Here is a 56,291-nt window from a genome sequence, read left to right as displayed (position 1 = left end):
AGCTGGTCGGGATCACCGGGGCCGGAGGCATCGCCGTCGACCCTGACGGCACACACCGGATCTGGTTCGACTACGACCTTGGCCAATAGCCCAACAGCTCAAGCCCTCAGCGTGATATTGAGTTCCGCGCTGACGCCGGACGGCTAGCGTTCCCCCGCCCCTCCGTCTGCCCCACCTCTCTTCCCGTCGAGCATCACATGGCCATGAGGTGGGGAATTACGTGCACACGGAGGGTTGGGAATCGGCTGACCGTCGACAACGTGCTCACCAACAGCGAGATCGCCGCCTTGCTCATGTGGTTCGATCGACCGCCTCAAGTACGCCGGCGTCGTGGTCGGTGCCGAGGAGGGCGACCCGCTCACCATCACCTATGTCACCGGCGATGTGAGGCAGGGGCTTTACGGGTTGGGGCGGAAGGCATACGAGACGCACCGAGCCCTCGACGCCTACCAGCTGCTCGACGTCATCGGGCCTGACGCTACGACTCCAACACGATACGGGCGCGCGGCAGCCGCAGCGCCCCCGACCCCCGGCACGGCCGCCCGTTTGATTCCCACCGGTTCCTTCGGCTCTGCCGCAGTCGGCATTTACTGCGGCCGTTGCGCACGCGTCTCCGCGATCGAGCATGCACCCGAATGTGGTTCCGCTGTGCGGACTTGAGGGGAGAGGACGGTCAGTGTCCGACGCCGACCAGGCCCGGTGTCAGCATGCTTACCTGGGTGATGCCCCCAGATCCTCCGTCACGGGCAGGCACTCGGCGAGCAGGTCGACTACGTCGTGCCAGGCGCGCTGCGCGTGCCGTGGGTGGTAGCCGACGCCGGGGACTGTGGGGTGGTCTACCGTGGGGTGGTGGAAGGCGTGCAAGGCGCCGCCGTAGACCGTGAGGCGCCAGTCGACGCCCGCGGCCTGCATCTCAGTGGTGAACGCGTTTCGTTGTGCGGGCGGCATGATCGGGTCTTCCGATCCGACCCCGGCCCACACCGGGCAGCGGATGCGCGCTGCCTCGCCCGGTCGGCCCGTGGTAGTTGCGTTGACCGTTCCGATCGCGCGCAAGTTGACGCCGGCTCGCCCGAGTTCCAGCGCGATCGCGCCCCCGGTGCCGTAGCCGATGGCCGCGATCCGGTCGGGGTCGGTCCGCGGCTCGGTGCGCAACACGTCGAGCGCCGCATGGCCGACGCCCCGCATCCGGTCGGGGTCGGCGAGCAGTGGCATGCAACGGGCGAGCATCTCCGCGGGGTCACCCAAATAGCGCCCGCCGTGAAGGTCGAAGGCCAGCGCTACATATCCCAGCTCGGCGAGAGCATCGGCCCGGTGGCGCTCGACGTCGCTGAGTCCCATGCCCTCCGGTCCGAGCAGCACCGCGGGCCGGCGGTCGACACCGGCCGGGAGCGCGAGGTGCCCGATCATCGTCAAACCGTCGGCCGGGTACTGGACCGTACGCGTCGTGATCGTCGTCATGAGACTGGACTGTAGGGATCGTCAAGCGCGGTACGGCCGGTGTTCTGCCGCTGGCAGAACAGCGCGGGTGCCCCTCTGAAATACGGCGAGGGCTCACAAGAACCGTCACAACCGCCGTTCCCGCGTCGGCACTGTCGGAAAGCCACACCAGGCCCCAGACGACGCTCAACATCACCACCAACAACACTGAGCCGAATGGGTGACGGGCGACGGGTGCTCAGGGCTTCAAGATCATCCCGTTGCCCCTTTGGTGCGTATCTCGGTCACACCCCTTCTGTGGCTGAGTGCGTGCGGCGAGCTCCGTTCAGTACGGAGTCGAGCAGGCCGGGGAACAGCGCGTCCAGGTCGTCACGGCGAAGCCGCACGAGTCGAGATCGGCCCTTGACGGTTGTCCAGGTAACTCCCGCCTCGCGCAGTACCCGGTAGTGGTGGGACAGCGTTGTCTGGTGAACGTCCAGGTCGCCGCCGATGGCGTTGCAGCTCTCCTCGCCGGTCACGGCGAGCCGCTGGATGATCTCCAGTCGTACCGGATCGGCCAGTGCACGCAGTACCTCCACCATCCGGATCGCCTCGGTCGCCGGCTGGGACACCTCACGCATCGCTTCCCTCCGTCCGTGCCAAGACCTGAGCTTACCCACTCATTGATTCATGGACAAGCATCCATGTATTGCTTACAGTGCCGATCACCTACCTGCGCGGCACTCCGGAAAGGCGGAATGATCCTTGCTGAAACGACTCCTTCCCCTGGCCCTGGCGACGTTTGCTGTCGGCACCGACGGCTACGTCATCGCGGGCTTGCTCCCGTCCATCGCTGCCGACCTTGCCGTGTCCACCCCGGCAGCTGGTCAGCTAGTGACAGTCTTCGCTCTGACGCTGGCCTTGTCGGCGCCGGTGATGGGGGCCCTCACCAGCGGCCTGGATCGGCGGTCGGCATTGCTGATCGCATTGGGTGTGTTTGTGATCGGCAACGCTGTCACCGCCTTAGGCACCAGTTACGCGGTGGTGATGGCCGCCCGGATCGTTACTGCCGTGGGAGCGGGCATCATCACCTCCGCTGCCTCCAGCACCGCGGCGGCCATCGCGCCGCCGGAACGCCGTGGCCGCGCGCTGGCCTTCGTGTTGGGCGGACTGACCTTGGCGACCGCGCTGGGACTGCCGCTCGGCACTCTGATCGGCCGCACCGACTGGCACATCACCCTGTGGGCCGTTGCCGGGATCGGCCTGCTGGCGATCGTCGGCATCATCGTCGGTCTCCCCAGCGTGACGCTCCCCGCAGCTTCCCTGTCCGACCGCCTGCGTCTGCTCAAGCAGGGCCGCGTACTGGCACTGCTGGCGGTCACCTCCCTCGCTTTCCTCGGTGCCTACACCCTCTACACCTACATCGCCCCGGCCTTGCGGGACGCCACTGGGGGCGACGAGTCGCTCCTGACCCTGATCCTGCTGGCCTGGGGCGTCGGCACCCTGGCCGGGAACATCGCGGCCGGACGCCTGGTCGACCGTCACGACTCCGCCCGAGTCCTCACCGGCTCCCTCGCCCTCGCGGCTGTGGTCCTGGCACTGACCCCGCTGGCGACACGTGCCCTCGCACCTGCCATGGTCTGGGCGGCGGTCTGGGGCGTGAGTGTCGGCGTCATCGTCGTCCCGCAGCAGCACCGGCTCATCGCCCTCAGCCCCGCCGCCGCGCCGGTCCTGCTCGGTCTCAACTCGTCGGCGCTCTACATCGGCGTCGCCCTCGGCGGCGGTTTCGGCGGGTTGGCACAGGAATGGTTCGGCCTTGCCTCAGCCGGACTTGGGCTGGTGGCTGCCGGCGTCACCGGCCTCACCCTCCTATGGCACCTGAGGACCACGCGCCGCCCCGTCGCGCCGGCCCCTGTGACGCCGGCGCCGACCTCGGCCGGCCCGGAGAAGTCCAAGGCGTGACTGGTCCCTCCTCATGGTGTGTCCCCGGGGTTGATACCCGCTCCGGGGCACACCGTTACGCACGGGCAGCCTCAACAGTTGGGAGGCACTGTAGAGGCGCCGACCTGTGCGTACGGGGGGTTGGTGGAGTTTTTGGTACTCAGGCGGCCGTGCCGAGGCCAACGGTGGTCAGGTCCTGCTGGCGCAGCGGGGTGGAGCCGACGTCGAGCTTCGGGTCGTACGCCTCCGGCTCGATGTCGAGTTGGTGCGTGCTGTACTCGCCGAACCCTTTGATGTGCTCGGTCAGGTACGGCGAGATGTGGGCCAGGTCCTCGGGATCGATCTCCCATCCCTCTCCCAGGAGTTGGCGGACGATCTCGGCGATGTCCAGGGCATTGTGGAAGATCACCGCGTTCGTGAGCAGAGAATGGTATTTCATCGCCTTGCCCGACTCGACCTTGTTCGTCGCGGCCGTCACCCGTCGGCGCAGCGGTGCGTCCGTCAGACACCGCAGCAGTTGCATGGCACGGATGACGCGGCCGACCTTGCGGAAGGCGACGTACGTGACGCTCTTGTGCGACCCGGACCGCAGCCTCTTGAGCAGCGTCGCCGAGGAGATGACGCCCTCACGCACCGAGACGGCCACCCGCATCACGTGCCGGAACTGGGAGTCGATCAGGTCGAAGCCGATATGGCGCTCCATGAAAAAGGCCATCCCGTGCTCGGGGTGACCCCGCACCTACTCGGTGGATCTTCCCGGGTATCTGGCGTTCACCCTGCTGACGAACCCGCCGCGGAGGTCTACCAGATCCGGTGGCGAGCACGGGCGGGGCGACGGTGCGACCTGAGCGCTCAGGGTCACGATTGGGGTGGTCGCAGGGCGCCGGCGATGACGGTGGTCACCATCTTCTGGATGGCGGCGGTCGGCGGTGGGGCGCTTGCCCGGTCGGCGAACAGCAGGTGTCCGGCCCCGACGAGGGTGGGGGCGAGGGTGTCGATGTCGGCGTCGCCGGCCAGGCGCCCCAACTCCCGCTCGGCGGTGAGGTAGGCGGCGATCATGGCGGTGCCTTGCACGGCCAGTGGAAGTCCGTTCAGACCGGCCTCGCGCAGCCGGGCGCGGAGGCCGTCGCGGAAGGTGATGAGCGCGACGATTGCCACCGTGACCGGCCCGAACAGGTCCTGCAGTGCGCCGGCGAGGTTGTCCGCCACGCTCCCGGTGCCGGCGGCCGCGCACAGGGTCGTGGTTCGCTCCTCGATGCTCCGGATGCGGTCGAGGACCAGTTCCGCGAGGAAAGCGTCGAAGTCGGTGAAGTGCCGGTGCAGCACACCCTTGGCGCAGTTCGCCTCCTCCGTGACCGCCCGGCTGGTCAACGCGCCGGGCCCGTCCCGCAGCAGGACGCGCTCGGCGGCTTCGAACAACTGGCCGCGCACGTTGTGGATGTGCACCCCTGACGGCATTGTCTCCCTTTCCGCGCCGACCCCTTACCAAGTGGGCGTCCGCCCATTAGTGTGGGCGCATGCCCACTTTATCGCAGGGACAGCCGGACAAGTCCGGACCCGAGCCCCACCGCCACCGGCAGACGGCCGAGTCCTTCGGTGTGGACGCCGAACGCTATGACCGCACCCGACCGCCGTATCCCCAAGCCCTGGTGGACAGGATCGTCGCGACAAGCCCCGGTCGGCACGTCCTCGATGTCGGAGCCGGGACCGGCATCGAGGCCCGGCAGTTCCAGGCGGCCGGCTGCACGGTGCTCGCTGTCGAGCCCGACGAACGGATGGCCGCCGTTGCGCGACGCAGCTGCGTCGAGGTCGAGGTTGCCAGGTTCGAGGACTGGCAGCCGGCCGGGCGGCAGTTCGACGCGGTCATCGCCGGCACCGCCTGGCACTGGGTGGACCCCGTCATCGGCGCGGCCAAGGCGGCCCAAGTGCTCCGGCCCGGCGGACGACTCGCTCCCTTCCACCACGTCCCCCAGCTCCCGGCCGAGGTGATCGACGCCCTCGCGGAAGCCCTCCAGCGGGTCGCCCCCGATTCGCCGTTCAACCCCGGCCTGCTGAGAGGATCGGCCGTGGATGCCTACCAGCCGCTCTTCGCGAGAATCACCGACGGCATCCGGCAGACCGGCAGGTTCAGCGAGCCGGAACAGTGGCGCTTCACCTGGGAGCGCACCTACTCCCGACAGGAGTGGCTCGACCAGCTCCCCACCTTCGGCGGCCTCACCCAACTCCCTGCACACAAAATGGCGGAGGTCCTCGACAGCGTCGGGACTGCGATCGACAAGCTCGGCGGCCACGCCACCATGCCCTACACATCCGTCGTGATCACCTCGACCCGCTCCTGAACGCCCTGACCACCGCAAACGCCAGGACTCACCGAGCGCGAGAAGAATGGCGAGCTCGGCAACGTCCCCGGGGCGGCGAGAAAAGGACTTGCAAGCGAGGGAGATCCTCCGGCTTCTTGCCTGGCCCTCGGCCGTCAGCGGCAGCGGCGCACCCCACCCGTCGCGGGCCGAGGGGGAGCGACGGTACTCAGCCAGCGCTGGTCCCGCACACTGGGCGGCCTCGTCCAGGAGAGAGCCAGGCAGGGGTGGACGCGTCAGCGCCCTTCGGCTGTGGCGCACCAACCATGACCTGTCTCTCGCGCCTGCCTGATGCCGTGGCCGGGATGCAGGGCCAGGGGAGAGGGGCAGATGATGGATGAGTAGGCCGCGGCGCGATCACCATCCTGGGGGCGTGGAGATGCGGCATGCCGGTTCACAAGGTCCGCCCGGACATCAGCGTTCTGAATGACAGCCTTGAGGCGCCGGGGATCGGCTACCTCCCGGTGAACGCCTTTGTACTGCTCGCCTCGCAGCCCGTCGTCATCGACACCGGACTTGGGCTCCCCGACAGGAACTTCCTAGAGGTGCTTGGTTCCGTGCTGGATCCCGCCGATGTGCGGTGGATCTGGCTGACGCACCCGGATCGTGATCACACGGGTGGGATATTCGATCTGCTGGCTGCGGCGCCCAAGGCGCGTGTCGTGACCACGTTCCTGTCAGCCGGGTTCATGTCATGCGAGAGGCCGCTGCCGCTTGATCGCCTGTATTTGCTCAATCCGGGGCAGAGCCTGAATGTCGGCGACCGCACGCTCACGGCGTTCAGGCCGCCGCTGTTCGACAATCCGGCCACGATCGGCCTCTTCGACGACCGGTCGGGGGTTTGTTTCAGCTCTGACTGCTTCGGCGGGCCGATGCCCAGTGCCGAACTGGCACACGCCGATGACGTCGGTGCGGTCGGCGTGGAGGAGTTGCGGGTCGCGCAGCTGCTGTGGGCCACGGTCGACAGCCCGTGGGTGCACAACGTGGATGTCGAGAAGTTCCTCGGCACCTTCCGGCCGCTGCGAGACAGGGAGCCGGAGCTCATCCTCTCTACGCATCTGCCACCGGCTCCGGGGATCACGGCGTCGATGATCGACACGCTCGGCTCGGCACCCCGGGAACCGGCGTTCGTAGGGCCGGACCAGGCGGCTCTGGAGCAGATGCTGGCAGGGTTCGAGCCCACCGGCGGCGGGCACCAGCCTGCACCCGGCAGCCCGGGATGACTTTGGCTGCCGTCGGCGGCCGCGGTCGGCTCCTCGGTGGCCGCGTTGTCCGCGGCGGGGGTGTTCTCCTCCGTGGTGGCTTCGGTGACGGCGCTGGTGGCCTCGTCGGGGGAGTCGGCGGTGGTCAAGAACAGCGGCGCCGTGCAGAGCGGGAAGCTGCGGAGCGGGAGGCGCGGCGGCCGGTGTGCACGGACTGCGGGCAGAAGTTCACCGACGAAAGGTGGGAGGCGATCGGCTACACCCGGGACCGGAGCACGCGCCAGTCGCACCCGCATCCGGCCTTCTGCGCGGCGGCCTGTTCCTCTGCCTCCAGGCGGCGGCGCTCCTGCTCCGGGCGCTCGCGTTCGTCGGCTTCTGCCTGCGCTTGTGCTGCGACGGCCCGGTCCTGGCAGTCCTCGCACAGGCGGCTGACTCTCCCGCTTCCGCACCTGACCGGGCAAGCCGCGGCGACCGGCCACGCGGGCAAGCCCCAGGCGGCCAAACCTGAAGCCACAACCTGCCGTGAAGAACTCTCCCAGTGCAACGGAGGAAATCTGTCACGGCCAAGGTAGACATTGGTCATCCGCAGAGCTACGATTTCTACCGTACCCAGGAAGTCGAAGTGGGCGCGGCAGACAGGAACTGCCGTGCATGCAGGTCAAGCAGAACGTGATCCGAAGGGGTCGCGAGCAGTACCCGCGTTATCCAGCAGTACAACCGAGTAATCGAAGGTAAGGAGCGAGACGCCATCAGGATCGCCCGGGCGAGGAAGCAGTCCGCCCGGGTACCGCAAGGCCCCGGATTGGAAGGTGGTCCCCGGTCACGCATCCGCGATCCCCGCATCCCCGCCCTCCCAGGCGGAACGTGCGGACAAAGAAAGCCGGCGCAGTCGGCCGGTAGATGGTGTTGAAAGCTCGGGGCCCGGGTGCCAGGACGGCACCCGGGCCCCCCGACGCATCCCCCGAAAGAAGAGGTCTATGCCCCCTCGCAGTACCCGGCCCGCCGACATCCTCGACGACGACGACTACCCCGCCTACACCATGGGCCGGGCCGCCGAGATGCTCGGCACCACCCCCGCCTTCCTCCGAGCCATCGGCGAACACCGCCTGATCACCCCCTTGCGCTCCGAAGGCGGCCACCGCCGCTACTCCCGCTACCAGCTGCGCATCGCCGCCCGCGCCCGCGAACTCGTCGACCAGGGCACCCCCATAGAGGCCGCCTGCCGCATCGTCATCCTCGAAGACCAGCTCGAAGAAGCTCAGCGCATCAACGAACAACTGCGCGCCCAAGGCGGCCAGCCGCAGCCGAAGCCCCCCGCCTGACAAAAACGCCGGGTGCCGCCCCCACGCCGACCGACCAGCGGTCCAGGCACCCCTCGCAGCTCCGCGCCGCCGCCTCGCTCCGGGCCGTAACCAGTACGCCCACAGCACCTCACAAGGACCCGACACACCTGCTGGGGTCCGTGGTCGTTCACGTGCTTCCGGAGGTCCTGCGAGAGGTGTCTCTTCGATCATGTGAGATCCATTGGATGGCTGACGGCAGTGGCCCATCACGGGAGTCGACGGGCCAGGAAAATGTGTCGAACCTAGAGTCGACCTTTGAGAAGGTCCTGAGTGCCCCGGAACTGCTGTGAAAGGAAGCCCGTGCCGCGTGCTGTCACATTGATTCGCTCTGCGTCCCTGTCCGATGTTGCGGAGTACGCCTACGCGGCCACGGCTCCGGCCGAGTCGCGGCTGATCTTCCTGGCCGGAGCATGTCCTCTGAATGATGATGGCTCAACTGCGGCGATAGGGGACGTCGCGGGGCAGGCGGCCAAGGCTGTGGAGAACATGCGGACCGCTCTGACGGACTCGGGTGCGTCATTGAACGATGTCATCAGCACCCGTGTTCTCGTTGCCTCTCACCGGCGGGAGGACCTGGTGACGGCATGGGAGGTTGTCCGGGACGCGTTCGGAGACCACGACGTGCCCAGTACATTGATGGGTGTCACCGTGCTCGGCTATGACGGCCAGCTCGTGGAGATCGAAGCCATCGCCGCCGTGCTTGATTGCTGAGCCGACCCGCGCGCGGCGCCGTACGGGCGGCCCTGCGGTACTCGCGCGTGGCGCTCCGTTTCTCGGGGTGCAGGGCAAGCACCGCGGTTCTCCTGACGTCCGCCGTGGGCGCGCGGTGAGGCAGTAACAGGAAGCGTGGCTGGGGTCGGTGGGTGGTCGCTGGAAACACACGCGCCCAGCCCGTTCGACCCACCGCATCGCCGTGGCTGACTTTCGTGGGCGGAGGAACGATCCGGGTAAGCCGAGGCCTCAGCTGGAGTGGTGTGTCAGTCGGGCAGGGGGTCACGGAGGAGGGGGCTGCTGAGCCTGCCCGGCTGAGTTCATGGCGCTGTGTGTCGCCCGTGCGAGGAGCCTCATGTCGTCCGGATCGCTGCGGCGCAAAACGAAGACCTTCGCCAAGGCCAGCAGGCTCGGACCGCATAGCAGAAGCGACAGCCACCAACGGTCGCCCTGCGCGACGTATACCCGCGCCGAGCATTCCCACCGCCACGACAGCGCCGACAGCCAGACCAGCCATGTGCCGGTTGTGCCGACGCTGTTCTCGACGTTCCGCCACCGCCCGCTCCGCAGCCGCCACGTCGGCAGCATGAGCACGTTCAGCGGCCGCACGCTGCATCTCCAGCCGGGCCATCACCACCTGATGGTCTCCAGCGCCTTGAGCGCGATCTCCAGCCTTTCTGGGTCGAGAACCTTGCCCCACTGCATGGCGATGCTCATACCGGCGGAGACCACAGGTCCAGGCGGTCGGCGTCGGGATCAGCAGGCGGCAGGGGCAGAGCGCCACTGTCTTCCAGACTCACAGCTTAGCTCCCCCGTCACCGCTGGTAGTAGGTGCGAAATCCCGTGCCAAGGAGTCGGGCGGCAGGCCCAGACGCAGGAAGAGACGTGCGAGCGCATGGTCGAGTGTCTGAGCCGAGTCAGCGGCCACGGCGCCCGCCTCCTGCTGAGTAGGCGGCGGCACATCCGCATCGGTCCGGCGAGCGGAAGGCCTAACCACGCCGGCGTCGTGCCGGTCGATGCGCAATGTGAAGTGGTCCGACACCAGCAGGTCGAAAGAGAAAGAGACGGGGCCTGGTAGCCCGAGAGCTTGAAGCACCTCTGAGCGCACGCGCGCATGGCTTGCTGGGTCGAGGAGCTCTGGAACGCGGGTCGGCCCGTTCTTCGGTGCGGACCCCGTGCATCACGAAGTAGATCGGTCCCGTGTAAGCACCCCAGTCGACCCCGTGTCTTTCCTCCAGGCGGGTGATCGCGGCCCGCACTTCCTCGTTGACTGAGCCGGCGACTGTGTGGCCAGAGCCGGCAGTGAGCGTGTCCGCATTCACCGTCCACCGGCGTCCTTCGCATTCGACGGCGACGAAGACGGCGCGGTTCGCCATGGCGTTTCGGTACGCGTTGTGGAATGCGTCGGTGCCCGTCACGTCGGGGATGAGGCCCGCGGGACAAGGAACGGGCCACGGCTGCATGAGGGCATTGTGGCCATGGCCGAGATCTGTTCACGCTCCGTGACAAGCACGTCGGCCACGACGCCTCTAGTCAGGCTGCTGCTCTTCGAGCACTTCGAGAACCTGGACTTTCGCCGCGGGCACGATGTGGGCTCCCTGCATGTCCAGGCTGGTCCACCAAGGGGTCCCCTCAGCCTCATCCCACGGCCGGCCCCACCGGAGCATTTCCAGTTCTTCTCCGGGACGGAAGATTCTCAGCCCCAGGGGGTCAACGGAGGTGGACTGATGTTCTGTGAGTATGCGGACACGGGCACGCATGAACCACAGGCCTGCGGCTAGGTCACCCCTCCCGGCCTTGCGATCGCTCATCCTGCCCTCCTACTCGCGCGTCGCCTGTCCCTCTCTCGGCACCACTACCTGCTTGCGGCAGGGTGCCATGCTTTGCTCCAGTCCCATCTTTCCTGCTGAGGAGCGCACCCTGCAGGAACTCGACGCCCCCCGCTGGCCACCTGCCTGTATGTCGTTTGCCACGACCGGCTACGGCCGACTGGCCTGCACCGGCCACCCCCCGCCCGTCCTCATCGCCCCCGACGGCACTGCCCGCATGCTCGGCCTGCCCTCAGGCGCCCCGCTGGGCATCGGCGGCATCCCTACATCACCACCGACGTCTGCCTGCCCCGGGGCAGTGTCCTGGTCCTTTTCACCGACGGCCTGATCGAGATCCGAGGCGGCGACCTGGATGAGCCTGAGTGACCTCACCGACCTGCTCACCGGCGCCACCGGCGGCCTCGACCAGCTGTGCTCCACCCTGATCAGTCAGTTCGCCCCCGCCAGCGCCCAGGGCGACATCGCCATCCTCGCCGCCCGCATCGGCTACACCGCCTGATACGCCCGAGCCATCCCAGGGGCGGTGCGGCGGTGTCCCGGCTGTTGCCGACACGCACGAGGAGCCGTCGCACCGCACCGGGAAATTCACCGCGGGAAAGCGTGCCCCCTCGGGGTGTCACTTCGTGCCTCGGACAGGAGGCTCGCCAAGGGGGCTGCTCTTCACGCGTTACTCCGCGTACCGGTCTCTGAAGCCCCCAAGAACTAAGTCGGGCGGACAGCCGGCCACAGCCACCGGGCGGCCTGACCTTGGACCTGCACATCGACATCCGGTGGCTCCTGGACCGGCAAGAGGAACCACCCGGTGCCGGGCCACGGCAGCTACGAGTGCCGAGTAGTCGCTGACAGCGAGGTCCTTGCCGAGCACTGGTGGGCGGCCGCCCTGCTGGAGCAGATTGTCCTCCTGCGGCCGCTGACGGCGCGCAACGAGTTCCTCGGCTACGGCGTGGCCGTCGCCTACATCCAGGCGTCCGGCGAGATCACCTTGCTGAACTGACGTGGGCACAGCCCAGTGAATGGGGCTATCCAGGAAGGCTCCGACGCTGTGATCACACCAGCCATCCGATGCAGCTGGGGCCGTGCGCCTGTCTGCGGGAGGTGGTCCGGCTTGCGGGGTGCAGCGCGAGCCTGCCATTGGAGGAAACTCCAGAGTCCTGCCGGGTAGTGCGTCGATCGAGTGGGAGGCATTGACGAGCAGGGTGACGCTTTCTACATTCCGTTGAACGCGGAATCACTATTCCGCATCATGGATCTTCTTATGGACCGGACCTGGGTCTCCCAGCTCCGGTGGGTGGGCGACGACGCAGCCGTCCGCCAGGGTCGTCCCAGCGTGACCGCGCTCGTTCCGTAGCTCGGTCGTCGTTCCCGGGCCCAAAGCCACCGCCAGATGTGGAGGGACAACAGGTGGAAGTTCAGACCGTGCTTGGGGCTGGGGCGTCGCGGCATCCTGTCGACGAGGTACTGCCACCGGGCCGGATGGCGGCCGTCGCGCTCCAGCACGTCGCCAGCATGTACGCCGGGGTGGCCGCGCCGCCGCTGATCATCGGGGCTGCGGTCGGCCTGAACGCGGCGCAGCTCACCACCTTGCTCGCCGCCAGCCTGGTCATCGCCGGCGTCGCCACGCTCCTGCAGACCCTGGGGGTCTGGCGTATCGGCTCACGGCTGCCGTTCGTCAACGGTGTCTCCTTCGCCGTCGTCTCACCGATCCTCGCGGTGGTCGGGGCGCAGAAGGGCGCCGCTCTGCCGCTGATCTTCGGCTCCACTCTGGTCGCCGGCCTCTTCTGCTTTCTGCTGGCCCCGGTCTTCTGTCGGCTCGTCAGGTTCTTTCCGCCGGTGGTCAGTGGCACCGTGATCACGCTGATCGGGATCTCCCTGCTCCCGGTAGCAGGAAACTGGGCGCAGGGCGGCAACTCCTCTGCGGCGGACTACGGTTCGCTGGCCAATCTGGGCCTCGCGGGGCTCACGCTGGTCGCCGTGCTGCTCTTCAACCGCTTCCTGCGCGGCTTCCTGCAGCGGATCTCGATCCTGCTCGGCCTGCTGGTGGGCACCCTCGCGGCGGTCCCGCTCGGCAAGGTCGACATGCACGCGCTCAGCAGCCTGCCGCTCTTCGAGCTGCCGCACCCCTTCGCCTTCGGTGCGCCGCGCTTCGAGGCAGCCTCGATCATCTCGATGCTGGTGGTGATGGTGGTCTCGATGACCGAGTCAACCGCCGACATGATCGCGCTCGGTGAGGTCGTGGAGCGGCCCGCGGACGACCGCACGATCGCGGGTGGTCTGCGCGCGGACGGGCTGGCGACGGCGTTCGGTGGGGTGTTCAACGGCTTCATCTGCTCGGCCTTCGCGCAGAACATCGGGCTGGTGGCGCTGACCAAGATCCGCAGCAGGTTCGTGGTCGCGTTGGCCGGGGTCTTTCTGATTGTGATGGGCCTGCTGCCACCGGTTGGCGCGCTGGTCTCGCTGGTGCCTCAGCCGGTACTCGGCGGGGCGGGCGTGGTGCTCTTCGGCTCTGTGGCGGTGGCGGGCATCCGCACGCTGGGCAAGGCGGATCTGAGCGCCGGGTCGAACGCGATCATCGTGGCGGTCAGCCTGGCCTTCGGGCTCTTCCCCATCGCCTTCCCGGGCTTCTATCACGCCTTCCCCGAGCAGGTCGCGACCGTGCTGAGCTCGGGCATCTCGGCAGGCTGCCTGCTGGCGATCACCCTGAACCTGCTCTTCAATCACCTGGGCAAAGGTCGCGAGGTCCCACCCGTACATGTTCCGCAGGAGCAGATCGCGGCCCTGGAGTAGGTGAAGGACGTGAGCTGACCCCAGTCAGCCGCCAGCCCCCGCGGGCTTATCACGACTCCGGGTTCGCGGGCCTGGGCGAGCAGCCGCATCAGCTCGCCTAGGCCGGCCTTCGCCCGGCGCACGACCGGGACGCGGCGGGACCTCGCGCCGGGATGCTGCTGAGAGCCGTCACCCTGCTGCTCGACCCCGTGCCCGTGGAGGCCCGAGCCGTGCCGGGGCAGCGGCATCACTCTCGGCGGCGTGGCCGCGATCCCGCTTCCAGGCGCTCGTACAAGGCGCTGGAAGACATCGACTGGTATCGCTCGCGGCTGAGGAGGGCCGAGGAGCCCCGCCGTCCGCCAACCGGAGTTGACCAGACCGCCGCTCCGCAGAGTCCCCACGGCTCTGCGGGGCCCATAGAGGTGACCTGCACATGCCCACACCCCCTTTCTCTCCCATCGAGGCCCGCGCCGCGCGCCTACGGATGGGTATGACCCCCGAACAAGTTGCGACCGAAATGGCCAAGTTGGGCGTATACCTTGGCCCCGACCTGGTGGAGGCATGGGAGATGGGCACCAAAGTGCCGTCGGAAAGCCAGCTTTTCGCGCTCGCCGATGTTCTGTGGTGCCCGACCCCAGTGCTGATGGCCATACGCCCCAGGACACTGCACGACCACCGCATGGCCAGGCAGCTGACCCGTGAACGGCTGGCCCACCGCGTGGGGATGGAACTGCACGCATACGCCAAGGCGGAAGCCGAACACCGCTGGAACGGCAATGAGCACCAGACACGAGCCCTGGCAGAGGCGCTGGGGATGCCTCCCGAGGACCTGCGGGAGATCATCGGCCAGGTCGCGAGACTGATCCAACTGCTGGCGCAGGCCGTTGAGGGCCATTGGAAGAGCCACGTCGTGCCCATCGCGGACCTCGCCGACGTTGACGAACACCGAGTGAAGTACGCGCTACGAGTGCTGCGCCAGGAGTACACGCAGATCACCCAGCGCTATATGGGCCATGTGGTAGCAGGCAGCGCAGAGGCCGTACTGCGGGAGATCGCCGGCGAACGGGCCCGATGGCTGCGCCGCCTGCCAGAGCACTTCTGGGAGCTGGTAGACCACGCCGCTGGGCGCCAATCTCCCCGTTCCGCTTCGGCTACCTGAGCTGGCCTGCAGCCCTTCCCACCTCGCCGCAGCCTCCGCGCTTGGCAGGGTACCGCACCTACGCAGCAGGCTTCCCCGCGGCCAAGGCCCAGCCCGGCACGAACGTCTCCTTCACCGCCACCGACACCCTGCGGATCAAGGACGGCAAGTTCGTGGAGTACTGGCTCAAACTCCGACACCCTCCAACTCCTCACCCGGCTCCACGCGCTGTAAGCAACCCCAGCGCTGCCCTCCCGGCCACACGGCCAGGAGGGCAGCGCTCCGTTATATGAAGGGAGAGTGTGGAGCACGTCCGCCGCCATGAACGCTCGCCAGGACCGACGTACGACGACGCCATCCTGCCCACCGGCAGCTTCGCCGGCACCCCCGAAGGAGCCCTTGACTGTGCCTGCGGCCTCGACCCCACCGCCCCCGGATCCCCCCTCGTTGATTTTGACTACGACGACCGGAGTACACCCCGTGACAGACGCGATGTCGTTCTCCTGGTCCGGAAGCGCGTATGCGGCTGACCGGAGCCGCCGCTGATTGACGGGTGCGGATCGTGGAAGGAGTGCTTGGCAGGGGTGGACCCTGCTTCGGGGAAGCGGGCACGGGCATGGCCGCAGACGCCGACTCCATCAGGATCACCGGGAAGGTGCAGGGGCGGGACATCGTCCTGACCGGTCGGGCGAGTTCGGCGGCGAGGTTGTCCGGTGCGGGCGCCACCGCCGTTGGTGAGCCAATACGCCTTGCCGCTCAGGGCATCGAGAGCCCGGAGGCCTTGGCCGGAAGTGACATACACATGCCTGCCGGCCATGGCCAACGCAGCGAACTCACACCCGTCCTCCGTAGCGGATTCTGCCCAGCGCCGCTCGCCGGTCTTCCGGACTTCCCCAACCCGGTCGTCGCCGAGTCGCTGCTGGACCGGCTGATCAACTCCAGTACGCTTCGCTCGCGGTCGGTGGCCAAGCCACGGACCGCGAGGGGTGAGGACGAAGACCTATGGACTCCCTCGAATCGAGAACTCAACTCGGATCCGACCAAGGCGACCTCTGATCAGCTACTCGCCGACTCAGACGTTGGGGACGTGCAGCTTGTACCAACTGGCCGTTGGCATCCTCACGTTCGAGCCTAGTTTTTGCTGCCAGGCTGCGTAGGACTTCACATCGCCCGGGCCCCAGACGTCGGCGTTGGCGCTCGACTGGTACCGCTCGCAGCCTTCGGCGACGAGCCGGTGGTGCATTGCGGCGATGATCGGCGATTTCTGTCCGGTGTGGCAGAACGACGCACCGGGGAACGGCTCGGTTTCCGTCACGGCATCGGGGGGTGAGTCCTTGAAGTGGTCGTACGCCTCCTGCGCCGCCGCGAGGACCTTGTCGTAGATGCTTTCCATGCACGGGCCGGCGCACTCGGTCGCGGACCAGTGGTGGTGGAAGAGGTTGTTCTTGCTGGGGCGTTCACCGATCGCCTTGGCGGAGAGCCAGCCCGCGAGACGTGCGGCGCTCTTCCAGGTGGAGTCGGCGACCCTCCAGCCGGGGCTGAGCGTGGCGTTCGCCATTTCAATGCTGATCGAGCGTTGGTCGCCGGTCACGTTGCCGACGGCCCAGGCGTACTCGTTCAACTTGACGTACTGAGCGACGGCACCGGCGGCGTCCACGTCGAAGTGCGCCGAACCCGGACGCGTCTTCCGTGCACAAAAGACGGTGTGCCCAGGCGGTGGTTCGCCGGCTGGCCGCCTCGGCGCGGACAACCCCGCGCACCGCTGACCGGCGCCGGCGGACGTAAGGGTTTCGTCATCTGTCGGGCAGCCCGGTCACGGCCGCTCTTTCCGTTGAATGGGAGCGAGATCGAGTGACTCCCCGGGGAGGTAGGCGGTATGAGGCGTGGACGACGAGTGCGGGTCAGGCCGTGGCTGGTAGGCGGGCTGGTCGTGGCGGTCACCGTGGTCGGCTTCGGGCTGTACTGGTTCCAGCCGTGGAAACTGTGGCAGGACGAGACGGTCCAAGAGGCGCTGCCCGTCACCGTGGACGCCTCGAAGCCCGCCGAGGCGCCGCCGTCAGAAGCAACGTCCGCACCGGCCCCCGCCGGGCCGGTAACGCTGGCCACCGGAACGCTGATCAGCCACGAGCACAAGACGTCCGGCACGGTGAAACTCGTACGGCTGGCCGACGGCTCCCACATCGTGCGGCTGGAGCACCTCGACACCAGCAACGGCCCCGACCTGCGCGTCTGGCTGACCGACGCACCGGTCAAGGAAGGCCAGGCCGGCTGGCACGTGTTCGACGACGGCGAGTACGTCAGCCTCGGCAAGCTCAAGGGCAACAAGGGCAGCCAGAACTACACCGTGCCGGAAGGCGTCGACCCGGCCCGGTACAACAGCGTCAGCATCTGGTGCGACCGCTTCGACGTCTCCTTCGGTGCGGCGGAACTTGCCCGCGGCTGACACGACGGCCGCGGTCCGCGCGTGGGGCAGAGGCACAACGGGAGCGGGTGGACGGCCCTGGTCGTCCCCGCCGCCCGTGACGACCTCCACCCTGACGAGGACCAGGACCCTCGCCTGCTGTTCGAACCCAAGAGTGTGCGCTTCGGCACCGGAGCTGGCAGGGTTCGAGCCCACCGGCGACGGCCACCAGCCTGCACCCGGCAGCCCGGGATGACTTTCGCATCGGGCTGGATCTGCACCGAATCCCCGGGAGCGACGTCGCTCCTGCAGGCGCTGTGCTCGCATCATGCACATCCATGCGACCCGGCGCGGTGGTCTTCTTCGCCACCGTCTTCGACAACAAGAAACACCGCGAGATCATCACCCGCCGCCGACCTCCGCCCTGGGGCCGCTGGCGGCCGCCTTGGCCGCGCTCGCCGCCACGGTGTGGTGTCAGCGCAGGGCCCAGCAAGCCCAGTGGGAGCAGGTGCGCACCCAGGCACTGCGGTATGGACTGGCGCAGTTCGATGCCCTGACCCACCGCGACTTCGAGTCCGCGGTACGCGACCTGATGCGCCGGGACGGCTGCCCGGACGCCGTCCAGGTCGGCGGCCAAGGCGACCTGGGCGCCGATGAGAAGGCGACCGACCCCTACGGCCGGCTCTGGGTGCTCCAGTGCAAACACCGCCGCAGCGGCGACCGAGGCGCCGTCGGCACGCCCGATCTCCAGGTCCTGAACGGCACCGCCCGGCCCGTGCACCGCGCAGACGTCGTCGTGCTTGTGACCAACGGCCGCATCACCCAACCAGGCCGAGACTTCGCCCAGCAACAACGCCTGCACCTCGTGGACGCCGCATGCTCGCCGAGTGGGCCGCCGGCTCACGGCCACTGTGGGAACTGCTGCGCGCGGTACCCCCGCCGCGCGGCCCGTCCTCCTTGGCCTGACCCACTCCTGCAGCAGGATCCTGCGACCGTCCGGCGGGACAGACGATGAAGTCACCGGGACTTTCACGGTGATCGTTGACTCCTGGGCGCCTTCCACAGCCCCTGCGGCCGAAGGCTTCTCGTGCGGCGGGGCTGCGCCGGCCTGAGTAGGTGTTTTTGATCCTGCGCCGAGAAGCGAGCCTGGCGAGTTCGCTGAGGATCAGCGATCTTGCGCCAGCTGAAGGCTGCCAGCAGGATGGGCCTGGCGGAGTTCAGCGGAGGGCAGGCAGTGTGGCTGGCCATTGGGTGAAACTCGAACTTGACGTTGCCGGATTCGATCAGGACCGCTTCGAGCAGTATGTGACGAAGTGCCAGTCCCAGGGCTTGCGCTTCGTCACTCTCGCGGACGTGGGGGACACGCCGGAGCATCGTAGGGCGCTGTACGAGCTCAACAAGGAGTGTGCTGCCGATATACCGGAGAGGGGAGATTTCTACTCTTTTGATGAGTATGTCGAGCGGCGCTTTGAGGTGGCGTCCTACGACCCGCGGGGTGTCGTGATCGCCTTGGACGGCGAGGCCTGGGTCGGTATGGCGGTGACGTCGAGACATGACGATTTCGTGTTCAACGAGATGACTGGTGTGAGAGCCGGGTATCGAGGCCAGGGCATCTCGATTGCCATGAAGACGTTCGGGATGGCATTCGTAAAGGAATGCGGAGCGAGCAGGGTCCGCACCTTTCATCATCCGGCCAACGCGAGCGCGATTGCCATGAACCGGAAGATGGGCTTCGTCGACACGGTCGACTAAGCGATGCTCCCTCGGCTTCAGTCACCCAGACTTCGTCCACTGGCTGGCGCGGGGCTTCTGCGGGTCAGGCGTCGGGCCATCATGGTGATGAGTGCCCAGTTCAGGTGTGCTTCGGAGTGCTGAGGCAGCCTTTCGTATGCGCGTGCGTTGCGGCGAGCGTTCATGCACCGCCCGATCGTGCGAGGCACTTCGTTCGCTGCCCGTTACCGGGTCAGGCCCGGGTGTCGGGTACGGCTTGGGCCAGCGGGCCGAGGTCGCCGTACAGGGATGCGTGCAGTGCGGCGGCGAGTTCGCGGGCCCTGTCTTCGAGGACATGCCTGCGGCCCGCCACCCGGGACGCCGCCGGGGGACGTCAGATCGTGTCCATCGGCCGCCTGCCGGGCAGCCGGTTGCGCGCATCAACGTCCCACGCCCCGCGAATGGATATGAGTGGCCCCGGCTCAACCGTGATCGCTAGCCTCACCAGCTATGAAGCAGCGCCAGCAGAAGAAGTTCTCCCGCCGTCTGTTCGAGGCGATCCTGACAGGTGACGCCAGGAGCACGAAGGCCCTGTTGCGCAGGGGAGCAAGTCCAGAGAAACCGAACAGCGACGGCAGCACTCCGCTGTACTTGGCCTCGGTGCAGGGCGAGACCGAAGTAGCCCGTCTGCTACTGGAAGCGGGAGCTTCCCCTGACGCGGAAAGCAGCGGCCTCGGCTCGGAGGGCACACCACTGTGTGCGGCCGCATGCTGGGGGCACACCGAAACGGTCCGGCAACTGCTAGCACACGGGGCCGATCCTAACCTTCGCGAAGATCACGGCACCGGCAAGTCCCCCCTGGAGTGGGCGGACAACGGACCCCACCACGGAACCGCCGAAGCCCTCCGCGCAGCAGGAGCGCAACCGACAACTTATCCGGCTCCGTAGCCAGCACGGGCTCAGCACTTACTTTCGCAACAGTTCTAGCTGTATTTGGCCAGGACGTTGGTTACGCCTGCGGGTAGTCGCGGGGCTGGCGGTTGGCCTCCAGCTGCACCGTGTGGTCGATGGTAGTTGTAGTGGATGTTCCAGACGCCGAGGGCGTCTCGGCGTTGATCCTCCGAGACCCAGCGGCGGGCGTAGAGGAACTCTTCGGCGACGATTCGGTTGTAGCGTTCCCCCCTTGCGTCGTGGCGAGGCGTGTACGGCGTGATGCGCTGGTGTCGCACTTCGAGCATGGCCCGGGCGAATGTGCCGGCGGGGTAGCAGGCGCCGTCGTCCGTGACGATGCATTCGATTTGGGCGATGCCGTGTGCTGCGAACCAGGCCCTGGCCCGGTGCGGGAAAGCGGCCGGCGCCATCTGGGATCCGGCCGACCTTCTTCACGTTGATGAGGACCATGTGCCCCCGACGGCGAGGGGTGATCTTCCGTGGTTCCCGGTTGGTTTCGCCGCTGGGATCGATGAACCGGCGCCGGTTCAGGCCGAGGGCGAGCAGATGCCGCGACACGGTGCGAGGACTGAGTGAGATCCCTTGGGCCTGGAACTCGAATGCGATCCGGGAGGCGGACCACTTCTCGGCACGGCGGAGTGCCTCGATTCTGGCGACGACATCAGAGCTCGTCGCCGTTGGCTGACGCCGAGGGGTGGAGGAGCGGTCCAGCAGCCCGAGTTCACCATGCTGACGGTATCGGTTGACCCATTGCGATGCGCAGGCACGGGAGATTCCCATCTCGACAGCCACGTGGGCGATCGGGCGGTGCTGACAACGCTGCACGAGCCGAACTCGCCCCTCCGGGGGACAGCGGAGCACTGCGATGAAGCACAGGCTTTCCTAGCGCCAGGGATCGAGGGCAAGCTTGCCCTGGCTCTGGCCCGCTTCGAGTTGCAGGAGCACCGTCGGTCCTTCGGCCAGGGGATGCACGTGTGGGGTGCCGGGCGGGTAAACGCCGTGGGCGATGAGCGCCTCGATCTCGACGAGCAACGACTGGTAGAGGGACGGGGCCGCGACCGCCAGTGCGCCGATGTGCAGACCCTTGATCTGAACCTGATGGGTGAAGACCAGGTCGTGTGTGGTCAGTGTGGCGTCGCCGGAAGCGGCGCCGAACACGATGATGCGTCCTGTGAAGGGCTTGGTAACCGACAGGCTGGCCTCGAACGTGGCACGGCCCACCGATTCCAGGACTAGGTCGACTCCGCCGGTCAGGTGGGTGATCTCCTCAGCCAGATCAGGGCGTCGGCTGTCCAGCACCTCGTCGGCGCCGAGGGCTTTGACAGCTTCGTGCTTCGCTGGTGAGGCCGTGGCAATCACCCGCGCACCGTAGTGGCGGGCGAGGCGGACCGCGGCCTGCCCGACGCCGCCGGCTGCGGCATGAACGAGGACCACCTCACCTGCCTTGATCTCACCCAGCGGCTTCAGCGCCGCCAAGGCGGTGGCCCAGTTCAGCACCAGGCCCAGGGCTTCGGCGTCGCTCCAGCCAGACGGCACAGGAAGCACACTCGCGGCCGGCATCGTCATGTACTGCGCGAAGGCGCCCGGGCCGGTTCCGACGACGTGGGTGCCGAGCGACAGCGGATTCTCGACGTCCGGGCCGACCCCCACGATCTCCCCCGCCGCCTCAAAGCCCGCCGCGTAGGGTGCCTGCGGGCCTCCTCCGTAGGTGCCGTGGGTCTGCATCACATCGGCGAAGTTGACCCCGGCGGCGCCGACGCGGATCAGGTACTCGCCGGGCCCCGCGGCGGGGCGGCGGTGATCCGTCGTGAGAGTCAGGTCCTTCGGTCCCCGGTGCGACTGCTGGACCAGTGCTCGAACGGTCTGCCCGGTGGTGTTCTGCTGCCCGTTGATCTCCATGCGACGACCGTAGGAACCTGACACTTACGTCAACGTCAAGCGGCTGTCAGAGATCAGTACGGCGGGCCTCTCGCAGGTAGGCGTCGAGTGCCGCCTGCTGATCGCTGAGAACGGCGATGCGAGCAGCGAGCCGATCGCGATATCCCTGCACCTCGTTCAGGAACTCCGCGCACACCACGTCGGTGCCGGCATCGGATCCGTCGGTGAGGCTGGGCAGGACTTCCCTGATCAACCGCACGGGCAGCCCGGACTCCAGCAGCGAGCGGATGACGAGCACTCGATCGATCGTGGACTGGCAGTAGTCACGGAACCCATTGCTGAAACGGCCAGGGACGATCAAGCCCTCATCCTCGTAGTGCCGCAACGACCGGGCACTCACGCCGCTGGCTCTGGAAGCCTCGCTGATCTTCATACCTGCAGCCAACGTCCGGGATGTACCGCACTCTTCCGGCACTCGCTACGACGAGTAGACGGCCTGCTCAGGTGTCAACAACCTCATGTCCCATAACAGTTAGGGCTGGTCAAGCTCCTGGCCGAGGGGCCCGCCGTGGAAATTCCCGCCGTTGCCGGTTACCAGGGCCTGGGCGTGCAGACCAGCGGCCGGGTGGTGACACCGCCCCACCGCAAGTTCAAGAGGAACGCTCCGGACTGGTACGAGGAGTTGTACGAGTGGCAGCGCAAGGCACAATCCTCACGACGCATCCGCGTCGAGCCGCCATTGGTGACGGTTCACCGTCACCTCTGGGAACGTACGATTCAGGGTCTGGAAGAGCTCCTGCGCCCACGAAGCGACTCCGTCCGGCGTTTTCTCCGGCGCTGGTACGGCATATCCGACGCTTCGTCCTAACCCGCGTTTTTGTCCTCGGGCCACTTGCCGCCCGACCTGGTCGAGTGGCACCGAGCGGCTGCTTCGACCGGTGTGGCGGTCACCTTCCGGGACCATCCGGTGGAACCGGAGGATCTGCGTCGGGACACAGACGGCATGCTTGTGTTCTGGATCGAGAATCCAGCACGGGCTGTGCAGCGACGACGCCCTGGCCAGGGTGGCCCCGCCACCGGCCGGCTATGCCCCGCCCGGCCAGGAGAGCTGGATGCTCACCGTCGCCGCCACTCCCGGAATGGACCTCCAGAGGTATCGCGCCGCCCTCGAACCGCGTTCTCGAAAGGCCGCGTCGCGACGAACGGCCCACCGCGGCACGGCCCTTCTGAACGCAAGGCACCTGGACGATCTGCTGCAGGTTCTGCCCCTCCTGGTCGGTCAGTCTGCGCACACGGACAGGCTCGGCCACCGCGCCTCCAGCGGTCGGATCGGACGTCACGGCACACCCAACCGCCACGACCACCAAACCCGGCGAACCCACGCGGTCACAGCACTAAGCAGTGGAAGGCAGCACGTGGTCGCCGATTTTGTCTGTGCTCAGGCACAGGGAGCAGACGAGCGCGTCGTGTGTGGCGCAGGCGGTCAAGTCCGGACGCTCGTACGGCTGGTGGCACACGTGGCAGTTCAGGGTGAGAGCGCTCGGGTTGCCGTCCGCGTCCAGCAGGGGCTCGTCTATGCCGTCGCCGGTGCGGCGCAAGTAGTACTTGCCCTTGGTGACGATCGCCATCAGCGGGGTCAGGGCGAAGGCGATGACGGCAGCGGCGACGGGGGAGTACGGCTGGAGGGTGTCGCCCAGCAGGTGAAAGTACATGGCGATCGACAGGCCGGAGGCGGCGACGAAGGCCACGACGCCGACCGGGTTGACGGCGTGGAGCATGCCCCGGCGGAACTCCGGCTGGAGCGGGGAGAGCTTCAGCAGGTACTTGTTGACGCCGATGTCGGTGGCGACGGTGACCACCCAGGCGATCGCGCAGTTCGAGTAGAAGCCCAGGATGCTGTTGAGGAAGCTGAACATGTCGGCTTCCATCAATGCGAGCGCAAAGCCCAGGTTGATCAAAACGAAGACCATGCGGCCGGGATAGTGCCTGGTGACTCGGGTGAAGGAGTTCGTCCAGGCGAGAGAGCCGGAGTAGGCGTTCGTGACATTGATTTTGATTTGGCTGATGACCACCAGGACCACGGCGAGCGGGATGACCATCCAGGAGGGCATCATCGCGTCGAAGGCCCCGCGGAACTGCTGGATGGGCTCGGTCGCGGCAGCCGGGCCGACCTTGGCGAGGATGTACACGGCGAGGAAGACGCCGATGGCCTGCTTCAGCGCGCCGAGTACCACCCAGCCGGGGCCCGCCATGACCACGGCCGTCCACCAGGTGCGCTTGTTGGTCTCGGTCTTGGGTGGCATGAAGCGCAGGTAGTCGATCTGCTCGCCTATCTGGGCGATGAGTGAGAGGCAGACTCCGGCGCCGAGCAGGACCGAGGCCGTGTTGACGCCGCCGTCGCCGTCCGTGCCGGTGTAGGCGAGGAAGCGGTCAACGGTGCCGGGATCCGTGGCGATCAGGTAGACCAGCGGGCCGACCATCAGCAGCAGCCAGATCGGGGTGGTCCACACCTGGAGCTTGCTGAGCGCCTTCATGCCGTAAATCACCAGGGGGATGACCATGAGCGTGGAGATCAGGTAGCCCAGCCACAGGGGCAGCCCCAGGCCGAGTTTGAGGCCCTGGGCCATGATCGAGCCTTCGAGGGCGAAGAAGATGAAGGTGAAGCTGGCGAAGATGACGCTTGTCAGGACCGAGCCGTAGTAACCGAAGCCTGAGCCGCGGGTGATGAGGTCAAGGTCGATGTTGTAGCGGGCCCCGTAGTAGGCGAGGGGGAAGCCGGTGATGAAGATGACCACGGCGGCCACCGCGATGGCAACGAGCGCGTTGCCGGTGCCGTGCGCCAGGCCGATGCCGGCACCGATGGAGAAGTCGGCCATGTAGGCGATGCCGCCGAGCGCGGTGGTCGCCACGACCATGGGGGTCCAGCGGCGGTAGCTGCGGGGAGCGAAACGGAGGGTGTAGTCCTCCAGCGTCTCCCTGACCGCCTGGTCGGCGGCGGCCTTCGGCCCGCCTACCGTGGGCGTTCGTGACTCGGTCGTGCTCAAGCCGTGCCTCCCGATGATGCTGGTGCGGGGTGCCTCTGTGGGAGGGAAAGCCCCGCTTGGCGTCATCGGCAGGACGGGGGAGCCGTGAGCCGTCGGACCATGGTGTGTTCCGTTCGGCCCTGTACACGACTCTGATCCCACGGCCGGTCACGCTAGAAAGCGGCTGTTACCGTCGGTGCCAGCCGTCGTGAACGCGAAGTTTCAGAGAACTCACCTGTTGTCGTCCGACGTTGGTTCAGCCCCGGTGGCTCGGCGCCGCTCGGTAGAGGCGGGGCTGGACGTCGCTTGCGATGGTGGCGGCCTTGTCCATGTGGTCCCCTGCCTCGGGGTTGGTGAGCATCGCGCGGTAGTGGTCCTCGCTCTGCGACTGGGCGTAGTCGATGACGCGTTCGCCGTCGAGGAAGGCGTGGAAGTTGGCGCAGATGAAGCTGGGTTGGTTCTTCATCGTCTCCTCGGTGGCGTGGGCGAGCAGGTCGACCAGTTCGCTCTGACGGTCCGGTGAGACGCCGAAGACGTTGATGAGCGGTGCCACGGTGCGGGTGGTGTCGATGCGTGCGTGGTGGTCATGGCGCAGGTCCGATTGCTTCGAGGTCTATAAGCGATGCCCCGGCCTTCGGGGGAGGGGTGGGTGGCCTGTATCCAGCCCCGGCGGCGGTAGAAGCCCATGGCCCGGGGGGGACCGGATCGAGGTGAGCAGCCAGGAGCGGCCTCCGGGGGCATCTGTGGTGACCGTCTCCAGCAGTCCGGTGCCAGCGGTCGGTGGGGAAGGGGGTCAGGGTGGTCCAGGCGGCGGCGAAGCCGACGATGTCCGGCCCGGAGAAGGCGGCGGCTGCTGTGAAGCCGGGGCGCTTGACGTCCTTCCTCAGGCGGCCGAGGAACGCGGTGGCCTTCCCCTCGTCCTCGTGCCAGGGCGGGGCGCGGAAGGCGTCGACGTAGACGGAGCACAGGGCGTCGGAGTGCGTCAGCAGTTCCTCGCCTGGAAGACGAGGATGTGCGTGGTCATCAGGCGGCCGCCCTTGCCGTGACTGTGGGGTGCGGTGCCGCGTGCTCCAGTGGTGCCGATGGGTCGATGGACACGTCCAGGGGTGCCGGTTCGGCTCCGGCCCATACGAGGAGGTCGCCGACGGCGGCGATCATAGCGCCGTTGTCCGTGCACAGGCGCACCCGAGGCACGCGCAAGGTGAGCCCGGCGGCCCGACATCGCTCCTCGGCCGGCGCACGCACTCGGGAGTGGGCGGCGACCCCACCGACCACGATCAGCGTGCCCACGCCGTTCTCCGCGCAGGCCGCGACCGCCTTGCGCGTCCGTACGTCGGCAATCGCCGTGGCAGCGGCCCCGGGTTGCTGGCGCTGGGCAGGGTGCACGCCGACACCGGCTACGGGAACGTGTGGTGACGGCTGGGCGTCATCGGCATCGGCTTCGCCCTGACCATGTCCCCCCTCACGGGCGCCGCCATCCAGGCAGTCGATCCGCAGGAAGGCGGCCTCGCCTCGGGTATCGGCAGCACCACCCGGCAGATCGGTGCGGTGCTCGGTGTGGCGGTACTCGGAGCCATCGTCCGCGCCCGGCAATCCCGCGGCGCCACCTTCGAGTCCGGCCTCGACAGCGCCTTCCTCGTCGCCGGCGCCGTCACGTCGGCCACCGCCCTGCTCACCGGCCTCTGGCTGGCGAGCTTAAGGCCCGCGGAAGGCGCCGCGACGCGGCAGCGTTCCACCGATCCACAGGCGGCCCCCACCTTGAACGAGGCATCCGCGAAGAGCCGTTGACGGCGACACAGGCATGCACCGGCGGGAGTCCCGCCGGACGATCCGAGCGGAGACCGCTGCGCGGCGGCCACGACCACTCCCCGACCGCTCGCGCCTGCCGGCATCACTGTCTCTGCCAGGGCACCCCGACGCGCGCGCCGACGACAACGGCCCCCTGGCGACTCGTCCTCCTCACCCACACCGGCTCGGCCTGCCGGCAGACCGCGGCATCCCAGCTCCAGCCCGAGGTCCGCCGCGGCCGTCACGCACTGGCGCGAACGACCAGGCGGGTCGGCAGGATCAGCGGCGTGGGGTCCTGTCCGTCGAGGAGCGCGACCAGCATGCGGGCCATCTCCCGGCCCAGCGCCTCTATGGGCTGGTGAACGGTGGTGAGCGGCGGGTCGGCGATCTGCGCGGCGGTCAGGTCGTCGAAGCCGACGACGGCGACATCGGCGGGGACCTGCCGGCCGGCCTTCCGCAGCGTGCGCAGCGCGCCCGCGGCCATGTTGTCGCTGGCGGCGAACACGCCGTCCACGTCAGGGCGCGTCTCCAGCACTGCGGCCATCGCGGCGGCTCCGCTGGCCTCGGTGAAGTCCCCCTCCTGGGGCGGGAACGGCTCTAGGCCGGCGGCGAGCATGGCGTCCTGGTAACCGCGGTACCGGGCGCGCGCGGCCTCGGTGTCCAGCCGCCCGCAGATCGCGGCCACACGAGTACGGCCACGTGAGATCAGATGCTCGGTCGCCTCGCGGGCACCGCCGACGTTGTCGACGTCGACGTACCACCGGGGCGCCGAGCCGACCGGGCGTCCGCCGAACACGACGGGCATCCGCGCCTCCTCCTCGGCGATCCGTGTCAGGGGATCCTCCTCGCGCAGCGCCATCAGCATGACGCCGTCGGCACCCCTGGATCGCAGGAGTTCCGCCACCCGCTTGCGGCCCCGTTCGGAGGCGGCCAGGCAGAGCATCAGGTGCAGGTCGGCCTCCTCCAGAGCTGCCGACGCCCCCACGATGACCTGGCCGAAGAAAGGGTCTGCGAAAATGGCCGAGTCCTCTCCCGAGACGACCAGGGCGGCCGCGCCCGTCTGCCGCGTGGCCAGAGCGCGGGCGGTCGGGTTGGGGACGTAACCGAGTTGCCGGACGGCCCGTTCGACGGCCTCGCGTTTGGCGCGGCTGACATGCGGTGCGTTGTTGAGGGCGCGGGAGGCCACGGAGCGGGAGACACCGGCGCGTTCGGCCACCTCGTCGAGCGTCGGATGCCGACGCGGCGCATCTTCTGCCATGAACCCGGAGTCTTCCACAGGGTCGGGAATCGGCAGCCACCTGCCACCTGGTAGCGCTTCCAGTTTACTGGCGCTTCCCAGTCCCGCTCGGTCCTTCAATCCCAACACTGCCACACCTATTGACACTTAAACCAGCCCGCCCCACGATTGGGACCGCTTCCAGTGGGAGCGCTCCCAACCTTCCCTGTCCTCCCCACTCCCGTGCCAGGAAACAGAGGTCCTGTGATGAGCCGCAGACTCCGCACCCTGGTGGCAGCGCTCTGCGCCCTGCCGCTGGCGCTCGCCGCCGCACCCTCCGCACAAGCGGCCGACCCCACCACCATGACGAGCGGGTTCTACGTGGACCCGGACTCCACCGCCAAGAGATGGGTGGCCGCCAACCCCGGCGACGGCCGGGCCCCCGCGATCAACGCCGCCATCGCCAACACTCCGATGGCCCGCTGGTTCGGCTCCTGGAGCGGCACCATCGGCACCGCGACGGGGGCGTACGCAGGAGCCGCGGACCGCGCCGACAAGCTGCCCGTCCTCGTCGCCTACAACGTCTACAACCGCGACTACTGCGGCGGGCACTCGGCGGGCGGTGCCGCCTCGCCGTCCGCCTACGCCAGTTGGATCGCCCAGTTCGCGGGCGGCATAGCGAGCCGCCCGGCCGTCGTCGTCCTGGAACCGGACTCCCTCGCGGACTACGGCTGTATGACCCAGGCCCAGATCGACGAACGCGAGGCCATGCTCACCGGCGCCCTCGCCGAGTTCAACCGACAGGCCCCCAACACCTGGGTCTACATGGACGCCGGCAACCCTGGCTGGGCCGGCGCGGCGACCATGGCCCGGCGCCTGCACGAGGCGGGCCTCCGCCAGGCCCACGGCTTCTCGCTCAACGTCTCCAACTACTTCACCACCGCCGAGAACACCGCCTTCGGCAACGCCATCAACGCAGAACTCAGCGCCCGCTACGGCTACACCAAGCCGTTCGTCGTCGACACCAGCCGCAACGGCAACGGCTCCAACGGCCAGTGGTGCAACCCCGCAGGCCGCCGCATCGGCACCCCCACCCAGAGGGGCGGCGGCGCCGAGATGCTGCTGTGGATCAAGACACCGGGGGAGTCCGACGGCAACTGCGGCGTCGGGACCGGCTCCACGGCCGGACAGTTCCTCCCCGAGGTCGCCTACAAGATGATCTACGGCTACTGATCCAGGTCCACCACCGCCATCACCCTCGCATCGGCATTCCGCGGGCGGCGGATGTCTGTCTCCACCACCGAATCGACCAGGAAGCAGCCAGGTAAGCAGCCATGCAACCACGCACCCCACGGCGTCGCGCGGCCGCCGTCATCGCGGCCCTCACCGCATTCAGCGCGCTCACCGCACTCGGCACGACACAGGCGCAGGCCACCACCCCCGCGCAGGACGTGGTCACCCCGGCGACGAAGTTCTACGTGGACCCGCACAGCAAGGCCGCACAACAGGCATTCGCGGACGCCACGAACGGCGACATCGAGAACGCCGTGAACATGGCCAAGCTCGCGAGCTGGCCGCAGGCCCAGTGGTTCACCGAGGGCACACCCGACGAAGTGCGCGCCAAGGTCGGCGAACTCGTCCATCGGGCGCGGGCCGTGGGCCGTACGCCCGTGCTGATCGCCTACAACATCCCGGGGCGGGACTGCACGCAGTACTCCAGCGGCGGTGCCGCGTCCTCCGCCGCATACCGGCAGTGGATCGACGCGTTCGCCGCCGGGATCGGCACCGACAAGGCGGTGGTCGTCGTCGAACCCGACGGCACGGCCCTCCTCCCCAAGGACTGCGGGCCGGCCGCGGACCCGACCGGCCAACTCACGGCCGCCCGGATCGCCGACCTCGCCTACGCCGTGAAGACCCTGAAGACCAAGCCCCGCACCGCGGTCTACCTCGACGCGGGGAACGTCCAGTGGCGCCCCGTCGGCGACATGGCCCAGCGGCTGCTGGACGCCGGGGTCCGCGACGGCGACGGCTTCGCCCTGAACGTGTCCAACACCCACCCCACCGACCACAACGCCAGATACGGCACCTGGATCTCGAAGTGCATGTGGTTCGCCACCGAAAAGGGTGGCCCAGCCGACTCGTGTGCCGGCCAGTACTACTCGGCGGCCGCCCCCAACGACGGCGCCCCCGGCAACGCGGTCTCCTCCACCGACCCCACCACCTGGCACTGGACCGACGCCTGGTTCGACCAGCACGTGGGCAACCCGCCCACCGACGCGCTGCATCACTTCGTGATCGACACCAGCCGCAACGGCCTGGGCGCCTGGACGCCACCACCCGGCAAGTACACCGGAGATCCTGAGGCCTGGTGCAACGCGCCCGGCCGGGGCCTCGGCCCGCGCCCCACCGCCGACACCGGCGTCCCGCTGGTCGACGCCTACCTGTGGCTCAAGATCCCCGGCGAGTCCGACGGCACCTGCACGCGCAACACCGGCGGCACCATCGACCCCGAGTACGGCATCGTCGACCCGCCAGCCGGCGCCTGGTGGCCCGACCAGGCCCACACCCTGGCCCGCAACGCGGCACCACGCCTGACGTTCAACCGCTGAGCCCGCTTGGGACCGGTGGGCCGTAGGGCCGTCCTCCGCCTCCCCCAACCCGACTCAGGCAGCTGCCGGGAAGGCTGGAACCGGCACGGCGCGGCACGCCCCGGCGGGAAGGGCGGCTCGTCGCCATCGGCCCGCTGAGCATCCCACCCACCGGCCAGAGGAAGCCCTGCCTGCGCGACGAACCGGAGATGCGCGACCCGCCCACCCCGCACCGTTCTCTTCGGCGGCGCGGGGTGGTGTGCCGCTGCCACCACGGCCAGGGGCGTGTCGAGCGACCCGCGTACCCTGGGCTCCGTGCCCCGCCATCCGAAAAGGCCCCGTCGGCTGATTGCCGACGGGCGCACGTATCTGTGGACGCTCCGTCACCGCCACAGCGTGACGGACAGTGGGCGGTCATGCCGCGAGACCCTGACGCTGCACCCGCAGCCGGCCGGCACGGGTGGAACCCTGCGCATCGTCTTCACCGAGGGCCCGGGCAGGTACGTCCCGGGCGGGGCTCCGCTGGGCTCGGGAGACGTGGGACATGCCCGCGGTGCGTCCTTGAACCTGCACGAACCCGGCGCCGTCCGGGCCCTCCTCGACGCGGCGTTGGCCGCGGGGTGGCAGCCGGAGGGACGACGGATGGTGGAGATCGACGGTTGGTCCCTGCTGGAGGCGGCGGCCGCCGCCCGGGCCGCAGCCACCGGCCCTGCGGGCCCGCAAGAGCGACTGCGATGAACTTCGGGCCGGGCGGCCGCGACTGAATCCGCCAGTTGGTCGCTCGGTGAGTAGGTCCGGGCGTCGGCCGGGATCGGGGGCAGGCCGCTCGGCGCTCAGGGGCAGCGTGCCCTGCTGCGTGGTCAGCTCGATGGTGGAGCGGTCCACGCCGGGCAGGTCGTACTGCTTGGAGAGCGCTTCGGCGTCACCCAAGGCATCGGCCGGTATGTGTGCTGTCGGCCGAGGCGCCGGCGGGCACGAGCCGGCCGAGATCGCCCAGAACGCCTGTACGCGCCAGAGATGTAGCCGCAGTGTGCCAAGACCCACCCCCCGGTCGCCGGATGGTCTCCACCCTGAGGGTGGCCCCCTCATGTCGTCATGCAGATCCATGACGCATCTCGACATGACCCTGGTCTAACCGCTCTTGGGCACCGAAGTCGCAGGACGACACCGCCCATCAACGGAAGGCGTCAACCACGAAGGTGATGCGGCGCATGAGGCCTTTGCCGAGTGGGAAGCGCTCAACGAACGCCGTGGCGGCGCTTCACCTGCTCCCAGACACCTGCGTCGCACGGCCGGCGAGCCGCCGGAACGCCTCATAGGGCAGTTCGCGCAGCGGCGCGGGCTCAAGCCAGCTGTCCCGTGCGGCGGTCGGGTCCCAGGAGGCCACCGGCATTCGGACATAGTCGGGGCGGCCGCTCTTGTCCGCACTGGTGACCTTGAGCACCTGGGCGTGATGGCGGAAGGTGCGCACCACCAGACACGGCCTGTCCTTCGAGCCGGTGCCGTCGTCGAAAGGAAGCTCGGCGAACCAGATGTCGCCCGGCGCGGGAGAACGCCCGCGGAACATGCCGGGATCCGGTGGCACGGACTCCGGGCCCTGGCGCGGTGGGGACGTGGGCCCACTTGGCTGACGTACGGATCCGTAACCCGCGCCCCCTCGTGGCGGTCGCACCGAACCCCATCCGGTGCCCCTGCGCGGCGGCGCCGCAGCGGGGAGTGGCAGGGCGCGGATCCGGGTGCCGAGGAGCAATCCTGTGACCAGTAGCGACACGCCGGCACCGGTCAGTGCGCAGGAAATGAGGTCGGCGCCGGTCGCTGCTGCGAGGAGGCCACCGCCCAGGGACTCGGCCGCCACCAGGCATGCCTGGATGCGCACCGAGCTGCCCTTCGCCGCTCGCGCCGGCGCGGGCCTTGCGCCCCCGGGCCTGACCGGTTCGGCGGGTTGCGGAGTACGAGCGCGGGCGCGGGCGTAGGCGATGAGCAGCGTGATCAGCAGGACGCCGACCAAGTCCAGCACATCAGAGAACCCGAAGTCGCCGTTGTCCTGGTAGCCCTTGTCGTAGCCAAGGACGAACAGGGCCATGGCGGTCAGGCTGGTGAGGGGAAGCCACGCGACGAGCAGGGCGACAGCCAGGACGGCGTACGCCGCGCTGCCGTGTCGCCCGCTGGTCTCCCGCACAGACACCTCCCCGTCCGGCGCCGACAGTACTGCCCTGACCTGCCGCCCGGAAACCCGAACGCCGGGACGGGTGGGGACCGGGCGGTGCGCCCCCTGGGGAAAGGCGAAGAAGCTGTATGTCAACGACTCAGAGTGGCCGCAGTGCCGTCGGTTGTGTGCGCCGGAGCAACCGCGGGGCCGTCGACAGCCCGGCTCGCCTGTCGGCTGCGTCCCACAGACGCAGCGCGGGTGGGTTGACAGGTTGAGGCTTCCCCGCAGGTCGTATCGGAACAGTGCGACGTTCTGCTGAGGTGCCCATCCGATGGCCGGGGAGGTGTAGCCGGTCATCGAGAAGAAGAGCGCGGCACGCTGCTTTGCGGTTGCCACCCCGTGAAGTTGCTGAACCGTCGGGCGGGGTGGTGGTGCTGCCTTCCTCCTACCCTGCGCCACAGCGCGCTCGGCGACGACGTCGATGCCCTCGTCCGCACCGATAGGAGGGCGGCGGCATCGGCCTCACGGGGCGCCAGTGCGACCCCCAGGCGTGAAGAGGGAGGGAACGGGACCGTACGGCCACTGGCCCGAGCCGGGTGAGACAGACGACACCGATGCAGAGGGTGGCCTCGGCGAGCTGGCGGCCGCCGTGGTGCCGCCGCCCAGCAGGCATGCGTGAAACGTGGCAGGGCATCCGGGGTGAGGAGCCGGGGTGCTGCCCGTCGACGTCACGAGCCTAGGAGGGGTGAAAGGTGAAGGGCTTCCGCAGCTTCATCCTGCGCGGCAATGTGGTCGACCTGGCGGTCGGCATCGTCATCGGAGCGGCGTTCACCGCCGTCGTCAATGGCTTCGTCAGCGCCTTTTTGACCCCGCTCGTGGGACTGGCCACCGGCGCCACCGGCGACATGGCCCGCAAGACCTTCACAGTAGGCGCCACCAAGTTCCCCTACGGAGCCTTCCTCAACGCGGCAATCAGCTTCCTCCTCATCGCCAGCGCTCTGTACTTCCTCGTCGTACTCCCGATCAACAAGCTGCACGAGCGCCTCGCTCCCCACCACGACGTCCAAGCCCCCAAGCGGGACTGCCCCGAGTGCCTCAGCCCCGTCCCGGCCCAGGCCCGACGCTGCGCCGCCTGCACCGTCCCCCTGCCCGCGGTACCCACCCAGACCGGGGAGACAACCCAGCGGGCCGGGTGACCGGCCCTCAGGTCGATCGGTGACGGCAACCTCGGTGCTCAAAGCATGGCCGGGTTGCCCCTGCTGCCGCAGCGCCGGCGTTCGGCAACCCCGCCCTCTGGGCCGCGGGCCTCCCGGAGACGGGCTGGGCGTCCGAGTACCCCCCGGTGCGGATCACCACCGCGACCGAGGAGGCGTTCCATGCGGTTCCTCGGTCGAGGTGGTGGCGGACGCGCAGATGACGACCGTGGGCGACGTCGGGCACTTGGTCGACGTCGTCATCCGCTCCGCAACCCTCAGCCCAGACTGGTGGAGGTCCGCGGGGGCGGCCTTGTCCGGCTGTGGGAGCGGATCGAACGTGTGCTGTCCGCGTACGACGAGGCGGGCCGGCCCGCGCCTCAGATGTACAACGGCGGGCAGCACCTGCGGTTGCCAAGGCTCTGTCGCGCCCGTGGTCTCCAAGGGCGCCCGGCGGGGGGATGTGACGGATCCCCGGCAGGGCGCCTGGCCCGTGTTCGGTCCTGGCGGGGGCGGGCTTCGGGTCGCCGCGCTCGGCGGCCAGGGCCTCGGCCCCGGCCCGCGGGCCGCCGCGGCTCGCTCCAGGTAGACCATTCCGTGATGCACGGGCCGTCGGCCGCCATGACGACGTTGGCTGGCTTCAGGTCGCGATGCACGAGGCCGCAGTCGTGGATCGCCGCTAACCCCTCGGCCAGACCGGCACCCAGCGCACCGCCCCTGGTGTGAGCGGACCGCTGTGCTCCACCAGCTCCTGCAGGGAAGGGCCATCGACGAAGGCCGTCGCCATCCAGGGGGCCTTGGCTTGGGTATCAGCAGTGATGACACGCGCTGTGTGACGGCCTCTTACGAGCTGTGTGGCCTCGACTTAAGATCCATTCCAACGCCTCGCATTGTCCCACCCAACTGCATGACCGGGAAAAGAGATCGGATTCGAGTCCGCTGCCGAGATGGGTGACGGTCCTATAGAGGTTGTCCCGAAACCGATGGGCAGTTGGTGCGTTGGCTGGGCATGGATGGGCTGATCTCAGCAGATGATCTGAAGTGGTCTGAGCCGTTCTCTGGGCTGACCGAGGTGCAGTTCGCCAGGTTGGTGGTGTCGGTTCGGCGTCGTGGAGGCGCACGAACCTCACGTTGCGGCAGCTGGCGCCGTTGTTCGGGGTCTCGAAGTCGGCGGCCGACCGCATCCTCGATCACCTCGCACCTCTGCTGGCCCTCTCGCCGGCCCGTCGGCCGCGCAAGGACACCGTCTACATCATGGACGGCACCCTGGTGCCCACCCGCGACCACACCATCGCCGCCTTCGAACAAGAACTACCGGTACTCGACCAACCTGCAGGTCGTCATCGACGCCAACAGCCGCCTGGTGGTGGCGATCGGCTTGCCACTGCCCGGCAGCCGCAACGACTGCCGCGCGTTCACCGAATCCGGCGTCGACCGAGCCTGCCGCGGCACCCCGACCATCGCCGACGGCGGCCACCAGGGCACCGGCCTGCTCATCCCGCACCGCAAACGACGAGGCCAGACCCACCTCAGCCCGCAACAGGAAGCGGAGAACGCCGTCCACCGCCGGGCGCGAGCACGCGTGGAACATGCCCTGTCGCGCCTGAAGAACTGGAAGGTCCTGCGGGACTGCAGACTCAAGGGCAACGGCGTTCACCAAGCCATGCTCGGCATCGCCCGGCTCCACAACCTGGCCCTCACCAAATAACTCACAGCCCATACGGAACAACCTCTAGCGTCGGGACTGTGACAGCCCAATAGCTCCATCCAGCTTTGCGCCATCCAGTTTCATCCCCTTTTGGATCGCGCCGGTGAAGTCTGCGTTCGTCAGATTGGCGCCAGTGAAGTCTGCGTTCGTGAGATCGGCGTCATTGAAGTGTGCGTTCGTCAGATTGGCGCTGTTAAAATCTGTTCTCTTCGCGGTGGCGTAGGTGAAATCTACGCCGGTGAGATCTGCGTACTCAAAAGAGGCCTCGTTCAAAGTGGCCGAATTCATGTCGGCGGTATGGAGATTGGTTTCGTCCAAAATGGCCGACTTTAGATCGGCGCTAGCAAATTCGGCACCGGAGAGGTTTGATCCCCCGAAATACGTGGCCTCGAAGTTGGTGTCGCCTCGCCCGGCGTCCAGCCCTCTTAGATCGGTGTGGCTTAGATCCTCGTCATGCGCCCCGTCGCCAAGCACCGGGAACGACATCAGGACGTCCGCTGCCGCAGCGATATCGGCGGGTGGCGGCTTGTCATCTTGGTAGCTTTGCGTCTTCTTTGCATTTTCTGCTGAAAGGTGGGCGTGGTTGCGAACGTACGCGCTAAGGATAATCGGTATCGTCTCTTCGTCGCGCTTAGAATCCTCCGAGAGGCGGTCCAGGGCGTAAATTCCGCCGATGCGCACATCGATGGATGGTGATCCTAAATTGGTGACAGCGGCGTTGAGGCGGCTGGTGATCTGTCCCTGCTCGCTGATATCAAGCTGCTTGGCGTTCTGCTTCACCTGCAGCCAGGTGAACAGCAGCGCGACCAGAGCCGCGAGCCCCGGCAGGCTGACCGCGATCAAGGTGATCCACTGTATTCGGTCCCGATTTGCAGGCCTTGGCGTCTTCGACAAGTCAACGGGTCGACGTGTTTTCGCCCGCTGGCGACTAGCTATACGGCGAAGGCCGTCGAGGCTAAGTTTTCCGGCCATAACTCCATGGCACCAGCATGTCGGGAGGTCAGCAACTGCTACCACTCCGCCGCCGTTGGTCCTGCCGCAGCGGGGCTCCGAACGCCCTGGTAGCGAACACGATGAGCCACCTTGGAGCTGTTCTGCCTCCCCCAACTTCAGCTTATAAAGGCTGTCCCGCTTTGTCGTGCCGCTCCGGACTAGGGTGTGACGTGCTCTGCGCCGCTGGCGGGACTACGAGGGAGTGCGTCGTTGGACCGGAACCCCACCTGTTGCTTCTGCTGGCTCGTCGTTGATCTCGAGCAGGATCGGATGCGAATGACCTTCGGCTTGGTCCCGCGCACTCCAGCAACGTGCGGCAGTTTGTGTACTCCCACTCGAGCTGTCTGCGTGAGCGCGTCCACCAGAAAATGGATCTGTGGTGGGAGCTGTGACGGCTGGAGTCGGCCCACGCCAGTGACCGTGCTGGGATGATCTCGGTGTGGGTGAAGTGATCACGGCGTCGCAGCCGTCCTGGATAGCCCCGTTTACCGGGTTGAGCCCTCGCTGCTTCCGCAAGTTGGTCACGGCTGTTTCGCAGGCAAGGGGCCGACGCCGTTCAGCGAGGCCGCCCTTGGGGCCTGCTGCTGGAGGACCGGGTCCTGTTGGTGGCGACGTACTAGCGAACCAAACTGACTCTGCGGCAGCTGGCCCCGTTGTTTGGGATCTCGAAGTCTGCGGCCGGCAGGATCATCGATCGTTTGGGGCCGCTCCTCGCGCTGCGGACCCGCAAACGGTTCCGGAGAGACACTGTGCTCATCGTCGACGGCACCTTGGTACCCACGCGTGACCACGCGGTGGCCGAGCAGTCGAAGAACTACAGGTACTCCACCAGCCACCAGGTCGTCGTCGACGCCGATACCCGGCTGATCGTCGCGGTCGGCCGGCCCTTGCCGGGCAACCGCAATGACTGCAAGGCGTGGGAGCTGTCCGGGGGGAAGGCCGCCATCGGCAACGCCATGGTGATCGCCGACGGCGGCTACCGCGGTACTGGGATGGTGATCCCACACCGTCGCGAACGCGGCCAGGAAGAACTTCCGGCATGGAAGGAAGAGCACAACCCTCACACCGCAAAGTCCGCGCGCGGGTGGAGCACACCTTCGCTCGCATGAAGAGCTGGAAGATCCTTTGCGACTGCCGCTTGAAAGGCGACGGTATACATCACGCCATGCTCGGCATCGCCCGCCTTCACAACCTCGCTCTCGCGGCATAGCCAGGCCGAACGTGGGCGCCGCACCCCTGCCCGCCAGAGCAAGTTGATCATTGCGGGACAACCTTTAGGGAACATCCGAACAATGCTGGCGTTGCTCATGTCGAGAACGCGGAGGTGGCTCCGTCCCAGGAACATAACGGCCACGAAAGGCCGCGCGACGGTGGGAGGATGACGAGCATGAACCCCGAGCAGATTGCACAGGAGCTGGCGGACGCGCACGAGTTGTTGAGCCAGGCGTCGATGGCGCGTCTGGCGTACAACGGACTCGACGGGCTGCCCCGTGTCATCCCGATCGGGATCTTCTGGACCGGCGTGGAGATCGTCATGGCGACCGCGGCCACGGCGCCCAAGGTGAAGGCGTTGTCCGCCCGCCCGGAGGTGGCCCTGACCATCGATGCCGGCGACACCCCCGGCTCGGCCAAGACGCTGTCGGTGCGGGGCGTGGCTCACCTGACGATCGTCGACGGGGTGGTCCCCGAGTATCTCGCGGCCGCGCGGAAGAACTACGACGCAGAGTACGCGGCCGAGTTCGAGCGTAACTGCCGGGCCATGTACGACCAGATGGCGCGTATCGCGGTCAAGCCGCAGTGGGCGCGCTTCTACGACTTCGGCGCCGGCCGCATGCCGCAGTTCCTCGCCGAACTTGCCAAGAAGATGAGCTGACCGGCAGAGCAGGGCCAGCAGCGTCGGCAAGGGTCGGTAGGCGGGGTGGCTTCAGCGGCCACCGGTGGAACGGTCTGCTGCACCTCTTCGGTAACGACGTACGCGCTAGCCACGCCCGGCCCGTCGCGCGCCGCTCGGTGACGACGTGCACCGCACGGCCCATTTGCGTCCTTCCGCCCCCCTGACGGCGTCGGCGGTTCTCGCCCCGCCTCGCGGCTCTATGGCCGAAGCCAGTGGCGCAGGATCAGGTGCGGGGCGCGGCGGGTGAGCCAGGCGCTGGCCAGGCCGATGGCAGCGCCGGCGGCGACGTCGCTGGGGGAGTGGGCGCCGCTTTGCACGCGTTCGACGGCCACCATGGCGGCCGGCACCACGCACAACACTCCGGTCAGTGGGCATAAGGGGGCTACAGAGGCGGTGAAGGCGACCGCGGCGGCGGTATGTCCGGAGGGGAAGGAGGAGAAATCGGGACGGTCCTCGACCTCGTCGTGCGGGAACCACTCCTTGCGTGGCCTGGGACGGTCTGCCACCTGCTTGCACACGCCGTTGGACACCAGCTGCGCCACCGTCACAGCGGCCAGGCCCGCGACGGCGGTCTTGCGGCCGCGCCAGCCGCCCATCAAGGCCATTACTGCAGTCGCGCCGCACCACAGCTTGGTTCCCTCCGCCGTCTCCTCCACCGTGCAGAGTGCACGGTGAAGGCCGGGTGAGGCACCGGCAGCGAGCCGCTTGGCCAGAGTCCGGTCTGTCTCACGAATCCCGCCAGCAAGCTCATGGTCTGGGGGTATCCCACAGATCACCAATCATGCCCGGCGCCGGTAGGAGCCGGTGGTCAGCGCGATCCGGGACGGCAGAGCGTGTCGACGGCCGTGGGCCCGGCCGATGGCGGGGTCCCTGCGGAAGGCCACGCCGTAGTCGCGGGCGAACTGGTTGGCCTCAGCGACGGAGCCGGTCAGGGCGCGCAGGTGGAAGGCGTAGGCCACCGACTCAAGTTGTGCGGTAGTGAGTGGCAGCCGCCAGCGGTTGTGTGGCCGGTCGAAGTAGGCGGTGCATACGCGCTCCACGCGTTCGTCGGCGGGCGGTACCCGCAGTGTGGGGGAGAGGCTGATGTAGACGCGCAGAGCGTCCATCTGTGCAGGCCGCAGCCGGACCAGCTGCTTTCCGGCGGCAGGGGGCTCGCTGTGGGGTGCCGGGGCGGGTGAGGCGTGGGCGTAGGCGAGGACGTCGTGGCCGTGGGCGGTGAGCCGGGCGGCCCACAGCACCGGCCGGCCTTCGTGGGCGGAGAGTTCCGCGCGCATGTCCCGGCCCGCCAGTTCGGCCAAGCCATTGTCCGCCGCAGCCTCCAGGGCTTGCTGGTGGCAGGGCGGGACATCCGTGGAGAGCACCCAGCCGTGCTCGGAGCGTGCTTCCTGCTCGTCCAGGAAGCGAAGGGCTTCCAGCTGTGTCCACCGCTTGTTCATCATCACCTTTCCTGGTCCCCGACGCCGCACAAGACGTTAGAGGCAGGACAAGGTCCGATACCGGGCTTCGTGGATCGTGGACGCGAATGTGTGACGCAGGAGCCGGGCTGGTCCGTCCACCGGCTCCTTGACCAAGCGATGCCCGCCCGGGGAGGCGTGCGCCCCGCCGTTGGCGTGAGCTGTCGGCCGCGGTGACCCATATCGAACGATCGTTCGTCCCAAAACTGTCTGTCGAGGTCGCGATGCCCGTGATGTGATCACGGCGAGTGATTCACTCGTCACCGGAGTCAACTCGTCTTCGGCCATCACGGGGGGAACCTGTGCGCGGCCCTGGCGAGCCGCCGGCCCGGAGGCCGGGCGCCCAGCCGCGACGCCGGGTCCTGGGACCGGGCGGATGAGCCCCCGCCCGGAGCCCGGGAGTCTGTAAGTCCGGCAGTCCGGTCTCCGTAGACCTTTCATCGCACGCGTGCGCAACATCGCTGCGTCATCTGCGCCTCACTGCTGCCGCACTACGCCTGGCCCTGTATCACCCCTTGCTGTTGAGGTGTGAGCGGGCGAGACGGGCGAAGTCATTGATGCGCTCGTAGAGTTGGTGGTGGACGGTTCGATATGCGTCGACCATATCGTTGGCCGCTGCGGTCCCAGCGTTCTGTTCGCCGTCCAGGGCAGCTTGAAGCACCGCATTCGTGATGTCGTTCGCCTCAGCAGCGGCGTTGGCAAGCATGTCAGGGCCTTCCAGGTAGACCAAGGTCCCTGTCGTATGAACTGGGTATGTTGACACGGCAGTCAGCTGCATAAAGACCGTTGATCTCAGCTGAGCCTGAGCTTCGTCGGGAGTCAGTCCCGTCGTTCGGTGAGTCATCTGCGTGCGATGCAGGACCGCGTCCCAGTCAGTTGCGTCGCGGTAGGCCCAGAGGGCGGCGAGGAAAGCCGCGTAAGCCTCGCGCTGATGTTGTCGTCGAACTGCGTCGACTGGCCCCAGATATGCTCCACGTCCTTGTAGGCGCCCCGCAGCGAAGGACGCTACGGAAGCGATGAAGGCCACGGGTGCCGAGATGAGGGCAGCAACGACGGCAGGGTCCTTGAGGGCGGCAGTGACAGATGGATCCATAACAGCTGATCCTTTCGGATGCCAAGACTTTGCGGGAGAGGCGCCCTGCTCTCGGCGCTCTCCAACTATCAGAAGAGGGCGCCGGGTGCTGGTGCCGGTTCGGGGATGGCCAAGGCGAGCTGCTGCTGTCCACGCTCTTCGGGGGCGTGACGGCGCAGCCGCCCTCTCCGCTGCACGGGCACGATCGGCTCCATGCGCCTCACCTGGACCTCGAATTTCAGACACAGCAGGCTGCTGTCGGCGGGAGCGCTTGTCCCGGGGCTGCTGACAAGTTCCTTGACGACCGCTCAGGCGTCCGCGAGCAATTCGGCAGGCGGTGCCGGCGTCCGTCACGGTGACGCCTCAGACGACCGCTGCCCAGGCGAAGGCGGCCTGCGATGCTCAGCTGGCGGCCGCACGCCAGACCGGCAGTGCCAAGCCGTTGGCGTGCGTTTCGTTGGGGGGAGCCGTCCGCTGGTGAGCGTCGCGCGGTCATCAAGGCGTGGCCGACACCGAAATGGTGCGACGAATCACGGCGCCGACAACCGCTGGTACGTCACCTGTTTGCAGGCGTGCGGCATCTTCAAGGGCGACCTTGTCGTGCGTGAGGCCCGCATGGGCCGCGAGATAGGGCAACATGCACTTCTTGGCCGTCGGCTACTCCAGAGCCACCGAACTCGCCGGGCCCGGCGGCCTGATCGTTGTCCTCGGCTCACTGCGCCTCGTAGCGAATCCCGCACCGCGATCGGCCTGCAGCCCGCGTGAGGAGGCGCGCGTGCGCACTTTGATGATGGCTACGTCACCGCCCTGACTCGCATGCGACCAGCCCGTCGCCCCGGGCGTTCCCCGCTCTTCGACACGAATCTCAAGCGCGACCCCCGAGCCCTGCCGGTCGTGGTGCCTGACTTCGTTCGCCCCTCTTGCCCAGCCGTTGCCCGGCCTCGATCGGGTCACGACCGAGGCCGCCGAACTGGACAGGGAGTTCGTGTCCATCGATCAGCGCCGCGAAGGCGGAGCCTGGCGTTCCGGGGTATCCCGCCCATCGGCTGGCGGACCGCTTCGCCGACGGCCCGCCAAGCTCCACCGCCGACAAGGGCTACGACTACGACCACCTGCGCCGATGGCTCCGGTCCCGGAACATCACGCCGCGCCTTGCCCGTAGGGGCATCGAGTCCTCCCAGGGGCTGGGCCGCCACTGTTGGACGGTTGTGCGGGCGGTGGCCTGGCCGGCTGCCGCCGCCTGCACCGTCGCTTCGAGGGCAAGGCGGAACACTTCTTGGCCTTCGCCGGAATCGCCGCTGCCCTGATCTGCTACGGCCGACTCGACCGGCCGGCCAGGTCACACGGCGCCGAGGAATCCCGGATCGACTCCATCGAACTGTCGGCATGAGTCCCGGGCGACGCCGAGGAACTCCGTCATGGGCACGGCTCGACGGCTGATCGGGGAGAGGTCCTGACGCGGCTCGGCAGACCACTACGGCGGAATCAGCGACAGGCCCTGATCACCGTTCAGCGCCTCGACCTCATCATTCCAGCCGGTGCACCGAAGAGGGGCAAAGCCGATGCGTGACTTCTTCGGGTGCGGGGGGCCTCCGGCGGCTGTCATGTTGCCGCAACTCCACAGCAATGCTTGATCACTAGGTTCACGGTGTCCCCCGACCATTTTCCTCGGAAGGCGTTGCCATGCGTAGCCGGACCACCGTCGCCGCCCTCGTGCTGACGGCGCTCGCCTCGGCCGTGACCGTGAAACCCGCCAGCGCGGGCGGCTACGGGCCGTTGCCGCCGGTGAACCCCTACACCGCCGCTACAGGCACCGCCACCATGCACGGCGACACGGCCAACTCCGACACCACGCCCTACGCGGGAACGGGCGCCTCACCGGTCACCGCGAGCCGCACCGCCTTGCAGTCCGCCTGCCCGACTGTCACGACCGGGTCCGACGGTCTCCTCGTGGCGCTGTGCACCCGCATCTTCGGCCGTAACCCGGTGGTCTTCCTCCTCGATCCCGCCGACGGCGACCGGCTGGCCACGCTCGACCTCCCCCAGGGCAGCCTCTTCGGCGGTGTCTACGCCTACCTCGACCACGAGAACCGGCTCGTCACCGTGGACCCCGAGGGCAACCTGCTCCGCATCGCGCACCGCCGCTCGCCCGGCGGCGCCTGGGAGCTGCGCGTCGACTCGACGGTCCCGCTCGGTACGGCCGCCCGGGGAGGCGTCGTGGGCCTGTCACCGGACTGGCGCGGGAACATCTGGTTCGCCACCCCCAGCGGCACGGTGGGGGTCCTCTCCCCGGACGGGGGCGTGCACACTCTCGCCATGCCGTCCGGCGAGACGGTCGCGAACTCCCTGTCCACAGTCCCCGACCAGACCGCGGTCACGACCAGCCACGCCCTGTACGCGCTGCACGCCGGGCCGGACGGCGTCCCCCGCATACAATGGCGCCGCGCCTACGACCGGGGCACCGCACGCAAGCCGGGGCAGCTGTCCTGGGGGACGGGCTCGACCCCGGTCTACTTCGGGCCCCGGGACGGCACCGACTACATCGCGATCACGGACAACGCGGACGACGAGGAGAACCTCGTCGTCCGCCGGCGCGACGGCTCCGAGGTGTGCACCGTGCCCGTCGTCGACGGCACCGAGGACGCCGTGATCGCCACCGGCCGGAGTGTCTTCGTCACCTCCACCTACGGCTACCCGTACCCGGCCCTGCCGGACGACGCCGGAGCCTCCCGCCCCTCCTCCGCGCCCTTCGCCGGCGGTCTGGCCCGCGTCGACATCGACGCGGACGGCGGCGGCTGCCGGATCGTGTGGCGCAGCGAAACCAAGAGCGCCGCCCTGCCCCGCCTGTCGGTGGCCGACGGGCGGATCTACACGATCACGGTCACCGGCCCGACCGGCAGCGCGGCCGGCATGAACACCTTCGCCGCCTACCACTACGCCGTGCTCGACTCCAGCACGGGCGAGACCCTCCGCAGCCGGTATCTGGGCACCGGTCTGCTCTGCAACCCGTTGCAGATGACCGGCACGACCACTGCCGACGGCACGTTCTGGCAGGGCACTCTCACCGGAGTGGTCGCGGTACGCCGAACGTCCTGAACGCGCGGCCCAGTACACCCGGGCCCGGTTCGAGCGAGCGTGGTCGCACGGCTCGGCTACGGTGCGCGGAGCGTACGGGCCGGCGCGGGGAGCCCCACGGCGCCCCGTGTCGGCTCAAATGGTCAGCGCGGTTTCCGTGGCTGGCCGCATCGCGCTGACGGTCTCGGGTCCAGGGCACAATCGGGCGATGACCGACCGCCGCCCCCTGGGCACCGGACCGGTCCACCCCGACACATTCCGCCGGCGCGAAACCGAGCAGCCCACGACGCCACGCGCCCAGCTGGCCGCTGAGCGCCTCCCCGCGAACCGGGCCGCTCCCGATCCGAAGCCCACACTGGTCACCGGACGCTGCGCCTTGGAGCGGGTGCCCGACGGCCGCCGCGGACGGATTGAACGTACCGCCCTGCGACGGGCGCCCGGTCATGTCCATCCGACGTCGTACCGGCTGTGCTTCATCACCGGCGGACGACAGGCGACCTCCGGTTGCCGGGACCATCCCTGAGTGCGCGGGGAGCGGGTCGTGACGGCGGTCAGCGGGGCCTCGATCGGGGGACCGTCCCCGCATGCGTGAAGAGGGACAGCCGTGCCCGGTCCACGTGGCGTGACCCATCCTGAGGTGGGCTGTGCACGGGCAGAGCGGACGCCTGCACCGGCTATGGCTCGTGGCAGGACACGCGCCCCGTCACCCAATCGTCAGTGCCAGCGGCGGCTGCTCTCGACGGCCGACGAGATCGTGCGTACTGACACGGGGTTATCTGGTGGTGGCTTTGACACCCCATTGCCAACGCGCTCCTGTCGGGCCGCCCTCACCCGCTGCGCCACCGCGATCCGCTCTTGACGGACTCGTTCTCGGAGCCTCTGGGCCTGTCTATCGGCCTTGGCGGCTCTCGTACGCTGCTTCTTCGCCACGCTTCAATCGTCGCTTAAAAGAGGAAAGTTGAGTAGCCCCGGCAGAGAAGGCATACCGTCGAACCGGTGGGACCATCCCCGCATGCGCAGGGAGCAGATGAAGACCACGTCGGGTTCGCCCGGCGTCCAAGAGCCATCCCCGCATACGCGGGGAGCAGCCCAGTCGAGGAGGCCTGACGCTCGGGGTGGCCATATGGATGGCCCGCTACACGTTCCTTCGACTGTGACCGTGCTGACGGCGTGCCAGCCCTCACGTAGTGGCGCGCACTACGCGCCGGGCCACTGGCGGCCGACGACCGCAATGCGACTCCCTCATAAAAATCGGTCTGCCTGACGAGGTATCGGCCGATTCCCGCCGCGGTGGCTTTATTCACGAGTCGTGGTTCTGGCACAGCTTCCGTGCAGCGGGCACTCTGAGTGACGGTCGGGCGTCTTCCGGCGGCGCCTGAGCTCGCCCGAAACTAAGCCTTGTCCCATAAATGATCTACGGCGTGTTGGCTGACATGCTCGTCTTCTCGGTCATCCGGCGAGGGCGAGGTTGTGCAGGCGAGCGATGCCGAGCATGGCGTGGTGGACGCCGTCGCCCTTGAGGCGGCAGTCGCGCAGGATCTTCCAGGTCTTCATGCGGGCGAAGGCGTGCTCGACACGGGCGCGGACTTTGCGGTGGGAGGCGTTGTGTTCCTCCTTCCAGGCCGGGAGTTCGCTCTGGTTTTTCTCTCGGCGGTGTGGGATGACCAGGCCGGTGCCCCGGTAGCCGCCGTCCGCGATGACGGTGGTTGTGCCGACGGCGGCCTTAGCCCCGGAAGGTTCCCATGCCTTGCAGTCTTTGCGGTTACCGGGCAGCGGTCGGCCGACGGCGACGACCAGGCGGGTGTCGGCGTCGATGACGACCTGGTGGTTGGTGGAGTACCTGTAGTTGTTCGATTGCTCGGCGATGCTGTGGTCCCGGGTGGGGATCAGGGTTCCGTCGACGATCAGGACGGTGTCCTTGCGGAACCGTTTGCGCTGCTGGAGCGCGAGCGAGGGGCCGAGGTGGTCGATGATGCGGTCGGCGGCCGACTTCGATACCCCGAACAACGGTGCCGGCTGCCGCAGCGTGAGGTTGGTGTGCCAGTACGCGGCGACCAGCAAGACTCGGTCCTCCAGCGGCAGGCTCCACGGCCGGCCCTTGCGAACGGGGTCTGCACCCTCGCGTCGTAACACCGTGATCAGCTTGCCGAACTGTCGCGGGCTCAGTCCGCTGAACGGGGCTATCCAGGAAGGCTCCGACGGGCACGTCACCTGCGGCGGCGCGTGTACCGCCGCGGAGGGGCATGCGCTGCCGAGGGGGCGCGCACAGCGATGATCTACGGGCGCACCGGGTGGAAGGCGCTCCCACGCTGGGAGCCGACGCGGTCGGCCAGCATGGGCCAGCTCCGCGATGTCGTCGAACGGCTCGTCGCTGCAGGCCGTGGGCGCTGGGCCAGGCCGGCGGGGAGAGCGGTACTCGGGGTACATGCTGAAAGGTGCCCGGTGGCCTGCGCCGAGGGAGGATGCAGGGGCCGTGGTGCTGTCCGTGGCGGCGACCGGAAGGATGAGTCGGTATGGCACGTTCGCGTGCGGAGGCGAGCATCAAGCATCCACGGCACGAACGCAGGGGCGAGGCTCGGCTGCCTGCGGTCATCGCGACGCTCGCCGCGATCGCCCTGTATTTGTTTCTGCCGCAACGGCTGCTGGTCGTTCCGCGCTACGTGCTGCCCGCCCTGGAGGTCCTGCTGCTCGTTCCGCTGATCGCGATCAACCCTAAGCGTCTGACCCGGCAGACGAAGGCGTTCCGGGTGCTCTCCCTCACGCTCGTGGCGGTCATCGCGGTCAGCAATCTGGTGGCGCTGGTCATCCTGATCCACGAGCTGGTGTACGCCGGAGTGAAGGACGGCCGGTCCTTGCTGGTGGCGGCGCTGCAGGTCTGGCTCACCAACATCATCGTCTTCGGCCTGGCCTACTGGGAGCTGGACCGCGGCGGCCCGGTCAGCCGCACCCAGGCGCCCCGCTCGGCGCTGCCCCTGGCGGATTTCCGTTTCTCGCAGGACGAGAACGACGACGCCATCCAGGAAGTGGCCGACGGCGCCAGCGGCACGTCGGACTGGGTGCCCACCCTGGTGGACTATCTCTATGTGTCCGTCACGAACTCCACGGCGTTCAGCCCGACCGACACGATGCCGCTGTCGACCCGCGCAAAGCTTCTGATGGGCATCCAGAGCGTCTCCGCCCTGTTCACCTCGCTTCTCGTGATCGCCCGAGCTGTCAGCATCCTGCACTGACCGGCCATGTGCCTTTAAGGCTCCCGTCCGCGACGGAGGCAGGTCTGTGCGGCCACGGTGGCCTGGGCGGCCCTCCGCTCGTCGCCACGGGCGTGGCGGCGGCAGTGCTCGGGTTACCGGAGTATGCCGAACCCGTCCAGGACGGCGCGGGGGAAGCGGTGCGCTCACTGACTTGGGCAGGGCGCCTGAGCCCCCCTGGAAAGTGGCCTCATAGAGGCGGCCGACAGGCTTCAGCCGAAGAGGTATGGAAAGTTGTCCCTCACTCATAGGCCCCCCTCAAGTGGCCTCCAGTCTCCCCAAGGGGGCTAGAACCGCTAGAGACCGTTGGGATCCTTCTCGGGCAAGTCGCCCACCAGGGCTGAAGCGACCGCGCACGTCCTCGCCGCGAAGATCGACAAGTACATGCGGTTCTGCCAGCGCAAGGTCAAGGACGTCGACGGCAAGGAGCGGCCGATGTGGCGCACCCGCTGGTGGGTGCCCGCAACGGCGACCAGCCGCACCCGCCGTTGCTACGCTCGACCTTGCGGTTGTGCCGGGGGCGTGTAGGGCTTGGTCCGCTGGTGGCGGGAGGCTCGCGAGGTCACGGAGCGCACGAGGACGGCGGAGCGGTGGTTGGCGCCTTGTCGGTGACCACGCGTGCGATCCGGTGGATGCTATGGGCGGCGAAGAACGCACGGGCGCGGCTGAAGAACGCCACGGTGATGGTGGCCTTCTCGTTGGGAAGGGGCTCGGTATAGGCCAGGCGGGAGAACCCGTCGACGGCGGAGTGCAGGTAGACATACCCGCCCTTGGCGCCGGCGGTCTGCGCGCGCTGGGCGGCCCTGGCCTGTTCGGAGTCGCGGCCGTGGGCCCGCCACCCACCGCCATCGGGGATGTGTTCGATCTTCTTGACATCCAGGTGGACCATGTGACTGGGGTAGCGGGCCACGATCCGTTTCTGCGAGCGCCGGTTGACGGACCCGTCGGGGTCGAGGAACCGGCGGTGGTTGATGCCCAGACGGGCCAGCCACCGGCCCACGGTGCGTTCGCTGATCCGCACGCCCTGGCCTTCGAGTTCGAGCGCGATCCTGGGGACCACTTGTTGTCCCGCCGCAGCCGCTCGATCCGTTCGACGACGTCGGGTGGGGTCTGGGTCGGTGAGCAGCGCCGGACGCTGGAGCGTTCCCGCAGCCCGGCCTCGCCGTGCGTGTCGTACCGGTTCTTCGAATTGGACAGGGCAGGCGCGGGAGACGCCGGCCTCGGCGGCCACATGGGCGATCGGACGACTGCGGCAGCCTTCCACGAGCCGTCGGCGTCCCTCGAAGTTCAGGGGGGGCGTTCGCGTGTATCACTGGAGCACCTCGGCGCTTCGGCCGGCCGCGAGAACCGTACGGAGGGGGAACGCGATGAGCAGCGCGGCAGCGACGAGCAGTCCGCTTGCCCACAGCGGCCCCAGGGCCCCGACTGCCGTACTGAGAGTGGCCGCGGCAATGAGGGGGCCGGCCGCGGCGCCAAGGTTGAGGGCCGCGGTCGCATACGCACCGGCCATGGTGGGGGCTCCGGCCGCCTCGTAGAGGACCCGGGTGATCAGTGTGCTGCCCAGCGCGAACGACAGCGCGCCCTGCACGAACACGAGGGCGAACAGGGCGACCGGCTGGTGGGCCAGCATGGCCAGGGCCGGCCAGCCGAGGAGCAGCAACGGACCACCGACTGCGATGACCAGACCGGGACGCTGGTCGGACAGGCGGCCGGCGACGGTGACGCCGACGAAGGAACCGGCACCGAAGAGCACCAGCGCGACAGAGATCCACAACTCGTCCAGCCCGGCGGTGTCGGTCACCACGGGGGCGAGGAAGGTGAAGCTTGCGAACGTCGCTGCGTTGACCAGCGCGCCGAGCAGCATCACAAGGATCAACCGCGGCCGGGTGAGCTGGGCGAGCTCCGTTCGCAGGGCCAGCAGGCCGGTCGCCTCTGCCTTCACACGTCCCGTGGGGATCCCCTTCAGGACGCCGAGAGCTGCGGGCAGGCAGAGAACGGCGATGGCCCAGAACGTGGCCCGCCAGCCGAGCAACGTGCCGAGTACCGACCCGCCGGGGACACCGGCGATCGTGGCCACCGTCGTGCCTGACAGCAGCACGGCCAGCGCACGTCCCTTCTTGTCGGGCGAGACCAGCGTGGCGGCAGCCGTCAGGGCGACGGCAAGGAACCCTGCGTTCGCGAGCGCGGCGACGACCCGGGTGGCGAACAGGACCGGGAAGCTGGTGGTGAGGGCGCCCACAGCGTGGGCTGCCGCGAAAGCGAGGATGAATCCGAGAAGGCTGGAGCGCCTGGGCCAATTGCGGGCAAGCGCGGCCACCAGTGGGGCGCCGACGATCATGCCGACTGCGAAGGCCGAGGTGAGCATGCCTGCTGTCCCGACGGTGACGTCGAGCTGTGAGGCGATGTCCGGCAACAGGCCGGCGAGCATGAACTCCGAGGTGCCCATGGCGAAGACCGCCAGGGCAAGCAGGTACAGCGGGAGAGGCATCGAGTGGCTCCGGGGTGAGGAGAGGCACGAGAAGGTCATCTCGTCACCGCGGCCAGCCCCAGGGGCACACGCGGTCCCACCGCAGATGCGGTGCGACGACAGGGCTACGAGCTCAGGGGTTCAGGGGGCTGACGGCGTGACCGAAAGCCCCCACCTTGTCTGACTCAGGACTCGACATGGCAGGCACGCTACCCGACCGATGCCCGTCAAGGCACCTCGGTTTCACCGACATTGGCCTGTGGTTATGTCGCTGGTTGTGGGAGTCGTTTGTCGATGAGTTTGGGCGTCACTCGTGGGCTGTGTCGGCCGGGGATGTCGGTGAAATTGGATGTCGCCCAGTAGTTCGATGGGCTCCGGCTTGGGTGTTGGAGGGGCCGTAGGATGCGCGTGTGACTCGGTTCGATGAGGTCAAGGCGACGTTCTGGGGCGAGGCGCCGTTTGGGGTTCAGGCGCCGTTGACCGACGTAGCTGTCGAGGACGCCGAGCGTCAGCTCGGGGTGCGTCTGCCGTCCTCGCTGCTGGAGATCTTGCACCTGCAGAACGGTGGCCTCGTGGCGTCCGACTGGGACGCCTTTCCGACCGGGGTGCCGACTTCGTGGAGTGAGAGCCACGTGCCGTTGGACGGGATGATGGGCATCGGCCGCCGCGAGGACCAGTTGTCGTTGCTGGACACGCCTAATCTGGTGGAGGAGTGGGGCCTGCCGTCCCCGCTCGTCCTGCTCTCCGGTGATGGGCACTGCTGGATCGCCCTCGATTACCGGCTCTGCGGCCGGCAGGGTGAGCCGTCGGTAACCTGGTTCGACACGGACTGGAACACCGAGCTCGCCCTGGCTGCGGACTTCAGGACGTTCATCGAGGGCCTCACCGCAGCCGCAACCTTCGATGCAGAATGATCAGCTTCCTGACCTGGTGCTTTAGCTTGCTGCTGGGTCTGCCTGGGCTTTGGTGTGAGCGAGGCGGTAGGACTCTGTTCCGGTCTGGATGATGTTCCCGCCGAAGGTGAGGCGGTCGACGATGGCCGCGCAGAGCCGCAGGTCGGTGAAGGTCTTGGTCCAGCCTCCGAACGATTCGTTCGAGGCGATCGCGACGCTGTTCTTCTCCTCCCGCTCGGTCAGAACCTGGAAGAGGAGCTCGGCGCCGCGGCGGTCCAGTTCCATGTAGCCGAGTTCGTCAATGCACAAAAGATCAACGCGGCCGTAGCGGGCGATGGTCTTGGTCAGCTGCTTCTCGTCCGCGGCCTCGACGAGCTCGTTCACGAGCTTGGTGGCGAGGGTGTAGCGGACCCGGTGGCCTTTCATCGCGGCCTCGCTGCCGAGCGCGATCAGCAGGTGAGACTTTCCGGTGCCGGAGTCCCCGATGAGGCAGAGGGGCTGGCCTTTGCGGACCCACTCGCACTTGGCGAGCGTGTGGATGACGGCCGGGTCGACGTTGGGGTGGGCGTCGAAGTCGAAGGCTCGCAAGGACTTGTCGCGGGGGAACGCGGCGGCCTTGATCCGGCGTTCGGACCGGCGTCGGGCCCGGTCGTCGCATGCGGCCATCAGGAGCTCGGCCAGGAAGCCCCGGTAGGACATCTGCTCGCGGGAGGCCGCGGCCGCGAGGTCATGAAAGCGGATCAAGCCCAGCGTCCCCAGCCGTCCGAGGCCAAGGCCGGCGACCTCGGCACACCGCGTGCCACCTGACCTTCTTTTCCAGGTGATTCCCATGACCGACCTGAGTTCGCTGCCGAACGAGAGGCAAGTCCTGGCGCCCAGAACTCAGATTGAGCGGGACGCCGGCCGCGTCTCCCGTCTCGCTCGATCTGAACTATCGCTGGTCACAGCCCCGAGGTGGTTCACCCTCAGCGTGAGAGCGGCTGTGGAGGCGGAACGCGCTATGCCGACTCCGCCAAGTCCGCTAACGCAGCTGCGCGTTCCGATGCAGGGCCTGCTCCAAGGCGGCTTCGTAGGCGTGCAGGGCGGTGATGACCGTGGTGCGTTCCGCAGGGCCCAGACCCCTCATGACACTCTCCCAGGCAGAGGCGCTGCCAGAAAGCCATTCGCCGATCGGTGCGACGTAGGCGGGGGCAATGGCGATGATGCGGCGGCGGCGGTCGCCGGGATCGGCAGTGCGCTGCAGGACGCCCAGCCGTGACAGCTCGCTAACCATGAGGCTGACGGTTGTCGGTGCCACCTCCAGCCGGGCGGCCAGGTCGTTGACGCTGGTGGGACCGTCGTACTCCAGGTGGGCCAGCAGTGCGAGATGCCGCGGTGCCAGGTCCAGGCTCTGGAGCGCCGGAGGGATGGGCAGGCGCTTGGCGCGGCCGACGAGCCGTGGCATGAGCAGCAGCAGGGTACGGACGGCTTCGTCGACGGATGGACCGTCCGATTCCGTGGACATCAGCGACCTCTTCCAGATACCTTTAAAAACAAAGGCTTTGGAGTCAAAGGGAACGAGGTCCACTATGCCGCATCTGACCGTCCACCTTCCAGAGAACAGGCTGACCGGCAACGAACCCGTGCTCGTCGCCGCACTGACCGACGCGATCGTCGACGTCTATGGCGAATGGGCCCGCGACCTCGTCAGCATCCACCTGGCCGGAGTCCCCACAGGACGTTTCGCGCAGGGCGGCAAGCCCGTGGACACAAACGCCTCGGTGATCTTGGGCGTCCGCGCCGGCGTCTTCGACCGCCCCGACGCCGCCCAGATCACCGCGCGCCTCGGCGCCGGGCTCACCGGCGCGATCACGCGCGTCCTCGGCGATGACCTCCGCGCCGGCACCATGGTCGAACTCGTGGCGTCACCGCCAGAACGAACCTTCGTCGGCGGCGCCCGCGCCGTGTGACCCCCCGACTGGGCCACCTCACGACCTGCCCTTGGTGAAGGTCGCTGGATCAGTGTGGCGAGTCGAGGAGGCGTTCCAGTCCGGAAAGGGACGGGCCGGACTGATGAGCACCAGGTCCGCCGCCACACACCCCCGCTCGGGTGCCCTGGCGACGCCGCTACCAGGCCCGATCCCGAGCAAGTCACTACCACTGCCAGAATGCCGCCCTGACGTGATCAGCGGACTGCATGGGCTAGGTTCGGTGCAGCCTGACGTGCCCTCATGAACCAGTCACCCTTGCCGGTCCAGCGCGGCGAGCAACTGGCTCGCGCGTCCGTCGGCCGCGGCGAAGGCGAGGTGGTCGTGGAGAGAAACCGGGCAGTGGCCACCGGTTCGACAAGCTCGCCGTCCGCTTCGAGGCCACCGTCCACATCGCCGCCATCAGCGAATGGCTGTGACTTGGCGGGGCTGTCCGCACCGCATGCCATCCTGGCGGCGGCAACCCGCAGCATGTCGGCACGAGGGAGACAGCGGACCAATGGCGGCTGAGTACTACTGCGCCGACAGCGAGAACGGCCACCACATCGACGACCCGTCCGAGGACGCCCTGTTTGACCTGATCAGTGAACTGAACGACGCGGACAACACGTTCATCGTCATCCAGCCCGACCAGGACGACCCTGCCTGGTTCGTCTCCGTGACCGTCCTCGACGGAGGCGGCTACGAGATCGTCCGCCGCGACACCGCCCGCCGCGAACACGAGGTCACCACCGACACCAGCATCGGCTGGATCGCCAACGACCTCATCATCTGGCTGGCCGCCCGCGACTTCCCCGGACGGCCAACCCCACAGACCAGCTCGTTCTAAAACACGCCCTAGTGAGGTGGCGGTCCGACCGCGATGCGGCCGAGGTCTGGGATTAGGTCGGCGGCTTCTGCCGGCTCAACTATCGAGCGCCGCACCGGCGCCGCTTGACGACGTGCCAAGGTGAGGTGTCTACGTTCCGAGCGGTCTGAGACTGTCAGGGTTCACGATCTACCGCTGGAGTACTAGGTCGGTTGGCGGCTTGCACCGACGCCTCGCACGCCTCATGCTGAGCGGGCCCTTCTGCGGCCGCTACCAGGCACACCTTCGACGGCTGTTCACCAGCTGCCGGCCGTCAGGCCCCACCGGTGCCCGAACGGATCGATGACCTGTCCGTGCCGGTCGCCCCAGAAGGTGCCCTGCAGAGGGCGGAACACTTCCGCCCGGGCCAGCGGTGGAGATCGACGCGCTGGCGGTGCTGGGCTGACGCGGAGCTCGCAGCGACGGTTATGCCAACTTCAGCAGCAGCCAGGCGAAGTTGAGAAGGATACCGAGGGCCAGCAGCGGCAGCGACCCGATGGCGAGGGCGAGCAGGCTGGCGAGCCTGAGCTGCCGGGGCAGCGGCACGGTGACGCCGCGTCGCCACCGCCTGATCCGGCGCAGACTGTCTTCGGCCGCGAGCCACATCATCACCGCGCCGATGAGCAGCGGCACCACTCCGAGGAGCGACCACCGCAGATTCAGCCACCCGCCGGTGACGCCGACCCATATCTGGTTCGCGACGAGCGCGAAGAGAATAGCAACGGTGATCCACCCGAAGATGCTGAGCGGCCCCGTCCGGGACCGGGCGGCGTCCTCTCCCTCTCCGTCCCCGGCCTTGGGAACGTCGGCCTGCTTCCGATCCTGAACCATCTGTGCGCCTGCCCCCGGGAAACAGCGCGATGCCCGTCATCGCGGTGCTCACGGAACATACCGGTATCTGCCGGGGGCCACGCGGGTGGGGCATCGTTCTGACGCGGAGTCCTATGACGCCCATGCCTTGGAACGTGCGGCGGCAGGACCATACTGTGCGCGATCCCTGCGGCCAGCCTTAGGCCGCTTCTTTCAGATCATCTGATCGCTGGTTGATGTGTGTCGTTGACTGACGCCCAGTGGGCGAGGATCGAGCCGACTGCTGCCGGATCGGACACCGAAGCGGGGAGGGCGTGGCGTGACCACCGGCAGGTGATCGACGCGATCGCCTTCAACGGGCAGATGAGCGCCGGGTCTGGCGGGTCATCCGCGGTCCGAAACGGCCCCAGCGGGTTCGCCGGAGGAGGCTGCCGGACGCGCTGCCGACTACCTGGAAGGCCGGTAGGAGCGGCCTCTGTTCAGCACAGGATGTGCCGCCCGTAGCGCACGAGGGGCTCGGCGAGCGGGCGGTTGCACCTCGCAGGCCGGGCCCCGTCCGCAGGCCGGGGCATCGGCCTGCGGGCGGCAGCGGGGTGGGTTTCCATGGCCGGGCCGGTCGGGCGGCGGCTTCGCGTCGCCTTTGCTCGGCCTGTTCCTGCTGGAGCCGGGCCTGGTCGGCCTCCCGTCGTGCGCGGGCGGCCTGTTCGGCCAGGCGCTCGGTCATCGCGGGCGGGATCGTCACGCCGTCGGCGTCCAGGCCGCGGCCGAGTGCAGCCCGTGTCCGTTGGAGGCCGCGTTTCCAGCGGTTTCGGTGGTTCGCTGGCCTGCGGGGATGGCTGCCCGGGGTGGGCGGTGTCGTCGGTCAGTGGAACTGAGCAGTCGTCATGCTTCTGAACTGAGCTTGTTCTTTAACCTGATCGCAGTCGGGCACGCAGGACTGCCACACCGTCCCCTTCAAGGTCCTCGCAGGCTGTTGCGCGGCCTGCCATCCCCATCACCAGCGAGAGGGTCGGCCCCCGGAGCAGATCCCCCGAGCCGGTGGTGAAGGGTCCGTCTGTGGCTTCGAGCCGCAAGCCCGCGGTTGCGGTTTTGCTCGCCACGGTGAAATCGCGGCTGGCGAAGAACCGGGCCACGGCAGTCGTGGTGGCCACCGGGGGTGTGCGCACAAGACCCAATGGCCGACGGATGTCCTCGCTGTGGACGACGATTTCGCCCAGCCAGGCCGCAGTATGTCCTGTCGGGCCGGCGGGCCCGGCGACAACTGCGCGAAATCGCCGCAAGGTCTCTTCAGGTGTAGCACCCCGGTGCTGTGCGAGCCGTCGGTCGTTGTGCACATCGGGGTTGAACCGTGCGGCCAGCATGCTCAGCAGCCAGCGCCACATCCTCGTGCTGGCACCTGCCGTCAGGTGGGCTACGACCTGCTCCACGGTCCAGCGTTCACACAGTGATGCTTTCGCCCATTGGGCCTCGGTGAGCTCAGCGAGGTCTTGAGCGAGCGCCAACCGCTCGACGTGGATCGCCCGTTCCAGAGCCCTCTGAGTTTCCAAAACGTGTGGTTCAGCCATAGGGCAGCCTCCAGAGATCGGGTGTCCTGCATCAGACTCCTATCGCCGCCCAAACTCATCGAAGGATGTTCTCGGCGCCGTCGTCCGGGCGCCGGTCCCAGCGAAGAGGCCGCCCTGTCGGAGATCCTCGGCCGCTGCCCCAACGTGCCGGTCACCGTCACCCTCGCCCGCTAAGGCAGACCCGGACGCGGGACACTGGCTTGGGCCTCCCCGCCATCCGTCGGCCCTCAGCCATCCGCACTCACTGGCACGCGGTATCGAGCTGACGACCAGCGATCTTTGAGACCGCTGGTCTGTTGCCCTGGTTGGGTCACTCCAGGTCGCCCCATGCCCATGAAGGGGCGGCACTCCCATCGGGGTCCCGCCCGAATCGGAACCGGTTCTTGTGGTCGCCGAATTGGATGAACTCAGCGAAGCGCCCCGCAGCGGGCAATCGTGCGGTTACGGCGGCAGCCTGCTCGTCCGCCCCGGCCTGCAGCAGCCTGCGGAGCAGGCGGGCGACGGCGTGCAGGTCATCGATGGGGGCGTGCGCGGCGGGGTTGCGGGCCAGCAGGGCGTCGACCTGCTCCTTCGCCCCGGCCTCCAGCAGCCCGTGGAGCAGGCGGGCGACAGCGTTGGGGTCATCGATGGGGGCGTGCGCGGCGGGGTTGCGGGTCAGCAGGGCGTCGACCTGCTCCTTCGCCCCGGCCCCCAGTAGCCCG

51 protein-coding genes and 11 pseudogenes (1 of these 62 running past the window's edge) are annotated in these 56,291 nt (G+C 68.1%); 32 read left to right on the top strand and 30 right to left on the bottom strand.

What is annotated here, in order from left to right:
- A protein-coding gene (locus tag C3489_RS08130; RefSeq protein ID WP_103781069.1) for a DUF3224 domain-containing protein crosses the window boundary here: on the top strand, positions 1 to 89 show its 3' portion. It extends 319 nt beyond the left edge of the window; 89 of the gene's 408 nt are visible here — the last part of the coding sequence; the start codon falls outside the window, past its left edge; its stop codon occupies positions 87 to 89.
- A 622-nt stretch (positions 90 to 711) separates the two neighbouring features.
- Here the strand turns inward: C3489_RS08130 and C3489_RS08120 are convergent.
- Together C3489_RS08120 and C3489_RS08115 are read right to left on the bottom strand one after the other, a co-directional pair.
- On the bottom strand, positions 712 to 1,458 hold the full coding sequence (locus C3489_RS08120) for a dienelactone hydrolase family protein (protein WP_103781068.1): 747 nt from the start codon (positions 1,456 to 1,458) through the stop codon (positions 712 to 714).
- Positions 1,459 to 1,721: 263 nt separating this feature from the next.
- Positions 1,722 to 2,057, bottom strand: a complete 336-nt coding sequence (locus tag C3489_RS08115) for a helix-turn-helix transcriptional regulator (protein ID WP_103781067.1) — start codon at positions 2,055 to 2,057, stop codon at positions 1,722 to 1,724.
- Between the two features lie 124 nt (positions 2,058 to 2,181).
- On the opposite strand from C3489_RS08115, the gene C3489_RS08110 reads away from it, so the two are divergent.
- Positions 2,182 to 3,378, top strand: a complete 1,197-nt coding sequence (locus C3489_RS08110; protein ID WP_103781066.1) for an MFS transporter — start codon at positions 2,182 to 2,184, stop codon at positions 3,376 to 3,378.
- A 139-nt stretch (positions 3,379 to 3,517) separates the two neighbouring features.
- Here C3489_RS08110 and C3489_RS08105 read toward each other — a convergent pair whose 3' ends face one another.
- Positions 3,518 to 4,060, bottom strand: a complete 543-nt coding sequence (locus C3489_RS08105) for a Tn3 family transposase (protein ID WP_181139564.1) — start codon at positions 4,058 to 4,060, stop codon at positions 3,518 to 3,520.
- A 155-nt stretch (positions 4,061 to 4,215) separates the two neighbouring features.
- The gene (locus C3489_RS08100; RefSeq protein ID WP_103781064.1) at positions 4,216 to 4,803 is read right to left on the bottom strand and encodes a helix-turn-helix domain-containing protein; all 588 of its coding nucleotides are present in this window, start codon (positions 4,801 to 4,803) and stop codon (positions 4,216 to 4,218) included.
- Between the two features lie 71 nt (positions 4,804 to 4,874).
- Here C3489_RS08100 and C3489_RS08095 point away from each other — a divergent pair, with 71 nt between their 5' ends.
- From C3489_RS08095 to C3489_RS08075, 4 genes are all read left to right on the top strand, one after another.
- Positions 4,875 to 5,696 (top strand): class I SAM-dependent methyltransferase, encoded by an 822-nt coding sequence (locus C3489_RS08095; protein ID WP_181139562.1) that lies wholly within the window; start codon positions 4,875 to 4,877, stop codon positions 5,694 to 5,696.
- A gap of 404 nt (positions 5,697 to 6,100) precedes the next feature.
- A complete protein-coding gene (locus tag C3489_RS08090) occupies positions 6,101 to 6,937 on the top strand; it encodes an MBL fold metallo-hydrolase (protein ID WP_103781063.1) in 837 nt (278 codons plus the stop codon).
- Positions 6,938 to 7,893: 956 nt separating this feature from the next.
- Positions 7,894 to 8,238, top strand: coding sequence for a MerR family transcriptional regulator (locus C3489_RS08080; protein WP_103781061.1), 345 nt, complete (start codon positions 7,894 to 7,896; stop codon positions 8,236 to 8,238).
- Positions 8,239 to 8,559: 321 nt separating this feature from the next.
- Positions 8,560 to 8,970, top strand: a complete 411-nt coding sequence (locus C3489_RS08075; protein ID WP_103781060.1) for a RidA family protein — start codon at positions 8,560 to 8,562, stop codon at positions 8,968 to 8,970.
- A 282-nt stretch (positions 8,971 to 9,252) separates the two neighbouring features.
- Here C3489_RS08075 and C3489_RS39180 read toward each other — a convergent pair whose 3' ends face one another.
- Together C3489_RS39180 and C3489_RS08060 are read right to left on the bottom strand one after the other, a co-directional pair.
- The gene (locus C3489_RS39180; protein WP_258054602.1) at positions 9,253 to 9,579 is read right to left on the bottom strand and encodes a hypothetical protein; all 327 of its coding nucleotides are present in this window, start codon (positions 9,577 to 9,579) and stop codon (positions 9,253 to 9,255) included.
- Between the two features lie 920 nt (positions 9,580 to 10,499).
- Positions 10,500 to 10,781, bottom strand: coding sequence for a hypothetical protein (locus tag C3489_RS08060; RefSeq protein WP_103781059.1), 282 nt, complete (start codon positions 10,779 to 10,781; stop codon positions 10,500 to 10,502).
- Between the two features lie 132 nt (positions 10,782 to 10,913).
- On the opposite strand from C3489_RS08060, the gene C3489_RS39970 reads away from it, so the two are divergent.
- The 3 genes and pseudogenes from C3489_RS39970 to C3489_RS39965 form a co-directional block, all read left to right on the top strand.
- A complete protein-coding gene (locus C3489_RS39970; protein ID WP_107499739.1) occupies positions 10,914 to 11,165 on the top strand; it encodes a SpoIIE family protein phosphatase in 252 nt (83 codons plus the stop codon).
- Entirely contained in the window at positions 11,152 to 11,298 is a 147-nt protein-coding gene (locus C3489_RS38600; RefSeq protein WP_181139561.1) for a hypothetical protein, read from the top strand. Before C3489_RS39970 ends, C3489_RS38600 begins: the two co-directional genes overlap by 14 nt.
- Positions 11,299 to 11,664: 366 nt before the next feature.
- A pseudogene (locus C3489_RS39965) lies at positions 11,665 to 11,775 on the top strand (toxin Doc); the annotation flags it as partial.
- Here C3489_RS39965 and C3489_RS08050 read toward each other — a convergent pair.
- Positions 11,772 to 11,858 (bottom strand): annotated as a pseudogene (locus C3489_RS08050) (IS5/IS1182 family transposase); the annotation flags it as partial. The pseudogenes C3489_RS39965 and C3489_RS08050 overlap by 4 nt on opposite strands.
- Before the next feature lie 414 nt (positions 11,859 to 12,272).
- Between C3489_RS08050 and C3489_RS08045 the strand changes: the two are divergent.
- The gene (locus C3489_RS08045; protein ID WP_103781058.1) at positions 12,273 to 13,583 is read left to right on the top strand and encodes a nucleobase:cation symporter-2 family protein; all 1,311 of its coding nucleotides are present in this window, start codon (positions 12,273 to 12,275) and stop codon (positions 13,581 to 13,583) included.
- A 469-nt stretch (positions 13,584 to 14,052) separates the two neighbouring features.
- Complete coding sequence (locus C3489_RS08040; RefSeq protein ID WP_219821934.1) at positions 14,053 to 14,721, top strand: helix-turn-helix transcriptional regulator; 669 nt, start codon at positions 14,053 to 14,055, stop codon at positions 14,719 to 14,721.
- A gap of 1,051 nt (positions 14,722 to 15,772) precedes the next feature.
- Here the strand turns inward: C3489_RS08040 and C3489_RS08025 are convergent.
- Entirely contained in the window at positions 15,773 to 16,450 is a 678-nt protein-coding gene (locus C3489_RS08025; RefSeq protein WP_103781054.1) for a peptidoglycan-binding protein, read from the bottom strand.
- 126 nt (positions 16,451 to 16,576) lie between these two features.
- Here C3489_RS08025 and C3489_RS08020 point away from each other — a divergent pair, with 126 nt between their 5' ends.
- From C3489_RS08020 to C3489_RS08005, 4 genes and pseudogenes are all read left to right on the top strand, one after another.
- Positions 16,577 to 17,143 carry a DM13 domain-containing protein gene (locus C3489_RS08020; protein ID WP_103781053.1) on the top strand — a complete coding sequence of 189 codons (567 nt, stop codon included), beginning with the start codon at positions 16,577 to 16,579 and terminating at the stop codon, positions 17,141 to 17,143.
- A gap of 391 nt (positions 17,144 to 17,534) precedes the next feature.
- Positions 17,535 to 18,067 (top strand): annotated as a pseudogene (locus C3489_RS08015) (restriction endonuclease).
- A gap of 285 nt (positions 18,068 to 18,352) precedes the next feature.
- Complete coding sequence (locus C3489_RS08010) at positions 18,353 to 18,853, top strand: GNAT family N-acetyltransferase (RefSeq protein ID WP_258054601.1); 501 nt, start codon at positions 18,353 to 18,355, stop codon at positions 18,851 to 18,853.
- A gap of 468 nt (positions 18,854 to 19,321) precedes the next feature.
- Positions 19,322 to 19,759, top strand: a complete 438-nt coding sequence (locus tag C3489_RS08005) for an ankyrin repeat domain-containing protein (RefSeq protein WP_103781051.1) — start codon at positions 19,322 to 19,324, stop codon at positions 19,757 to 19,759.
- Positions 19,760 to 19,794: 35 nt separating this feature from the next.
- Here C3489_RS08005 and C3489_RS08000 read toward each other — a convergent pair.
- The 3 genes and pseudogenes from C3489_RS08000 to C3489_RS07990 all read right to left on the bottom strand — a co-directional run bounded on the left by C3489_RS08000 (position 19,795) and on the right by C3489_RS07990 (position 22,073).
- Positions 19,795 to 20,636, bottom strand: a pseudogene (locus tag C3489_RS08000) (helix-turn-helix domain-containing protein).
- Between the two features lie 8 nt (positions 20,637 to 20,644).
- The gene (locus C3489_RS07995) at positions 20,645 to 21,661 is read right to left on the bottom strand and encodes an NADPH:quinone oxidoreductase family protein (protein ID WP_103781050.1); all 1,017 of its coding nucleotides are present in this window, start codon (positions 21,659 to 21,661) and stop codon (positions 20,645 to 20,647) included.
- 46 nt (positions 21,662 to 21,707) lie between these two features.
- Positions 21,708 to 22,073 (bottom strand): MerR family transcriptional regulator, encoded by a 366-nt coding sequence (locus C3489_RS07990; RefSeq protein WP_103781049.1) that lies wholly within the window; start codon positions 22,071 to 22,073, stop codon positions 21,708 to 21,710.
- 135 nt (positions 22,074 to 22,208) lie between these two features.
- On the opposite strand from C3489_RS07990, the gene C3489_RS39165 reads away from it, so the two are divergent.
- Entirely contained in the window at positions 22,209 to 22,508 is a 300-nt protein-coding gene (locus tag C3489_RS39165) for a transposase (protein ID WP_258054600.1), read from the top strand.
- 526 nt (positions 22,509 to 23,034) lie between these two features.
- Here the strand turns inward: C3489_RS39165 and C3489_RS07975 are convergent.
- From C3489_RS07975 to C3489_RS07960, 4 genes and pseudogenes are all read right to left on the bottom strand, one after another.
- Complete coding sequence (locus tag C3489_RS07975; protein ID WP_181139560.1) at positions 23,035 to 24,684, bottom strand: allantoin permease; 1,650 nt, start codon at positions 24,682 to 24,684, stop codon at positions 23,035 to 23,037.
- 235 nt (positions 24,685 to 24,919) lie between these two features.
- Complete coding sequence (locus C3489_RS07970; protein ID WP_258054599.1) at positions 24,920 to 25,216, bottom strand: antibiotic biosynthesis monooxygenase; 297 nt, start codon at positions 25,214 to 25,216, stop codon at positions 24,920 to 24,922.
- Positions 25,126 to 25,652, bottom strand: a pseudogene (locus tag C3489_RS39155) (hypothetical protein). The gene C3489_RS07970 and the pseudogene C3489_RS39155 overlap by 91 nt, the downstream one beginning before the upstream one ends.
- A 34-nt stretch (positions 25,653 to 25,686) precedes the next feature.
- Positions 25,687 to 26,022: pseudogene (locus C3489_RS07960) on the bottom strand (tRNA (adenosine(37)-N6)-threonylcarbamoyltransferase complex transferase subunit TsaD); the annotation flags it as partial.
- A gap of 93 nt (positions 26,023 to 26,115) precedes the next feature.
- Here C3489_RS07960 and C3489_RS07955 point away from each other — a divergent pair.
- The gene (locus C3489_RS07955; protein ID WP_258054598.1) at positions 26,116 to 26,451 is read left to right on the top strand and encodes a hypothetical protein; all 336 of its coding nucleotides are present in this window, start codon (positions 26,116 to 26,118) and stop codon (positions 26,449 to 26,451) included.
- 241 nt (positions 26,452 to 26,692) lie between these two features.
- Here the strand turns inward: C3489_RS07955 and C3489_RS07950 are convergent, their stop codons facing one another.
- Entirely contained in the window at positions 26,693 to 27,709 is a 1,017-nt protein-coding gene (locus C3489_RS07950; RefSeq protein ID WP_181139559.1) for a LacI family DNA-binding transcriptional regulator, read from the bottom strand.
- A gap of 225 nt (positions 27,710 to 27,934) precedes the next feature.
- On the opposite strand from C3489_RS07950, the gene C3489_RS07945 reads away from it, so the two are divergent.
- From C3489_RS07945 to C3489_RS07935, 3 genes are all read left to right on the top strand, one after another.
- Entirely contained in the window at positions 27,935 to 28,900 is a 966-nt protein-coding gene (locus C3489_RS07945; RefSeq protein WP_103781046.1) for a glycoside hydrolase family 6 protein, read from the top strand.
- A gap of 101 nt (positions 28,901 to 29,001) precedes the next feature.
- Positions 29,002 to 30,276: a glycoside hydrolase family 6 protein gene (locus C3489_RS07940; RefSeq protein WP_103781045.1), complete on the top strand. Its 1,275-nt coding sequence runs from the start codon at positions 29,002 to 29,004 to the stop codon at positions 30,274 to 30,276.
- A 294-nt stretch (positions 30,277 to 30,570) separates the two neighbouring features.
- A complete protein-coding gene (locus C3489_RS07935; protein ID WP_103781153.1) occupies positions 30,571 to 30,993 on the top strand; it encodes a hypothetical protein in 423 nt (140 codons plus the stop codon).
- A gap of 523 nt (positions 30,994 to 31,516) precedes the next feature.
- Here the strand turns inward: C3489_RS07935 and C3489_RS07930 are convergent.
- Positions 31,517 to 32,434 carry a hypothetical protein gene (locus tag C3489_RS07930; protein ID WP_103781044.1) on the bottom strand — a complete coding sequence of 306 codons (918 nt, stop codon included), beginning with the start codon at positions 32,432 to 32,434 and terminating at the stop codon, positions 31,517 to 31,519.
- Positions 32,435 to 33,156: 722 nt separating this feature from the next.
- On the opposite strand from C3489_RS07930, the gene mscL reads away from it, so the two are divergent.
- A complete protein-coding gene (gene mscL, locus C3489_RS07925; protein ID WP_103781043.1) occupies positions 33,157 to 33,600 on the top strand; it encodes a large conductance mechanosensitive channel protein MscL in 444 nt (147 codons plus the stop codon).
- Positions 33,601 to 34,606: 1,006 nt separating this feature from the next.
- A pseudogene (locus C3489_RS07920) lies at positions 34,607 to 35,305 on the top strand (transposase).
- Positions 35,306 to 35,329: 24 nt separating this feature from the next.
- On the opposite strand, the gene C3489_RS07915 reads toward C3489_RS07920, so the two are convergent.
- Positions 35,330 to 36,148 carry a pentapeptide repeat-containing protein gene (locus C3489_RS07915; RefSeq protein WP_181139557.1) on the bottom strand — a complete coding sequence of 273 codons (819 nt, stop codon included), beginning with the start codon at positions 36,146 to 36,148 and terminating at the stop codon, positions 35,330 to 35,332.
- A 589-nt stretch (positions 36,149 to 36,737) separates the two neighbouring features.
- On the opposite strand from C3489_RS07915, the pseudogene C3489_RS07910 reads away from it, so the two are divergent.
- Positions 36,738 to 37,508 (top strand): annotated as a pseudogene (locus tag C3489_RS07910) (transposase).
- A 177-nt stretch (positions 37,509 to 37,685) separates the two neighbouring features.
- Positions 37,686 to 38,171, top strand: a complete 486-nt coding sequence (locus C3489_RS07905; RefSeq protein ID WP_103781041.1) for a pyridoxamine 5'-phosphate oxidase family protein — start codon at positions 37,686 to 37,688, stop codon at positions 38,169 to 38,171.
- A gap of 218 nt (positions 38,172 to 38,389) precedes the next feature.
- Here C3489_RS07905 and C3489_RS07900 read toward each other — a convergent pair whose 3' ends face one another.
- From C3489_RS07900 to C3489_RS38585, 4 genes are all read right to left on the bottom strand, one after another.
- A complete protein-coding gene (locus C3489_RS07900; RefSeq protein WP_258054597.1) occupies positions 38,390 to 38,848 on the bottom strand; it encodes a phosphatase PAP2 family protein in 459 nt (152 codons plus the stop codon).
- Positions 38,849 to 38,971: 123 nt separating this feature from the next.
- Entirely contained in the window at positions 38,972 to 39,631 is a 660-nt protein-coding gene (locus tag C3489_RS38595) for a DUF6417 family protein (RefSeq protein ID WP_181139555.1), read from the bottom strand.
- Between the two features lie 523 nt (positions 39,632 to 40,154).
- Positions 40,155 to 40,376, bottom strand: a complete 222-nt coding sequence (locus tag C3489_RS38590; protein ID WP_181139553.1) for a hypothetical protein — start codon at positions 40,374 to 40,376, stop codon at positions 40,155 to 40,157.
- An 837-nt stretch (positions 40,377 to 41,213) separates the two neighbouring features.
- On the bottom strand, positions 41,214 to 41,357 hold the full coding sequence (locus C3489_RS38585) for a hypothetical protein (protein WP_181139551.1): 144 nt from the start codon (positions 41,355 to 41,357) through the stop codon (positions 41,214 to 41,216).
- Between the two features lie 397 nt (positions 41,358 to 41,754).
- Here C3489_RS38585 and C3489_RS07885 point away from each other — a divergent pair.
- The 3 genes and pseudogenes from C3489_RS07885 to C3489_RS38295 form a co-directional block, all read left to right on the top strand.
- A pseudogene (locus tag C3489_RS07885) lies at positions 41,755 to 42,108 on the top strand (hypothetical protein); the annotation flags it as partial.
- Positions 42,109 to 42,401: 293 nt separating this feature from the next.
- Positions 42,402 to 43,814 carry a hypothetical protein gene (locus tag C3489_RS07875; protein WP_103781039.1) on the top strand — a complete coding sequence of 471 codons (1,413 nt, stop codon included), beginning with the start codon at positions 42,402 to 42,404 and terminating at the stop codon, positions 43,812 to 43,814.
- 187 nt (positions 43,815 to 44,001) lie between these two features.
- Positions 44,002 to 44,316, top strand: a complete 315-nt coding sequence (locus tag C3489_RS38295) for a hypothetical protein (RefSeq protein WP_146075284.1) — start codon at positions 44,002 to 44,004, stop codon at positions 44,314 to 44,316.
- Between the two features lie 926 nt (positions 44,317 to 45,242).
- On the opposite strand, the gene C3489_RS07870 is transcribed toward C3489_RS38295, so the two are convergent.
- A complete protein-coding gene (locus C3489_RS07870) occupies positions 45,243 to 46,004 on the bottom strand; it encodes a transposase (RefSeq protein WP_103781038.1) in 762 nt (253 codons plus the stop codon).
- A 302-nt stretch (positions 46,005 to 46,306) separates the two neighbouring features.
- Here C3489_RS07870 and C3489_RS07865 point away from each other — a divergent pair, with 302 nt between their 5' ends.
- Complete coding sequence (locus C3489_RS07865) at positions 46,307 to 47,023, top strand: DUF1345 domain-containing protein (protein ID WP_103781037.1); 717 nt, start codon at positions 46,307 to 46,309, stop codon at positions 47,021 to 47,023.
- Between the two features lie 505 nt (positions 47,024 to 47,528).
- Here C3489_RS07865 and C3489_RS07855 read toward each other — a convergent pair.
- Together C3489_RS07855 and C3489_RS07850 are read right to left on the bottom strand one after the other, a co-directional pair.
- Positions 47,529 to 48,354, bottom strand: a pseudogene (locus tag C3489_RS07855) (helix-turn-helix domain-containing protein); the annotation flags it as partial.
- The gene (locus tag C3489_RS07850) at positions 48,351 to 49,529 is read right to left on the bottom strand and encodes a Cmx/CmrA family chloramphenicol efflux MFS transporter (RefSeq protein ID WP_103781035.1); all 1,179 of its coding nucleotides are present in this window, start codon (positions 49,527 to 49,529) and stop codon (positions 48,351 to 48,353) included. The gene C3489_RS07850 and the pseudogene C3489_RS07855, both read right to left, overlap by 4 nt.
- A gap of 389 nt (positions 49,530 to 49,918) precedes the next feature.
- On the opposite strand from C3489_RS07850, the gene C3489_RS07845 reads away from it, so the two are divergent.
- Positions 49,919 to 50,422 carry an SMI1/KNR4 family protein gene (locus C3489_RS07845; RefSeq protein ID WP_103781034.1) on the top strand — a complete coding sequence of 168 codons (504 nt, stop codon included), beginning with the start codon at positions 49,919 to 49,921 and terminating at the stop codon, positions 50,420 to 50,422.
- Positions 50,423 to 50,443: 21 nt separating this feature from the next.
- Here C3489_RS07845 and istB read toward each other — a convergent pair whose 3' ends face one another.
- Together istB and C3489_RS07835 are read right to left on the bottom strand one after the other, a co-directional pair.
- Positions 50,444 to 51,226 (bottom strand): IS21-like element helper ATPase IstB, encoded by a 783-nt coding sequence (gene istB / locus C3489_RS07840; protein ID WP_258054608.1) that lies wholly within the window; start codon positions 51,224 to 51,226, stop codon positions 50,444 to 50,446.
- A gap of 196 nt (positions 51,227 to 51,422) precedes the next feature.
- Entirely contained in the window at positions 51,423 to 51,905 is a 483-nt protein-coding gene (locus C3489_RS07835) for a MarR family winged helix-turn-helix transcriptional regulator (RefSeq protein WP_103781032.1), read from the bottom strand.
- Between the two features lie 64 nt (positions 51,906 to 51,969).
- On the opposite strand from C3489_RS07835, the gene C3489_RS07830 reads away from it, so the two are divergent.
- Complete coding sequence (locus C3489_RS07830; protein ID WP_103781031.1) at positions 51,970 to 52,350, top strand: tautomerase family protein; 381 nt, start codon at positions 51,970 to 51,972, stop codon at positions 52,348 to 52,350.
- A 517-nt stretch (positions 52,351 to 52,867) separates the two neighbouring features.
- A complete protein-coding gene (locus tag C3489_RS07815; RefSeq protein ID WP_103781030.1) occupies positions 52,868 to 53,197 on the top strand; it encodes a hypothetical protein in 330 nt (109 codons plus the stop codon).
- A 444-nt stretch (positions 53,198 to 53,641) separates the two neighbouring features.
- Here C3489_RS07815 and C3489_RS07810 read toward each other — a convergent pair whose 3' ends face one another.
- Positions 53,642 to 54,046 (bottom strand): hypothetical protein, encoded by a 405-nt coding sequence (locus C3489_RS07810; protein ID WP_103781029.1) that lies wholly within the window; start codon positions 54,044 to 54,046, stop codon positions 53,642 to 53,644.
- Between the two features lie 219 nt (positions 54,047 to 54,265).
- Between C3489_RS07810 and C3489_RS39960 the strand changes: the two are divergent.
- Positions 54,266 to 54,373 (top strand): annotated as a pseudogene (locus tag C3489_RS39960) (IS5/IS1182 family transposase); the annotation flags it as partial.
- A gap of 560 nt (positions 54,374 to 54,933) precedes the next feature.
- Here C3489_RS39960 and C3489_RS07800 read toward each other — a convergent pair.
- Positions 54,934 to 55,590 (bottom strand): maleylpyruvate isomerase family mycothiol-dependent enzyme, encoded by a 657-nt coding sequence (locus C3489_RS07800; protein WP_103781027.1) that lies wholly within the window; start codon positions 55,588 to 55,590, stop codon positions 54,934 to 54,936.
- A gap of 310 nt (positions 55,591 to 55,900) precedes the next feature.
- Positions 55,901 to 56,291 (bottom strand): hypothetical protein (locus tag C3489_RS38580; RefSeq protein WP_181139549.1); only part of this gene is annotated, 391 nt, incomplete at its 5' end.

This window comes from Streptomyces sp. Ru71, from assembly GCF_002920535.1.
GTDB lineage: Bacteria > Actinomycetota > Actinomycetes > Streptomycetales > Streptomycetaceae > Streptomyces.
This window is presented reverse-complemented; position numbering and strand designations above follow the sequence as displayed.

Bases quoted from the DNA above. Each gene is read 5' to 3' on its own strand.
- C3489_RS08120 (WP_103781068.1), bottom strand. From the start codon at position 1,458: ATGACGACGATCACGACGCGTACGGTCCAGTACCCGGCCGACGGTTTG.
- C3489_RS08115 (WP_103781067.1), bottom strand. From the start codon at position 2,057: ATGCGTGAGGTGTCCCAGCCGGCGACCGAGGCGATCCGGATGGTGGAG.
- C3489_RS08105 (WP_181139564.1), bottom strand. From the start codon at position 4,060: ATGGAGCGCCATATCGGCTTCGACCTGATCGACTCCCAGTTCCGGCAC.
- C3489_RS08095 (WP_181139562.1), top strand. From the start codon at position 4,875: ATGCCCACTTTATCGCAGGGACAGCCGGACAAGTCCGGACCCGAGCCC.
- C3489_RS08090 (WP_103781063.1), top strand. From the start codon at position 6,101: ATGCCGGTTCACAAGGTCCGCCCGGACATCAGCGTTCTGAATGACAGC.
- C3489_RS08080 (WP_103781061.1), top strand. From the start codon at position 7,894: ATGCCCCCTCGCAGTACCCGGCCCGCCGACATCCTCGACGACGACGAC.
- C3489_RS08060 (WP_103781059.1), bottom strand. From the start codon at position 10,781: ATGAGCGATCGCAAGGCCGGGAGGGGTGACCTAGCCGCAGGCCTGTGG.
- C3489_RS38600 (WP_181139561.1), top strand. From the start codon at position 11,152: ATGAGCCTGAGTGACCTCACCGACCTGCTCACCGGCGCCACCGGCGGC.
- C3489_RS08045 (WP_103781058.1), top strand. From the start codon at position 12,273: ATGGCGGCCGTCGCGCTCCAGCACGTCGCCAGCATGTACGCCGGGGTG.
- C3489_RS08040 (WP_219821934.1), top strand. From the start codon at position 14,053: ATGACCCCCGAACAAGTTGCGACCGAAATGGCCAAGTTGGGCGTATAC.
- C3489_RS08020 (WP_103781053.1), top strand. From the start codon at position 16,577: ATGAGGCGTGGACGACGAGTGCGGGTCAGGCCGTGGCTGGTAGGCGGG.
- C3489_RS08005 (WP_103781051.1), top strand. From the start codon at position 19,322: ATGAAGCAGCGCCAGCAGAAGAAGTTCTCCCGCCGTCTGTTCGAGGCG.
- C3489_RS07995 (WP_103781050.1), bottom strand. From the start codon at position 21,661: ATGGAGATCAACGGGCAGCAGAACACCACCGGGCAGACCGTTCGAGCA.
- C3489_RS07990 (WP_103781049.1), bottom strand. From the start codon at position 22,073: ATGAAGATCAGCGAGGCTTCCAGAGCCAGCGGCGTGAGTGCCCGGTCG.
- C3489_RS07955 (WP_258054598.1), top strand. From the start codon at position 26,116: ATGTCCCCCCTCACGGGCGCCGCCATCCAGGCAGTCGATCCGCAGGAA.
- C3489_RS07950 (WP_181139559.1), bottom strand. From the start codon at position 27,709: ATGGCAGAAGATGCGCCGCGTCGGCATCCGACGCTCGACGAGGTGGCC.
- C3489_RS07945 (WP_103781046.1), top strand. From the start codon at position 27,935: ATGAGCCGCAGACTCCGCACCCTGGTGGCAGCGCTCTGCGCCCTGCCG.
- C3489_RS07940 (WP_103781045.1), top strand. From the start codon at position 29,002: ATGCAACCACGCACCCCACGGCGTCGCGCGGCCGCCGTCATCGCGGCC.
- C3489_RS07905 (WP_103781041.1), top strand. From the start codon at position 37,686: ATGAACCCCGAGCAGATTGCACAGGAGCTGGCGGACGCGCACGAGTTG.
- C3489_RS38595 (WP_181139555.1), bottom strand. From the start codon at position 39,631: ATGATGAACAAGCGGTGGACACAGCTGGAAGCCCTTCGCTTCCTGGAC.
- C3489_RS38585 (WP_181139551.1), bottom strand. From the start codon at position 41,357: ATGTTGCCCTATCTCGCGGCCCATGCGGGCCTCACGCACGACAAGGTC.
- C3489_RS07875 (WP_103781039.1), top strand. From the start codon at position 42,402: ATGCGTAGCCGGACCACCGTCGCCGCCCTCGTGCTGACGGCGCTCGCC.
- C3489_RS38295 (WP_146075284.1), top strand. From the start codon at position 44,002: ATGACCGACCGCCGCCCCCTGGGCACCGGACCGGTCCACCCCGACACA.
- C3489_RS07865 (WP_103781037.1), top strand. From the start codon at position 46,307: ATGGCACGTTCGCGTGCGGAGGCGAGCATCAAGCATCCACGGCACGAA.
- C3489_RS07850 (WP_103781035.1), bottom strand. From the start codon at position 49,529: ATGCCTCTCCCGCTGTACCTGCTTGCCCTGGCGGTCTTCGCCATGGGC.
- C3489_RS07835 (WP_103781032.1), bottom strand. From the start codon at position 51,905: ATGTCCACGGAATCGGACGGTCCATCCGTCGACGAAGCCGTCCGTACC.
- C3489_RS07830 (WP_103781031.1), top strand. From the start codon at position 51,970: ATGCCGCATCTGACCGTCCACCTTCCAGAGAACAGGCTGACCGGCAAC.
- C3489_RS07815 (WP_103781030.1), top strand. From the start codon at position 52,868: ATGGCGGCTGAGTACTACTGCGCCGACAGCGAGAACGGCCACCACATC.
- C3489_RS07810 (WP_103781029.1), bottom strand. From the start codon at position 54,046: ATGGTTCAGGATCGGAAGCAGGCCGACGTTCCCAAGGCCGGGGACGGA.
- C3489_RS07800 (WP_103781027.1), bottom strand. From the start codon at position 55,590: ATGGCTGAACCACACGTTTTGGAAACTCAGAGGGCTCTGGAACGGGCG.